Source organism: Pedobacter frigidisoli (assembly GCF_032678525.1).
In the GTDB taxonomy this organism is placed as follows: Bacteria; Bacteroidota; Bacteroidia; order Sphingobacteriales; family Sphingobacteriaceae; genus Pedobacter; species Pedobacter frigidisoli_A.
In genome coordinates this window covers 173,014-230,684 of record NZ_JAVTSE010000007.1, presented here as the reverse complement: position 1 = coordinate 230,684, position 57,671 = coordinate 173,014, and the positions used below count along the sequence as shown (strand labels likewise).

The following is a 57,671-nucleotide window of genomic DNA, read 5'->3' as shown; positions in this document are numbered from 1 at the left end:
TCACGTGGAATACCGGTGACAGGGTTACTTTGGCAATATCTGTACAATAAGTACTGGTACGCGCATCTTTATAATTTGTAGTAAACCCAATCTGGTTATTAATTACCAGGTGGATGGTACCGCCGGTTTTATAACCTTCAAGTCCTGCCATCTGAATCACTTCATACACGATACCCTGTCCTGCAACAGAAGCATCACCGTGAATCAAAATCGGCGCTAAGCGACTATTGTCGCCACCATATTTAAAATCAATTTTAGAACGGCTCATGCCTTCAACCACACCATCAACAGTTTCTAAGTGCGAAGGATTTGGGCAAAGACTTAAGTGAACATTTTTACCTGAAATGGTACTCACATCTGTAGAGTAACCCAGGTGATACTTAACATCACCACCAAAAGGTGTATCAGGATTGTAGCTTTTACCTTCAAACTCAGTAAATATGTCCTTATAGGTTTTTTGCATGATGTTAGCCAGCACGTTCAAACGACCGCGGTGAGCCATACCAATAACAAATTCTTCAATTCCTAATTCAGCACCTTTTTCAATTACCGAATCTAAAGCCGGAATCAGTGCCTCAGCACCCTCTAATGAGAAACGTTTTTGGCCTAAAAATTTCGTACCAAGGAAGTTTTCAAAACTTACCGCCTCATTTAATTTCTTAAGGATACGTTTTTTCTCATCAATAGAAAAGTTCGGCGTATTGCGTGTACTCTCCATTTTCTGCTGAATCCAGTTCAGCACTTCAGGGGTACGTAAAAATTTATATTCTGCTCCGATAGAGCCGGCATAAGTTTGTTTCAAAACAGCAAGAATATCTTTCAGCTTTGCTGCACCAATACCAATTTCAACTCCAGAGTTAAAAACGGTCTCCAGATCAGCATCCGATAGCCCGAAATTTGCAAGATCTAAAGTTGGTAAATGTTTACGCCGCTCACGAACGGGATTGGTATGTGTAAACAAGTGACCGCGACTACGATAGCCGTCAATCAGGTTGAGAACATTAACCTCTTTTAAAAATTGTTCAGGAGTTTCTACTGTTACTGACGGGGCTTCAGAACTTCTTCCAAAATCGAAACCCTCAAAAAACTTTTGCCAACCAAACTCAACTGATTCAGGATCTTGCTGATACGACTGATATAAAGAATCTATGTATTCGGCGTTTGCGCCGTTAATATAAGATAAACTATCCATTATTTACTGTTTACTATAAGCCCTACAAAATTAGAATTTTACCTTATATAAATGGTAAAAAACTGGATTAATTGCACAAAAAAATATATTTAGAAACATTCTCACATTCAGTACAAATAATTGAATGAATGCAGGAGAAAGCTTTGCAAACAAACTAAGCAAAATGCAAGCCAGTAATTGAAGAAATTATAGAAAGCGTGAATGAGTAAATCTAAGAACTCCAGGTTAAGGCGTAATTTCCTTTTGGATCCAGATTCTTGATATTCTTATCCAGATCAAAAACGCTTTTCGACTTCTGGTCATTGCCCACACCAGCAACATTTGCCCAATTGCCCCAGTTACTTGCAGGGTTATAATCAATCAGTTTTTCTTCAAAATATGCTGCACCGAAAACCCAGCTTACTTCCAGATTATTGATTAGATAAAGAGCTGCCGTTTGGCGGGCAACATTTGAAATAAACCCGGTGGTGTTCAGCTCCGTCATCACTGCATCAACCACAGCAAACCCGGTTTGTGCATTCTTCCACTTACTAAAATTCTCCTGTTCATTTTCCACGTCCACCAATCCCTGACTGCCAAAACCATTCGGACTGAAGAACGTATTGCCGTATTTTTTGAACATGAACCGGAAGTAATCTCTCCAAAGTAATCCGAGTAAAATATGATTGAACATCGCCTTGGTGTTAGGCACACCTTCCATCTTTTTAATTTCCCAATATACCTTACGTGGTGATAAGCACCCAATCGCAAGCCAGGCAGAAAGTTTAGATGCCAGAATAAGGTTTTTGGAAGTTGCCGCCTGCTGCATCAGTAAAATTACCTTTTGCAAATGCGCCAGCCCTTCAGCCTCACCTCCTAAAAATTCAAGATCCGAACGCTTATCCTGTGCCTGCTGCAAAAGGTTAAGTTCCGCAAGTTCGGGTAAAGTACCCCAATCAATCACCTCCGCAACATTAATGCGATCGGGAGCAGCAAAACAAGGTTTTATAATTGAATCACGCTCAATCTTCTTTTTAAACTGATTAAAAGCATCTGGTATATCTTTAATAGGGAAAGGTAAATCTTCCTTGTTATATAACGTATGTCCAATAAAATGTTTCAGATTAATACGAAGTTTCCACAAGGCATTCTCTACTAATGCGGATACATGTGTTTCCTCCCGGGCTACTTCCCTATGGTGATATACTTCAGTAATTTCATATTCCTGCACCAGCTGTGGAACGATATCTTCCGGACTACCGGTAACAATCAGTAAGTTTCCGCCGATCTGTTTCAAAGAATGACGAAGCCCTAAAACACTTTCAAGGGTGAACTGTGCTCTGATGCTGCCTGTTTTTAGTGTACCATATTTCGTTTCTACAAACTGGCGGGGGTCTAAAATATAAACAGGTAAAATCGAATCCGACTTAGCAATTGCCTCAACAAGCATTTCATTGTCATGCAAACGAAGGTCATTTCTAAACCAGACTAAAATTTTTTTGGACATGTTTTTATTCGGAAAAGGGTATTAAGAACGCGAAAAACAAATTTACCTTATTTTTCTTCGGCATCAAAAACATGATAAATTCTTTACAAACAGGCAACAAAAAGAAAAACATCTTAAGGAATCAGGAAAACTCGTCGTGCCTCAGCTGAAGTATAAGCCACCTCGTTGCCAACAAAAACCTATCTTTACTGTTTAATTAGCATGGCAACAAAGATTCTGATTACTGGCGCGACTGGCTTAGTGGGTACTCAACTGAAGAAGAAATTACTCAAACAAGGTTACGAGGTTAATACACTTTCCCGAAAACAAAGTAACGATCCGAATAATTTTATTTGGGATGTCTACAAAGGCACAATAGACTCGACATGTATCGAAGGTGTAGAGGCGATCATTCATCTCGCGGGAGAACCTGTTGCAGAAAAAAAATGGACCGATGAACGAAAGCAGCAAATCATTGATAGCCGGGTAAAATCCACCGAATTGATTTTCAATACCCTCAAATCTAATCCCAATCACCAGATTAAATCCTTCATATCTGCATCGGCGGTAGGTTATTACGGGGATTGCGGCGAAGAAATTCTAACAGAAGAAAGTCCGGCTGGCTTTGGTTTTCTGGCAGAATGCTGCAAACTATGGGAAAATGCCGTTGATGAAGGTAAAAAGTTGGGCCTGCGTATTGTAAAATTACGTACAGGTATTGTATTGAGTACCAAGGGCGGGGCTTTACCGCAGCTGGATCAATCAGTGCGTTTATTTGTGGGTTCATCTTTGGGAACCGGGAAACAATGGACGCCATGGTTGCATGTCGACGATATGGTAGACATGTATATCGAAGCCATCGGCAATTTAGAAATGGAAGGCGCCTACAATGCCTGTGCACCTTTCCCCCAAACTAATGAAGCATTGACCAGGGCAATTGCAAAACAGCTTCACCGACCGTTCTGGCCTTTAAAAGTTCCAAAAAAAGCTATTGAATTACTAATGGGTGAAAGGGCTGAAGCCGTGCTTATGAGTAGTAACACTTCAGCACAAAAAATTTTGAATGCCGGATTCAAGTTTAAGTTTATCCATCTGAATGAGGCATTAGCCGATTTGTATCAATAACCCGCTCAAAAAAATCAACCTTTCCTTATGAAAACCGTTTCCATCTTTTGGTTCCGCCGCGATTTACGTTTAGAAGACAATGCTGCCTTATACCGCGCTCTAAAAAGCGAAAATCCTGTTTTGCCTGTTTTTATTTTCGATAAAAATATTCTCGATAAACTTCCCAAAGACGATGCACGGGTAACCTTCATTTATCAAACGATTCAGGGTTTAAAAGAAGATCTTCAAAAACACGGGTCGGATCTCCTAGTCAAATACGGCAAACCTGAGAAAGTATGGCCTGAAATTCTGAAAGATTACGAGGTTAAAGAAGTTTACACCAATCACGATTATGAACCTTACGCCCGTGAACGTGATGATAACATGGCTGAATTTCTGAACAGTGAAAAAATTCAGTTTAAAACCTACAAAGACCAGGTCATTTTTGAAAAAGGAGAAATCTTAAAAGCCGATAAAACACCGTATACGGTTTTTACCCCCTTCTACAAGCAATGGCACGCCAAACTGAATGATTTTTATACCAAACCCTATCCCACTAAAAAATATTTCAGCAACTTATTGAAAACAAAACACCTGCCTATCCCAGCCTTAGCCGAAATGGGTTTCGAAGAAAGCAAGCTAAGGTTTCCCAAACTGAGCTACAAAAATAAATTAGATGACTATGCTAAAGAGCGCGATTTTCCTGCTTTAGATTCAACAACCCACGTCGGATTGCACCTGCGCTTTGGCACCTTAAGTATCCGAAAGGCTGTAAAAGATGCGCGGGATGCTAAATCGAATGTTTGGCTTTCGGAACTGGCCTGGAGAGAATTTTACATGATGATTCTTTGGCATTTTCCCTATGCGGCATTTGATTCGTTTAAAAAGCAATATGATAAAATCAAGTGGCGCAACAATGAAAAGGAGTTCAAAGCGTGGTGTTCGGGCAATACAGGCTACCCAATAGTTGATGCCGGAATGAGACAGCTGAACGAAACCGGCTGGATGCATAACCGAGTGCGGATGGTGGTGGCTAGCTTCCTATCGAAGCACCTGTTGATCGACTGGCGCTGGGGTGAAGCCTATTTCGCAGAAAAATTGCTGGATTACGAAATGGCCAGTAATGTGGGGGGCTGGCAATGGGCAGCCGGATCAGGCAATGATGCAGCCCCATATTTCAGGGTATTCAATCCAGAGCTGCAAACCAAACGTTTTGATCCTAAATTTGAATACATCAAAAAATGGGTACCGGAATATGGCACAAAAAAATATGCCCAACCATTGGTTGAGCATACATTTGCACGTGAAAGAGTGCTGAAAGTTTTTAAAAAGGCTTTATCTAGTTCGTAACACTTACGATTTCGATGTCGAAATCAAGTATAGCATTCGGAGGAACACTACCGCTGCCAGAGGTGCCATAAGCTAAATCAGATGGAATAAACATTCTGAATTTTGCTCCTGCAGTGAACTTTGGAATAATCTTTCCCCAGCCGGTTATTACTCCACTAAGTGTTGTTGTGTACGTACCGTCTGTAGAAGAATCAAAAACAGTTCCGTCAATAAATCTCCCGGTATATTTAACAACTAGTGAACTCGATTCGCTAATAGGATCCACTCCAGTTCCTGTAGTCGTAGTAATGTAATATACCCTCGACACATCCTTAGTCGCCGTTAAACCTTTAGTGGCTAAGTAATTTGTTATCTTGTAATCGTCAAACTGCCATTGTTTTGCATAAGGATAACTGGTGAGCGTGATATCAAGATTTTCGTTTGATGGGATGCTTCCCGCTCCGTTTCTGCCAAATGCTAAATACGAAGGCAATAGAATGCGTGCAGAACCACCTGGTTTCAATTTCAATGCTGCCGTACGGAAAGCTGGTATATTCCAGGCGCTCGCGGTATTTTGACCAGGGGCAAGCAATGAGGACTGATAAAAGCTGTTAAGATACCCAACATATGTTCCTAAATTAGCGTAGGTTGGCGACTGTAAGTATTGCGTACCGCTGCTCATCGATTTGATTGTGACATCATATAATATCGAATCTTTATTTGCAAACAATGAACCAGTGGTCGGATTGGTAACCTGATAGTAAAAACCTGTTTTAAGTGAATCAGGGACCATCGAAGTCAGTTTATTCTTGGATATATAAGCCGCTATAGCCGAATCATCAACAGTCTGTATCGAATCATACTCCTTTTTACAGGAGCTGAAAATTGTTGAAGCCACAATAAGTGTCAGGAGGCTAAGTTTGGTAAAATTGTTCATTTATTAGTGTACGTCTGTAAGTGTAATTGTAAAATCGAGTATTGAATTGGCAGAGACATTACCTGCAAAAATAAGCTTTTAATACGGATGCTACAATTTTTAACCTATTTTAACAAAAAAGCTGAATCATAAAGGCTTCCCTAAAGTTCCCTACCGCTACACTTTTACCTTTCGCTTCTGGCTTATTGTGTATTCGAAAGCTGAATAGTAAAATCAAGTACAGAGTTTCCAGGAATTGGTCCGGCAGAACTGCTTCCGTAACCCAGGCTTGGTGGTACAATCAAACGGATTTCTCCTCCCTTTTGGATTTTGGGTATACCTATTCTCCAGCCTTGAATCAAATCAGCAAGATTGAAGGTTTGTTCTTTACCGCCCCCGTTATCGAAAACACTACCATCCAGTAATCTACCTTCATATTTAATCGTAATTCTGGTATTTGCAGGATAGGTAAAAGTCCCGCTACCAGGTTTGATGATCTGGTAATATAATCCGGAATTGTCTTTCGTTGCATTGATATTATTTTCTGCAATAAAATCAGCAATCTGCTTTTCGGTATCTTTATCTTTTTTACAAGCTGTAAAAGTCGCTGTAAACAATAGGATAACAGTTAGTAGTTTAAACTTATTCATGCCGCAAAAGTAGGATTTTAAAAAACATTAAATTCATTACAAAGCTGCTAAATCACTATTTTTTATTCAAGCGGGTGAGGCTTAACCATATCAGGAATGTAAGTACATTTTAGATTCAACCCTATTTTGCCTTGAATGCCTTACATGTTAAAAAATCACCTGAGGCCATAAACAAAAAAAGGTTCAGGGAAGGGCCTTATAAAACCATCCCCTGAACCTTAAAACCTTACTTCAAAAACCTAAAAAATATATTTATTTGCCTCAATCAACTGTTGTGCAACACGTTGACGGGCATCCTTAACATTAAATGGCTCTAATTTGGTAAAGCGGCGCAAGCCAACCAGCATCATTCGTTGCTCATCACCTTCAGCAAAAGCCCATAGCGCTTCTTTACCGGCTTTCGCAACCCCATCCACAGCCTCAACCATATAAATCCTTAATAAATCCAGCTGACCGGCTGTTGCATCCTCTCCTTTTGTTGCTACCAGTTTTTCTGTTCTCAACAAAGCCGATTCCAATACGTAAACATAACCAGCCATATCGGCGATGTTCATTAGAATCTCCTGTTCCTTACTTAAGGTCATCATCAGTTTTTGAACCGCAGCCCCCGCCACCATTAAAGTCGCTTTCTTCAAGTTAGCCAATACTTTTTTCTCGGCAGCAAATAAGGTCGTATCCTCCTCGCCAAAATCAGGAATACTCATTAATTCCGCAGCAACCGCAGTTGCCGGAGTCATTAAGTCCAGTTCACCTTTCATGGCGCGTTTCAACATCATATCAACGGTAAGCAAACGGTTAATCTCATTCGTGCCTTCAAAAATCCTGTTGATCCGGGCATCACGGTAGGCCCTGTCCATCGGTGCATCAGCACTAAAACCCATACCACCATAAATCTGAACCCCCTCGTCAACGGTATAATCTAAAGCCTCAGAACCCCAAACCTTCAAAATAGCGCACTCCACTGCAAACTGTTCAACCGATTTCAACCGCGCCTTGCCCGACTCCATACCTCCTTCAACTAATGCATCATAGGTATCATCAATATTTTGTCCCGCGCGATAGTTTGCCGCATCAACTGCATATAGCTTGGAAGCAATTTCTGCAATTTTAAAGCGGATGGCACCATACTTCGAAATCGGACGGCCGAACTGACTGCGTTCATTCGAGTAGTTAATGGCTGTATTCAAAGTGGCCTTCGACGCACCGATTGCTGCAGCAGATAGTTTGATACGGCCTATATTCAGGATGTTTACGGCAATCTTAAAACCGTTTTCCCGATCACTCAGCATATTCTCAACCGGCACTTCACAATCGTTAAAAAACACCTGACGGGTAGAAGAACCTTTAATACCCATCTTATGCTCTTCAGGATTCATGGTAATTCCACCGAAATCTTTCTCTACAATAAATGCTGTTAGGTTTTTATCGTCGTCTATTTTAGCGAATACGATGAAGATATCTGCAAAACCACCATTGGTAATCCACATCTTCTGCCCGTTGATGATATAATGTTTACCATCATCACTCAACTTTGCTTTTGTCTTTCCGGAATTAGCATCCGATCCTGAGTTTGGTTCTGTCAGGCAGTAAGCAGCTTTCCATTCTCCTGAGCCTAGTTTAGGAATATATTTTGCTTTCTGTTCATCGTTACCGTAATACAGGATAGGCAAAGTACCAATTCCTGTATGGGCTGAAAGCGCTACCGCAAATGAATGCCCGGCACCGATCACATCAGCCACAAGCATTGAGGTATTGAAATTTTTACCAAAACCTCCGTATTCTTCCGGTACAGAAACACCCAGAATTCCCAACTCACCCGCTTTTGTCAAAAGTGTTGGCATTAATTCAGGATCTTCCTGCTTGTCTATTTTATCTAAGTTAGGATACACTTCAGCTTCCAGAAAATCGCGACAAGTCTGTGCAATCATCTGTTGCTCTTCATCAAATTCTTCAGGGATAAATACATCCTGATATACGGTTTCCTTGATTAAGAATTCTCCGCCTTTAATTGTTTTTTTTGCAGTTGTTTCCATTTTTATAATATCTAACAGCGAGTATTGAAAGTCGCTTTATTTTAAACTTAATCAGTACGTTATAGCTATAGCAGTTCAAATATTCCAGCTGCACCCTGTCCCGTACCTACACACATGGTAACCATTCCATATTTTTTATCCTGCCTTTTCAACTCATTTAACATCTGCACCGAAAGCTTTGCGCCTGTACAACCCAGTGGATGACCCAATGCAATTGCTCCACCGTTTACATTGATGATATCAGGATTCAAATCCAGAGTTCTGATGATCGCTAAAGATTGAGAAGCAAATGCCTCATTCAGTTCGATCAGCTCGATATCGCTTTGTTTTAAACCCGCTTGCTTTAATGCTTTTGGAATAGCCTCAATTGGTCCAATGCCCATAATTCTCGGTGGCACGCCAGCAACGCCGTAACTCACTAATCGTGCAATCGGCTCTGCGTTCAGTTCTTTCATTTTCTTTTCAGAAACCACCAAAACAAATGCTGCACCATCAGAGGTTTGCGAAGAGTTACCCGCAGTTACACTACCGACAGCATCGAACACAGGCTTAAGCTTAGCCAGCTTTTCCAGTGTCGTATCTGCCCGGGGCCCCTCATCAGTATCTACCACGTAAGAACGGGTTTTCTTTTTCAGGTTCTCATCCAGGTAATTTTCGTTGACGGTGATAGGCAAAATCCCGTCTTTAAGGTGACCGTTTTTAATGGCCTGAATGGCTTTCTCATGAGATTTCAAAGAAAATGCATCCTGGTCTTCACGGCTTACATTGTACTCTTTTGCAACTGCCTCGGCCGTTAATCCCATGCCCCAATACCAGTCGGGATTATTTTTAGCAACCTCAGCATTGGGCACCAGTTTCCAGCCACCAAAGGGCATTCCACTCATTACTTCCACTCCACCAGCGATAATGCAATCGGCCATACCCGCTTTAATTTTCGCAACCGCAGTAGCAATCGTATCCAAACCAGAGGCACAATAACGGTTTACTGTAACGCCGGGAACTTTATCCGTATCCAGGCCCATCAGCGAAATCATCCTGGCGATATTTAAACCTTGTTCTGCTTCTGGTGTAGCATTACCCACAATTACATCATCAATCTGTTCCTTATCCAGATTTGGAACCGAGGCAACCAATGCTCTGATTACTTCTGCAGCCAAATCATCAGCTCTTGTAAAACGAAATACGCCACGTGGAGCCTTGCCCACTGCTGTACGATATCCGGCTATAATATATGCTTCCATTGTTTTTGTATCTAGTAGCGAGTATCAATGAGCAAGACAAAGCTCAGTTTGAAATCGCCATTTTTTAGTTTAAATCTGTTAGTAATCCCGATACTCATACCTTAATAGTCGTATCCTTGTACTAACTTCTAATTCCTCAACGGTTTTCCTTTAGTAATAATCGACTGGATCCTTTCCAATGATTTTCTTTCCCCGGCCAGTGACAAAAATGCCTCCCTTTCCAAATCCAGTAAATACTGTTCACTCACTTCAGTTGGGTAGGATAAATCACCGCCACACATTACATAACCCAGTTTTTCTGAGATTTTCTTATCGTGTTCAGAAATAAAGTGTCCGGCATACATGCTGTTTGCCCCTGCGTACACAATCCCCAGCCCCTGTTTACCCAGCACTTTAATGTCTGTACGCTGAACAGGTTTAGTATAGCCTGCCTCTGCCAGCTCAATGGCTTTCGCTTTTGCATCCGCCAGTAACCTGTTTCTGTTCATCGAAATCGAGAACTTATCTTTCTGCAGATAACCCAGTTCGTAAGCTTCATAACCCGAAGTCGACACCTTTGCCATACCGATTGTCAGGAAGCGTTCTTTCAGGGCATTTTGGACAATCTGATCGTCTTTGTATTCATCAGAGGCACGTAAAGCAAACTCTTTTGTTCCGCCGCCACCAGGAATAACACCCACACCAAATTCTACTAGCCCCATATAAGTTTCCGCAGAAAGCTGCACATGATCAGCGTGTAAGCTGAACTCGCAGCCACCACCAAGTGTTAAATTATGCGGCGCAACCACAACCGGAATGGATGAATAACGAATGCGCATAGAAGTATTCTGAAACATGCGGATGGCCATATTCAATTCCTCCCACTCCTGCTCTACAGCCATCATGAAAATCATCCCCACATTTGCACCGGCAGAAAAATTTGCGCCATCGTTGCCAATAACCAAACCGCGGTAATCTTTCTCGGCCATATCAATTGCCTTATTGATACCTGAAATCACATCTCCACCGATGGTGTTCATTTTAGTATGAAATTCTACATTCAAGATGCCATCACCCAGATCGATAATCGAAACGCCAGAGTTTTTCCACAGCGTTTTGTTTTCACGGATGTTATCTAAAATAATAAATTCATCTGTACCCGGCAGCGCTTTATAGGATTTGCTTGGGATATCATAATATTTTTTAACCCCGGATTCCACTTTGTAAAATGTGGTATGGCCTGCATCAAGCATTTCATGAACCCATGAAGCTGCCTTGTTTCCATACTGCTCCATTCCCTCAATCCCTTCTTTAACACCTACGGCATCCCAAAGCTCAAAAGGCCCTAACTCCCAGCCGAAACCTGCACGCATCGCATCATCAATGCGGTACAACTCATCTGAAATCTCTGGAATCCGGTCTGAAACATATTCAAACAATCCAAAAGAGGAATGACGGAACAATTCACCTGCTTTATCTTTCCCTTTGGCAAAAATCTTCATCCGCTCACGCAGATTCTCAACAGGCTTGGTCATTTCCAGGGTAGAAGATTTTACTTTCTGCTGTGGCTTATACTCAAGGGTTTTCAGGTCCAGCGCCAGGATCTCGGTCTTACCTTCGGCTGTTTTTGTTTTTTTATAGAAACCCTGTTTGGTTTTATCACCAAGCCATTTATTTTCTTCCATTTTTTGCACGTAGGCAGGAAGTTTAAATAACTCGTGTGCCTTATCCTCAGGGCAATTATCGTAAAGTCCTTTTGCTACCTTGATCATGGTATCCAGCCCAACTACATCCGAAGTACGAAAAGTAGCCGATTTTGGCCTGCCCAACGCCGGTCCCGTAAATTTATCTACCTCCTCTACAGTCAGGTCAAGCTTTTCTACCAGATGCAATAGTGCCATAATTGAATACACCCCAACCCGGTTGGCAATAAATGCCGGCGTATCTTTACACAAAACCGTTGTTTTGCCTAGAAATTTATCACCATAGTGCATCAGGAAATCAACAATTTCCGGCTTGGTATGGGGTGTTGGAATGATTTCCAGCAACTTCAGATAACGTGGCGGGTTAAAAAAGTGCGTTCCGCAAAAATTTGCCTTAAAGTCGTCACTCCTGCCTTCCGCCATCAAATGAATAGGGATACCAGAAGTATTAGAAGTAATCAGGGTTCCGGGTTTACGGAACTGTTCTACCTGTTCAAAAACCTTCTTTTTGATATCAAGATTTTCCACCACCACTTCAATCACCCAGTCATAACCGGCAATTTTTGACATGTCATCGTCGAAGTTCCCGGTTTTAATCTTGTTCAATACTTTTTTAGAATAAACCGGAGAAGGATTAGTTTTTACAGCAGTTTGCAAAGCTGTATCTACAATCCTGTTTTTTACTACAGGCTTATCTAGCGTTAATCCTTTTGCCTGCTCTTCAGGTGTCAGCTCTTTTGGTGCAATATCTAAAAGCAAAACCTCTACACCAATATTGGCAAAGTGGCATGCAATACGCGAACCCATAATCCCCGAGCCCAGAACGGCAACTTTGTTTATGCTTCTTTTCATGTTAATCAACAGTATATGCTACAGTTATATCATTTAGTTTTATCAATAGATTAATGAACGTCTCCTTTTCTTTTTTAGAGAAATGCTCGTCGAGATATTCATTAAATTTTCGAACAACACCTTTAGCCAAATGTTTTTTCTCCTTACCAAAATCAGTAAGAAACACTTTTACCGAGCGTTTATCGCCAACAGAAGTTTCACGGTATATCAGTCCCGCCTCCTCCATGTTATTCAGCATACGCGACAAACTTGTGGCTTTCACCCCAAGCAGTCCCGCCAGGTTAGAAACAGCAGTCCCCTCCTCATCATTAATATTAATCAACATGTACCCGATAGCTTGTGTAATCCCAAAACTGGCCGCCATCTGGTTGTACTTATTGAACATGTTCTGCCATGCAAACTTCACGTGATAATCTAATGTTTGCTGTTGTTTCATTTTGTTAATTTATTATGCTTGCATAACAAAGCTAATGAATGTATTTTGTTATTGCAATAGAAAAAAAGAAAATAATTGTTAAAAGATTATTAATATTGAGCCACACACAAATCACAATGATTATGAGAAAACTACGGCTAATCCTGGCCCTGGTGTTTACATTTGGTACGGTTGCCAAAGCCCAGGTAACCTACTACGGAAAAGAATTGTTTAACAGTCAGAAACTTCAGGTGCTTCAGCAAACTACAACGCTTTTTACCCTCCAATATAAAAACTACCAGGATCTGCAGCAATTCGATGAGGCCATCAAAAAAGTATGGACCATAACTCCATATAAAATTATCAAGCCCGAAGAGCTATCAAAATATCAAACGGCTGAGCAGTATTCTTTCTTTTCATTTGATACCTTCAATACAAAGAGTGGTGATACCCTGACCAGCAATATCATTTATTCACTGGCTTTGGTAACGCCGTCTGATGTGCCTAAAAAAAAGAATATTTATACCCTCGCTTATGTTACCCTTTCGCCGGATTTTTATACCGGCATAAATGCACAACAGCGTAGTGGTGACAAGGAAGAAATTTCAAGATCTGTAAAAAGGAATCTGATTGGAGATTTCTATAATTCATCTATCTTTTTCAACTGGTCGCCCGGATTCTTATCGGGCTATTTAAAACAAATCAATGATGGCTTATTGTATGGACAAAGCCGCTCGCTTGATTTCCAGTTTTACAATAAAATCCGTGTTCCGGAGCTTACCAAAGAAACATTGTATGTTCCTGAATACATCCGTCAGCTTTTTTCTGCGCAGCAGCCGGCAAGTTCCCCCTCAGATGAAAAACTGGAACAGTATAACTATAAGCTAAAATTTGTAACCAGTCAACAGCTCGACAGCTTAATACTGGCACCCCAATCCAATTTAAAATACCTGATTTATACCAGGCGCACTAATGATAAAATAATCAGCATATATGACAGTAAAGATAACCAGATCATCTATCAGATGTTATCACCTGGAAAACCTGATGTGGAGATGAACGACCTGAACAAAATTAAACAGGTAATCAAGTCTATTGCCTCGAACCAATAAAAATGTAAAAGTACCCTGAACAAAAATATTCAGATTTCACTAAAAAGCAAAAGCGCCCCGGCTAATAACCGGGGCGCTTTCGTGTTATATTTAAATTCGATATGCTTAGTAAAGCGTAAACTCTACACGACGGTTTTGTTGACGACCAGCTGCAGTTTTATTGGTTGCAATCGGCTGATCAGGTCCGTAACCAGTAGCTTCGATACGTGATGCATTCGCACCTTGTGTTACCAGATAAGCCTTTACTGATTCAGCTCTTTCTTTTGATAAACGTAAATTCAATTCTCTTGAACCTGTAATGTCAGTATGACCAGCTAATTTCAGGCTAAAGTTTTTCTGAATCAATAAACCAGCAACGCGGTTTAAAGTAGCGAATGATTTAGAGCGGATGGTAGCTTTACCTAAATCAAATTCTAAATTTGAGATCGCATCTTTAACTACTTTACGGTCTTCTTCAGTGATGATTCTTTCCACCACTTTTTCCGGAGTTTTTAAAGGACAACCTGAACCATCTACAACGGTACCAGCCGGCGTTCCAGGGCATTTATCTAATTTATCAGCAACACCGTCACCATCTGTATCTTTTAAGATATCAGCCATCTCTGAACGCAATTTTGCATTTTCTGCTTTTTGTGCATCCAGGTCAGATTTCAAGGCATTCGCTGTATTTTTTGCAGCTACTGCTTCATCATAAGTTGCAGCAACCGGATTATGGAAAGCCAGTTGTTTTCCAGAGCCTAAAGCAAACTCTAAACCAGCATGTGCATAGCTGTATTTGTCGTTACCGTTTCTGTAAACACCATCCAAATTATCACCATCAACATAGTTGAATGTCCAACCCAAATCAAAATTCACAGCATCTGTTAGCTTGAACTTTGCACCTAAACCTACCGGAATAATCAATTCGTTAATTGTTTTGCCACCACCAAATGCAGTTGTTCCGCCAGCGGTAGTGATAGTTGGCTGATAACCCGCAAAACCGGCACCTGCCAATGCATAAAGTTGTAAGGCATTCTCTTTCTTAAACATGTCGATGTTAAACATGTTCACTACTGCATTTAAGGTAGCAGAGTATTCTAATTGTGTTTCAAAAGATCTCACTGCTGAGTTATTCGTTGCGCCGCTTCCGAAAGCTTCCGTATTATCACCACTTAATTTACCTCTTACTCCATCTAAACGAAGTGAGAAGTATGGAGTAAATTGTTTTTTGATATACAAGCCATAACCAAAATTGTATTTGTTATTGCTAAAATCGTTTCTGCCACCCAGCGGTGAAACAGGAGTCAATACTCCGGCATTCACACCGATAGACCATGTCCTGAATTTTGCAGCTGTAGTAGCAGAAGGGGTCTCCTGCGCTAAAGCGGCCGATCCCATAAACAAACCAGCTAGTGCAACTGGCAGTGCTTTGAATAAACTTACTTTCATAATTTTCGTATAACGTTGAATAAGCGTCACCGACAACATACAATTGTTATACCAAAAATATTTTCCGCCATCAATACTTTTTCCACAGACGTGGAAAGCTTATGCTTGCGGACCAGAAACTAGTATCCCACAGCTTGGTCATCTCCCCTTGGGTCTGCACCACCCTGATAATAACCCCATTTGGTTTTTAAAATGGCATCCACTCTTCCAATCGACCCACGCGGAACGATTTTGTAGCCTTTTGCCTTCAACTTCTCAACGGCGACGCTGTCGATTGCATCTTTTTCAACATACACTTCATCCGGGAGCCACTGATGATGAAATTTTTTGGCCGCCACAGCAGGCTGCATCCCCATATCAAAATCAATTACGTTGATAATGGTTTGGAAAACGGAAGTAATGATGGTTGATCCTCCTGGCGTACCCACAACCATGAAAAGCTTACCATCTTTCTCTATGATGGTTGGAGTCATTGAGCTTAGCATCCTTTTATTTGGCGCAATGGCATTCGCTTCACCTCCAACCAGGCCATACATGTTTGGTGCGCCCGGTTTCACCGAAAAATCATCCATTTCATTATTGAGCAAAAAGCCGGCACCCTTAACCGCTACAAGCGATCCATAGGATCCATTCAGGGTAGTAGTAATTGAAACAGCATTGCCGTCATGATCAACGATAGAAAAGTGAGTAGTCTCTTCGTGTTCCTTTCCTTTAACCTCTCCCGCCAGAATCATGTTGCTTGGTGTAGCGGCGTTCCAGTTGAAATTTGCCATCCTGCCCTTATTGTATGCCGCATCCAGCAAACCTACCTGTGGAACCGCATAAAAATCAGGATCCCCTAAATGCGTTGCCCGGTCGGCATATACCCTCCGCTCAGCTTCCACAATCACCTGAACCGTAGAATCGGCATTATGTCCCCACTTTTTCAAAGGATAGGTTTCCACCGATTGAAGCAATTGCAGCAGCGCAATGCCGCCGCTTGATGTTGGTGGCATGGTGATGATTTTATAACCTCTGTAGTTTCCTGTAATGGGCTTTCGCCAGGCGGAGTGATAGTTTCTTAAATCTTCTTTGGTAATCAAACCTTTTCCACGCTGCATTTCTGCAACCAGCGAATCGGCTACTGCACCTTCATAAAATCCTGCCCTGCCTTTTTCCTGAATCAGCTTTAAGGTATTGGCCAGTTCTTTTTGTATCAGTAAGTCATTTTCTTTCCAGGTACTCTCCAGGTTAACAAAGGCCGTACCGTTGGGGTTAAAATCCATGAATTTGCGATGCAATCCGTTTAATTCTGCAGCCTGACGTTTAGTGATCTTAAATCCGTTTTGAGCAAGTTCAATTGCAGGCTGCAACACCTGTGCCCAGGTCAGTTTACCATATTTCTGATGGGCCTCAACCATGCCATCAACCGATCCAGGTACCCCCGCGGCTAAATGTCCGTATAAACTCTTCGCTACAATAGGGTTGCCAGATGCATCCAGATACATATCCCTGCTGGCGCCTGCAGCAGCCTTTTCCCTAAAATCCAGGGCGTTAATTTCGCCAGATGCCGAGCGGAAAACCATAAATCCGCCGCCACCTATATTTCCGGCATTCGGATAAACTACAGCCAATGCAAACTGAACAGCTACCGCTGCGTCAACTGCATTCCCTCCTTTTTTTAAAATTTCCACCCCAACTTCCGATGCTTCCGGATGGGCCGAAACAACCATTCCGTTTTTATATTCTCCGCTATTATTCTTACCAAGCTGTCCGCCGGCACAAGCAGCAAAGAAAATAGTTATCGCAATCAGTATCGAGGTAATTTTAAAATCAGTTAGGGGCTTTATAGTTTTCTGCATCTTTATATATTTTTTCTATGATATCGTTATTTTTCTCCGTTATAATTTTTCGTTTCAAACTTAGTTTAGGCGTTAACTCCCCGCCATCAATACTCCACTCTTTAGGCAATAAGGCAAATCTTTTTACCTGTTCCCATTTACCGAAATCTACATTCGCCGCCTCTATTACTTCATTATATTTCGCCTGCACCTGCGCATCTTTAATCATCTCTTCGTTGCTGGTAAAACTAATTCCCTTTCTGCCGGCCCAGGTTTTCAGTGTTTCAAAGTTCGGCACAATCAGCGCTGAAGGGAATTTCCGGTTCTCGCCCAAAACCATGATCTGCTCAATAAAAATAGATTCCTTATATTTGTTCTCCAGCATTTGCGGCGCCACATACTTACCTCCCGCCGTTTTAAACATCTCTTTCTTGCGGTCGGTTATCTTCAGGAAGCGGCCGTCAATCAACTCACCAATATCACCTGTATGAAACCAGCCATCCGCATCTACGGCTTCTGTAGTAAGGTCAGGCCGGTTATAGTAACCTTTCATCACCTGATGACCTCGAGTCAACACCTCACCATCAGTTGCAATCTTCACCTCTACTCCTTTAATCACCTCACCTACAGTACCAAACATGGTTCCGCCAAAATGATTTACCGTAATCACCGGCGAGGTTTCAGTCAAACCATAACCTTCAAAAACGGGCATCCCCGCCGCCCAGAAAATTCTGGCCAGGCGTGGATTTAAAGCTGCACCGCCAGAAACAATCACCACAATTTCTCCACCGAGGGCCTCCTGCCATTTCTTGAAAACCAGCTTTCTGGCGATTCCAAGCTTCAGGTTATACCAGGCACCAGCATCAGTAGTAAATTTCTCAGCAAGGGCCAGCGACCAGAAGAAGATACCCTTCTTGATCCCGGTAAGCGCCTTACCTTTCTCCATTATCTTATCATAGACTTTTTCCAGCAGCCGGGGGACCGTCGAAAATGCATTTGGTTTCACATGTTGAATATCGGCTACGATAGTTTCCATGCTTTCGGCATAGTAAATCTCCATTCTGTTGAACAGGTACAGATAAATAATCATGCGTTCAAAAATATGCGATAGCGGCAGGAAGCTTAATCCTTTATTCACACCTTCGGGCATAACCACGGCAGAATTTATAAAGTTAGCCACCAGGTTATGATGGGTAAGCATTACGCCTTTCGGTGTACCTGTAGTGCCTGAAGTATAAATGATTGTTAAAATGTCCTCCGGCGTAACCTTCGCCCGGTGATTGTCAAGATTGATATCTTTACTTTGCTTTCCATTCTCGGTAAGTACCGTCCAGCAATCTACATTTTCAATGGTATTAAAACTGTAAATTTTGATAGCCGGGTTCACTTCATCTACACAAGGTTTAATCTTTTTATATAAATCCTCATCAGCGACAAAGATGATGGCGATTTCAGCATCTTTGAGTATAAACTGAATATCATGTTCAGCGAGTGTAGGATATAGCGGGATCTGATAGGCACCAATCTGATTGGCAGCGAAATCTGCAATATTCCACTCCGGTCGGTTATGCGACATCACTGCCACACGGCCGCCCTTGCCTATTCCGGCATTAATTAATCCGCGACTTAAATTATCTACACTCGCACAAAAGTCAGCTGTACTGTAGTTAACCCATTTGCCATTAATTTTTCCGTTTATAAACGCTTGCTTCGGTTTTTCCAGGTTGTGTTTCAATAAATCGAAAACCCTTGTAATTTCTGCCGCCATATGATGATATAATATTTGGTTAAGTTAAAAAATCCAACATTAAGATGCACTGATCCTGATGTTTTTTAATTTAAAATGATGTTAGCGTAACCAACCTCAAAATTTCTGCAGGTCGTTTCGTTACAGCAATAAACTTACCAATAACAAATTTACTATGCAAGCATTGTTTTTTTTATGACCCAAACTTTTTACCCAAAAAACATAATCGGCACTAAAGTTGTTAGGCTGATGATATTTACAAAAACATTTAAATTATGAAAAAGTTATTTACAATTTTTGGATGCATTGCGTTATTTGCATTAACAGCTACAACAGTTAAAGCGCAGAATTACAAAACTGGATTGGGATTAGGAATTGACTTTGGCGATGGCGCTACATTGGTAGGTCCTTCAATCAGACACCACTTCAGTCCGAAAGCAGCCATTCAGGGTGATGTATTGTTCGGCGGAAACTCAACTATTATTCAGGGTTTCTTACAATATAATTCTGCCATTCCAGGAGCAAAAGGATTAGACTGGTATTTAGGTGGTGGTCCATCAATTCAACTGTATGATGGCGGATCGAGTTTCTATCTTGTACCAATGGTAGGTTTAGATTATAAATTTTCAGGAGCGCCTTTGGCGTTAGCCCTTGACTGGAGACCAAGACTTTACATTGGAGATAATGACAGTGATTTCAACGCTGGTAGATTTGGCTTAGGTTTCAGATATACTTTTTAAGAAATAGCATCATAAATCAGAACCGTTGCCTTTCAGGCAGCGGTTTTTTTTTGTTCTGAGGAATAAGAATGCCCTTGCAAGCGTTGTAAAAGACGATATTGGCTGAAACGAACAAATCCATACGCCATTTGTTTCGTTGAGCCGTTGTTCGGGAGCTCTTCGGGAAGTGTTCGGGAAAACCCCTTGTTTGTTCGGGAAACGTTCGACTGAGCTTCGGGGAGTGTTCGGGAACTGTTCGGGAAAGGTTGCGGATGGCATCGGGAATTCTCCCAGACAACATGCAGAAAAGTTCTGGACAAGTTCGGGAAATGTTCTGCCAGCTATCGGGTGAAACCAAAGCAAAAGGCGAGCCCTACCCGAAGTTTAGGCGAACTTGCCTAATGGTTGTCCCGGAGTTGTCTGGTGTAAAACTACATAATTATCCGAATAACACACGATAATGCTTATTCACCTATGCGGTCATACGGATTTCCACCATTGGATCAACTCAGAATCTAAATAAAAAAACCGCCAGGTAAACTGACGGTTTTGAATTTATTGTTTATTGAATACCTATTTCCCCAGCCACTTTGCAAAAACAGCTTTCTGTGCTGGCGTTGCGTTACTGTTAATCGTAGCCTTTAAGCGTACGCTTGGATTTTCTTTAAGGTTTAAAGAAATCTCTTTATCTAAACCATCGCGTTTTATTTTTAACTTTAATACGTCGCCGATGTTTTTCTTTCCAACCAATGGTAAAGTTTCTAACGATAGCATCGGACTTTTCAGTTTTACAGTCGACAGTGCATCGCTTATCGTTACATCATCTACCGACACAATTTCATCGTTCACATTTAAACCTGCAACCCATGCAGCAGAATTCCGGGTAATTGACGTTACAGTGATTGCGCCATTGTTGTTCAACTGACCCGCAGCTCCGGTAACGGGTTTGCCTGGAGTGGCATTTTCCGTAGTCACATCTACTCCGGCGTAACCAAAGTATTTTACATATTCTGCATCGTCAACACCATTTACATACTTTGCCCAGAAACTGGTAAAACTAATGCCTGAAACCTTTTCCACCATTGCTTTAAATTCAGCATCAGTATAGCCACGTTTAAGGGTTTTACATTGCCAGTACATCGCCTTCATTACATCATCCAGACTTTTTGCACCCTTGGTGGCATTGATAATTTCCAGGTCCATTAAAATCCCGATCACCTCCCCTTTGTTGTAGTAAGAAATAGAATTGTTTTTTGAATTCTCATTCGGACGATAGCCGATAATCCACGCATCATAACTGGAAGAGGCGGCCGACTGGTATTTTGCACCCGGTGTATTTAAAACCGTGCCTATTGCACCCGCTAAATCAGTTACAAATGTGGCTTCATCGTTAAAACCTGCCCTGTGCATATATTTATTCTCATAGTAGGAAGTAAAACCCTCCGCTACCCAAAGATTGGTGGTATAATTCTCGTTATCATAATCAAAAGGACCTAAAGCTACAGGACGAAGACGCTTTACATTCCACAAGTGATGATATTCGTGAGCTACCAATGCCAAAAAGCCTTTGTACCCAGCTTCAGTTGAATAGGCATTTCTTGATGCACCAAGGGTTGTAGAGTTTAAATGCTCCAAACCGCCCCCGCCACGTTGAAAGTTATGCACGATAAAAACGTAATGCTTATTTGGGTTTTCGCCGTATACTGCAGTGGGCTCTTCCACAATTTTAGCCATATCTACTTTTAGCTTTTCCTTGTCGTAATTTCCACCACCATACATGGCCACTTCATGACGGACACCCGCAGCAGTAAACTCAAATACATCCTGATTGCCAACTTCTATAGGGCTATCGTATAAAATATCAAAATCTGATGCTTTATAGGTGAAAGTCTGACCTGGAACAGGGTCTAAACCTGTAGAAACCTTACTCCAGGTATTAAACGGTACAATCTTAACCGTACTGGCTGATTTGATCATCCCGTCAGGGTGCATGAAAATACCTGTTGGTGATAAGAAGGCATGCGATTCATCAATGAAAGCGGTACGCACGGAGATTTCGAATGCATAAACCCGGTAATTGATCTGAATATTTGATGCCTTTGCCGAGAAAATCCTCCAGGTATTTTTCCTTACTTTTTCCACTCTGGCAATTTTTCCGCCGGCAGTGGCTTTGAATTCTTCAACACTTTTCTCAAACTCACGTACCAGGTACGATCCGGGCGTCCAAACCGGCATCTTAACATCAACGTAATCTTTGGCCAGGCCCGAAATATTCATCTGAACTTCTGCATAATGCGCTTGTGGTTCTTTGAACGAAACCTCAAAGCCAATTTTCACCTGTGCCTGTGCTCCCATAATACACGTTAGTAGTAAAACTAAACTTAAAACTGATTTTTTATTAAACATATTAAATGTGCTTTGCCACAAATTTAGATTTATTGAAGATGATTTAGCATAAAATTAATACATATGGTGTAAAATAGTTGTTTCGCTCAGGTTCCTGCGCAGCTTCATGTACCATCTGCTATGGTAACATCTTAAATACAACAAATTTTGGACTAAACTATTTGGATATTTTTACACTCTATTCTGTAGCGTTAATTTAGTTTTAATGCACAGATAAGCAGAACTCAAATATAAACATGAAGAAAAGGTATATCATTTATACTGTTTTGGCTTTAGGCCTCGCCTATTTAGTATACTACAGAATTAACGCGAACAAAAAATTAGAAGGCAAGGGCGGTGCTTCATCCGGACAAGGCAAGGGTGCCGATAAAGGTAAAGGAAGTGGTCCTGCACCCATGGTGGTTGATGGTATGGTAGTAAAAACCACTTCTTTCGACACCGACCTTGAAGTAACCGGCGTAATTGAAGCCAACGAATCAGTAGTATTAAAAAGCGAAGTTTCAGGTCTGGTTACCGGAATATATTTCACCGAAGGAACAAATGTATCCAAAGGCAGTGTCCTGGTAAAAGTCAACGATCGTGATATCCAGGCACAGCTTCAGGAAGCCTTGACTAAACAAAAGCTATCAGGCACAAATGAAAACAGGGCAAAACAACTTTTGGAAAAAGGCGCGATAAGTCAGGAAGAATATGATACCTCACTTGCCGACCTCAGGTCGCTTCAGGCACAATCACAGCTCATCAGGGCGCAGCTGGCCAAAACCACGATCAGGGCACCTTTTTCAGGAAGAATTGGCTTACGGAGTATTTCTGCAGGTACATATTTAACCCCTGCAACAGTAATTGCCAATCTGGTAAGCACCAATCCCATCAAGATTACTTTCTCTGTTCCGGAAAAATATGCTGGTCAGATTAAAATGGGTTCGTCAATCAGTTTCACAACTGATGGCGTCTCTAAACAGAATACCGGAAAGGTTTATGCCATCGAACCGGGAATTAATGCAGCAACGAGAACTTTACAAATCAGAGCACTGGCCCCCAATGCCGATAACAAGCTTCTCCCTGGTGCATTTGCCAAAATAAAATTAGCGCTGAATACATTACCGGATGCCATTCTAATTCCCAACCAGGCCATCATTCCTGTATTAAAAGGCAAGATTGTGTATATCCAGAAGAATGGAAAAGCGCAGGAGGTAAAGGTCGAAGCCGGAACACGTACTGACGAAAATATAGTAATCACATCGGGATTAAAAGTTGGCGACACCGTTTTAACTACGGGTTCTATGGCTTTAAAAAAGGATGCTCCGGTAAAAGTTAATTTACTTAAAGATTAAAGATGAGTATCTCCACCACCAGTATTAAAAGACCGGTTCTAGCGATTGTAATGAACCTGCTGATTGTCCTTTTCGGGATTATCGGTTATACCTTTCTTGGTGTTCGCGAATATCCGTCTATCGATCCGACAGTAGTTTCCGTAAGAACCTCCTATCCGGGTGCAAATGCCGACATTATCGAATCGCAGATTACCGAACCACTGGAAAAATCAATCAATTCTATTGATGGAATCCGGAATATATCCTCATCCAGTAATCAGGGTACCAGCAACATTACAATCGAATTTAACCTGGATAAAAATATTGAAGAGGCTGCGAATGACGTAAGGGATAAGGTTTCGCAGGCCGCCAGAACACTTCCAAAAGATATTGATGGCTTGCCAACAGTAAGTAAAGCCGATGCAAACTCCGACCCTATCGTTTCCATGACCATCCAGAGCGATAAAAGAAATACCCTGGAGCTGAGTGATTTTGCTGAAAACGTGATCGCTGACAGGATCCAGACGATCCCCGGAGTGAGTAGTGTACAGATACAGGGCCAGCGAAAATATTCGATGCGGATCTGGATGGACCCCAATAAGCTAAGTGCTTACGGCTTAACCTCACAGGATATTGTTACGGCACTGGATAATGAAAACGTCGAACTTCCATCTGGTAAAATCACTGGCCAAACTACTGAGCTAACAGTTAAAACCCTGGGTAAACTAACCAATGAGGATGAATTTAATAACCTGATTCTAAAATCCGACAGCAACCAGGTGGTGCAACTGAAAGATGTTGGCTATGCAGTTTTGGGATCTGAGAACGAAGAAACAATATTGAGGGAGTCGGGCCGCCCCATGGTTGCTGTAGCCATTATTCCTCAGCCCGGAGCCAATTACCTCGACATCAGCAAAGAGTTTTACAAACGTTTTGACAAGCTGAAGGCAGATATGCCTAAAGACATTAAACTAAATGTTTCTTTAGATAATACCTTATTTATTAAACGATCGGTTACCGAAGTAGCCGAAACGATTGGTTTATCACTGGTATTGGTAATTCTGATCATTTACCTCTTTTTCAGGGATTGGGCAATTGCATTCCGCCCTTTAATTGATATTCCGGTGTCATTGGTATTTACGTTTTTTATCATGTATGCTTTTGGTTTTTCCATTAACGTACTCAGCCTGCTGGCCATCGTACTGGCTACCGGGCTGGTAGTAGATGATGGTATCGTGGTTACTGAAAATATATTTAAGAAAGTTGAAGAAGGTATGTCGCCATTTGAAGCGGCAATTAAAGGCTCAAACGAGATTTTCTTCGCGGTAATTTCCATATCCATTACTCTGGCTGCAGTATTCCTTCCTGTAATTTTCCTTCAGGGATTTGTTGGCCGTTTGTTCAGGGAATTTGGTATTGTAATCGGTGCAGCGGTATTGATTTCTGCGTTTGTGTCGCTTACCTTAACCCCTATGCTCAATGCCTATTTGATGAAACCAGGCGGACATAAGCCTTCCAGGTTTTACAACTGGACTGAACCTTATTTCGTAAAGCTAAACGATGCTTACGAATCCAACCTGAATAAGTTTTTAGACAAAAGATGGCTTTCCATTCCCATCATTGTGATTTGTGTGGGATTGATATTCCTGTTCTGGAAAATATTACCAAAGGAAACAGCCCCTTATGATGACAGGAGTGCCATTAACATCAATGCGACATTGCCGGAGGGCGCTTCTTTCACCTCAACGGATCAGTTTATCATGAAACTAAATCAGCTGGTGATCGACTCTGTTCCTGAGAAAAACGTGAATATCACGATTACCTCCCCTGGTTTTGGCGGTGCAGGCTCTACCAACTCCGGTTTTGTAAGAATGGGATTAATCAATCCGGAAGACAGGGAACGCACGCAAAAGGATATTGCTGATATGCTGACCAAAGCCACTAAAAAATATACTGAAGGAAAAGTAATCGTAAATCAACAGCCTACCATCTCAGTAGGCAGACGGGGTGGTTTACCCATAAGTTATATCATCCAGGCACAGAATTTCGAAAAACTAAGGGAGAAAGTCCCAGTCTTTATGGATGAGGTGGCTAAAGACCCAACCTTCACCGTATCGGATGTGAACCTGAAATTTAATAAACCCGAGATTAACCTGACCATCAACCGGGAGAAGGCAAAAAACCTTGGCGTATCCATAGCTGATATTGCGCAAACTTTAAACCTGGGCCTGAGCGGGCAGCGGTTCTCGTATTTTTTCATGAATGGAAAACAATACCAGGTAATCGGACAGTTTGATCGAACGGATAGAAAAGATCCGCTTGATTTGAGTTCTGTTTATGTGCGTAATGATAAAGGGGAGCTGATTCAGCTGGATAACCTGGTGACTGCAAAAGAAGAAAGCAGTCCGCCGCAATTATACCGTAACAACCGTTTTATCTCCGCAACGGTTTCGGCAGGCCTGGCGCCAGGGAAAAGTATTGGTGAGGGAATTGATGCGATGGATGCCATTTCTAAAAAAGTTTTAGATGAAACTTTCTCAACCGATCTAAGCGGGGAATCAAGGGATTTTAAAGAGAGCTCTTCAAATACAGTGTTTGCATTCGGCTTGGCCCTACTATTGGTTTACCTGATTTTATCAGCACAGTTTGAGAGTTTCAAAGATCCCATCATCATCATTTTAACCGTTCCAATGGCTGTGGCCGGTGCCTTTTTATCTTTATGGCTATGTGGCCAAAGCTGGAATATCTTTAGTCAGATTGGTACCATCATGTTAATTGGTCTGGTGACTAAAAACGGGATTTTAATTGTTGAATTTGCCAACCAGCTTAAGGAGAAAGGAATTCCCATCCCTGAAGCCATTAGGGAAGCAGCTGTTTCACGACTTCGCCCGATTTTGATGACCAGCCTGGCCATTGCCATCGGTGCCCTCCCTATTGCCCTGGCATTAGGCGCTGCCGCAAAGAGCAGAATGAGTATGGGAACTGTTATTGTAGGCGGAACCACGTTTTCACTTGTATTAACCTTATTCGTGATTCCGGCCATTTACTCTTACTGGGCAAAACCCTATAAACCTAATAAACAACTGAAAGATGCACATCGCTTTGAACAGGAAGCTTTACACAATGAAGAATAAGATGATGGGTAAAAGATTAAGCATATTTCTTTTCATTTTGAGCTTATCCCTTTCGGGCTTCGCCCAGGAAAAACTCAGCTTGCAGGAGGCTATCAGCATTGCACTGCAAAACAATTACGACATTAAAATCAGTAAGAATGATATTTCCATAGCTAAAAACAATGCCAACATAGGCAATGCCGGAATGTTGCCAACGCTTACCGGAACTTATTCGAATGGTGGAAGTATTCAAAATACGCGACAATCGCCGGCAACCGGGGCAGAAAGGGTGATTACCGGGGCGAGAAGTACCAACAACGACCTTGGGGCCGACTTAAACTGGACAGTATTTGATGGCTTTAGCATGTTTGCCAATTACGACCGCTTAAAGGAGTTACAAAAGCAGGGTGAGGCTACTTCACGATTAGCCATACTCACAACGGTTGCTGATGTAGTTACCGCTTATTACGATATAGTAAGGCAGCAACAGCTCCTCATAGCTGCCGATAGTGCCATGGATGTTTCAGTATTGCGCACTAACATTGCTAAAACAAAACTTCAGCTGGGCAGAGGCTCAAAACTAGATGTATTAACAGCCCAGGTTGATTACAACACCGATACCTCAAACTATCTTCAGGTTAAAAATGCTTTACAGGTGGCAAAAGTCCGCCTCAATCAGATTCTGGTGAGAGACATCAGCACCAGTTTTGCAGTTAGCAACAGCATAGAGGTGGATAAAGGAATTTTATTTACCAGCCAGGCCGAGCTGGCAGAAAAGCAAAATCCCAATGTACAGTACGCCTTTATCAATCAGCGCATTGCTGCTTTAAATCTAAAATCAATCAGGGGGGCAAGATATCCCGCAATCAGCCTGAATTCGGGGTATAGCCGTTCTAACAGTACCACCCCTACCGGTTTCAACCAGAAATTCGCAGCGAATGGATTTACCTATGGGGTTACTGCCAGTTTGAATTTGTTCAACGGATTTTTACAAAGGCAACAGGAAAGAAATGCAAAAATTGAAATAGAAACAGCGAGCTTAAACCTCAACAAGACTAAGCTTGATGTGAATTCACAACTGCTTACCGCTTACCAGAATTACAGTACCTATCTTGATTTGATTAAGCTGGAGCAGCGTAACGTAGATATTGCAAAAGAGAATCTCGACATTACCCTGGCCAAATACCGGCTGGGCAGTATTGCACCTTTGGAGCTAAGAGAGGCACAACGCAATGCTATTGATGCCCAAAACCGCTTTATAGAAATGCAGTATCAGGCTAAAATTGCAGAAACTACGCTGAAAGAAATTAGCGGAAATATAGATTTATCCAATTAATCTCTATATTTAGTGCATGATACTTGTTGCAGATAGTGGCTCATCAAAAACGGATTGGATGGGCTATCTTGATGGTGAGACCATTAAGTTCAATACCCCTGGAATAAATCCTTATTTTTTAAATGAGCAAGACATCAGCAAGCTGATTTTGAAAAATGAAAGCGTTGTTCAGTATGCTGATCAAGTAAAAGAAATTTATTTCTTTGGTGCCGGGTGTTCTTCACCTGATAAACATGAAGTAGTCTCAAACGGACTTTCGGCTGTCTTCACCAAATCATTCATCTCTGTCGACCATGATTTACTTGGATCTGTTTATGCTACCTGCGGCGACAGCGAGGGCTTGAACTGCATTTTAGGTACAGGCTCGAACATCTGTTACTTTGATGGAAAGAAAATTCACGACGGACATCATGGCTTAGGCTATGTTCTGGGCGATGAAGGGTCGGGAACTTTTTTCGGCAAAAAGGTTCTCCTCGCCTATCTATACAACAAAATGCCCGCGCCGCTGGCTGCAGAATTTAAAAAAGCCTTCCCTGCCGATAAAGAGCAGATTATCACCAACGTTTACCAGAAATCATTCCCGAATATCTACCTGGCCGGTTTTAGCCGTTTCATGGCAAATCACAAAGAACATCCCTTTATCCAGGAAATACTGAGAACAGGCTTTCAGGAATTTGTGGATACCAACGTAAAAGATTATCCAAAATACAAAAGCGTACCCTGCCATTTTGTAGGCTCTATTGCCTATTACTATCAGGAAGAACTCATTAGCGTATTAAAAGAAAACAAAATAGAACCGGGCAAAATACTCCAGAAACCCATCGATGAGCTTTTCAACTTCATTCTGGAAAAAGAAGGTATTATTAACTAGGCCAGCTAAGTACCAGTTTCAGGGTATAAACTTATTGTTAAAATATTCTTAAGATTTTAAACATAAGCACATACATTTTGTTATAATTTTGGAAGCAGAACAATTGCGCAGAACATATGAAGAGAATATTAGTAGTGGACGATGATATTGAAGTTTTAGAAACTATTCAATTGATACTTGAAATTGGTGGATTTAAAGTTTCCGCACTTAACGATGGTGAAGAAGTCTTCAACCGCATCGAGAGCTTTAATCCTGACCTGATTTTACTGGACATTTCCCTTGGCCACATTGACGGGCGTGTATTGTGTGAACAATTGAAATCTCTCGAAAGCACCTCTAAAATTCCAATTCTGCTGATATCCGGTTTATACGATCAGAAAGATTTTACCACTTTAAATTATGGGCAGGATGATTTCCTTTCCAAACCCTTCCAAATGGATGTGCTATTGAAAAAAATCGCAAAAATCCTTTCATTGGAACAAGATCAAAGTCATTTATTGAATTAATTCAGCTATACTTATTCTAAAGCCAGGAAACCAAAGCGTTTGCCTGGCTTTTTTATTTCCCTTCAAGTGTATCCCGCCCACTCTCTGTCATTTTGACAATTAAAGCGGTTTGGAACAGGCATTGATATGCAAGTGTAGATTAAATAATTTATTTACATATGAGCATACAGGAAAAAGGAAATATTTCGATCCACACTGAGAATATTTTCCCGATAATTAAAAAGTTTTTATACTCGGATAACGAGATTTTTCTTCGCGAGCTGGTTTCTAATGCTGTTGATGCTGTACAGAAAATTAAAAGACTAGGTTCACTAGGGCAGTTTAACGGCGAAGTTGGCCAACCATTGGTAAAAGTTGCAGTTGATAAAGACGCCAAAACCATTACCATCAGTGACAATGGATTGGGTATGACTGCTGAGGAGATCAAAAAATACATCAACCAGGTTGCATTTTCAGGTGCCAGCGAATTCGTTGAAAAGTTTAAAGATGCTAAAGATGCCAACGAAATCATTGGTAAATTCGGTTTGGGCTTCTACTCTGCATTCATGGTTGCTGATCTGGTAGAAATCCAGACATTATCCTTCCAGGAAGGTTCAGAACCCGCCCGTTGGGTTTGTGACGGAAGTACTGAATTTGAAATTACGGAAGGCAACAGAACCACCCGCGGTACTGATATCATCCTACATGTAAACAAAGATTCTGAAGAGTTCCTAGAAGACTCGAAGCTCCAGGAAATCCTGGATAAATATGCTAAATTCTTACCTGTCCCTATCCAGTTTGGTACTAAAACCGAATCGGTAGAAGATGGTGAAGATGCGGAGGGCAAAAAACAATATAAAGATGTAGAAGTTGATAACATCATCAATACTACAAACCCAATCTGGACAAAAGCACCTGCAGATTTGTCAGATGAGGACTACCTAAGCTTTTACCGCGAATTATATCCATTTAGCGAAGAGCCTTTATTCTGGATTCACTTAAATGTGGATTATCCGTTTAATCTTACCGGAGTATTGTATTTCCCTAAGTTGAAAAACGACTTTGAAATGCAACGCAACAAAATCAAGTTGTATTCCCGCCAGGTATTCATTACTGATGAGGTAAAAGACATCGTTCCGGAATTCCTGATGTTGCTTCACGGGGTGATCGATTCACCGGATATTCCGCTTAACGTATCACGTAGTTTCTTACAGGCTGACAGCAACGTTAAGAAAATCAATAACTACATCACCAAAAAAGTAGCAGATAAACTATCTGAACTTTTCAAACAGGATCGCAAATCTTTCGAAGATAAATGGAAAGACATTGGCTTGTTCGTTAAATATGGTATGATCAGTGAGGAGAAATTCTATGACAAAGCTAAAGACTTCGCTTTGGTAGGCAATACCAAAAATGAGTTGTTTACCTTAAACGAATATAAGGAGAAAGTGGCACCGCTGCAGACTGATAAAAACGGAACAGTAGTGTATTTGTATTCGAATGATGCCTCTAAACAGGATGCGTTTATTCAATCGGCCAACAAGAAGGATTACGATGTGCTGGTACTTGATTCTCCGATCGACAACCACTTCATTAACCAGATGGAACAAAAACTGGAGAAAACCACTATTAAGCGTGTTGACTCGGGTGTTGCAGATAAACTGATTGATAAAGATGAGGTTAATGAGCACGTGTTAAGCGAAGACCAGGTTAAAGAAGTTTCGGCTATTTTCGAAAAAGCCATCACTAAACCAGGGATGCAGGTGGAAGTTGTTGCTTTAAATTCGGATGAGTTACCGGTAACCATTACCATGGATGAGTTTATGCGCCGCATGAAAGATATGGCTGCTATGGGTGGCGGTATGGGCTTCTACGGTCAAATGCCAGACAGCTACAAAGTAGCCATCAACGGAAACCATAAACTGGTAAGCAAAATCCTAAAGGCTGAAGGCGAGGAACAAAGTAACCTGGCTAAGCAGGCTGTCGATTTAGCTTTATTGGCTCAGGGAATGCTAACAGGTGCAGAACTAACTGCATTTGTAAGCAGAAGCGTAGAGTTGATTTAAACCAATCTACTTTTAACATAAAAAAGAGAAGCTAGCGCTTCTCTTTTTTTGTTTTACGGCATGGGTATAAAACTCATTATATTTTTACCATACAAGGCATTGAAGGAAATATAAGCCATGGGTCTTATATGAACCTTACATGCCTTACCTGGTAATAGTTCACTCAACTTTTTCCTGATGTATATTTCCGCAATTTATGATCCTTTAACTCAGGTGAGCTAAGGTATGTTAAGTGGTTAAAAAACAAAGCATGTAGCGCATGATTAGCGAACTTATACACCTCAGATGGTGATTAAAAGCCAAATGCCGTAAAATAAAAAATCCTGATCTTAATCAGGATTTTAGGGTAAGAATTTTCGGGAACTCTTAGATTAAAATAAATATTTTCGACTATGCTGGCTTGTGCTCAACTTTGAAGTAATCTTTGTGATCTTCGATCATTTTAGCAATTGTTGCCGCTTTAGTATCGGTAAGTTTAAATTCAAATGCCGGTTCCTGATTCTTTTTAGAACGCACCATTTTATCAGTATAGAAACGGTAAACTAATCCATTGGTTAATAAACCGTACTTTGCTTTAGTTTTGCGGAAGTACTTTGATAAACGTGAATCGTGAATATCAAGGTTATCATCGTGGTGTTTACACTCTACCAGAATGGTCGGCTCGCCGTCCTTCATAATGGTATAATCTACTTTTTTGCTTTTTTTAACGCCAAAATCCAAAACAGCTTCAGTCTGAACTTCTGAAGGATCGAAACCTAAAATCTGAATAAAGGGCATTACTAACGCATTTCTGGTTAAGTCTTCAGACTGCACCTGAGGAAGCATCTTCTTAACTCTCGTGGCAAATTGGCCAATTTCATCTTTCAGTTCCATGTTAACTTATTGATTATATTTTTATAGGGATGATTAATTGCTGCTATACTGATTAAATACAGTATTTACATTAGAAATGATCTGATCCAAACCTCTCTTATCGAAGAAGTTTCTGTTCAACATCGCAACCATATAGTTCAACTTGGTTACATCAGTTGCCTGCATTGCAGACTGGAAGTTTCTAATTCCGTCTTTAATTGCCTGTTGTACATAAGTACGTACAATCAAAAACGACTTTTTAAAAGCGAATTCAGTTTCACGCTCACCTCTGTTGGGTGCATAGAAATTAAGTTTGCTGTATTCTTTTTGCATTCTCTGATAGATATCAGCAGAAATTGCCTGATTACCAATGATCCCTTTGTAATAAATATTGTTTAATAAAAACTCGTATTCGTTGTGTCTCATTGCAATGTTTCTTAGGGTATTATTTTAATAATCTTTTTGTGTTTACCAACCCATTATTGTATGGCCTGTTTTTAATTTGCTTATCTACAGGCTACACAAGATTGGGCAGGCAGATGTTGTTTTTAATTGAAGAGGTTAATCATTCAATTATTTGTTTTTGGCAAACAGTATAAAGATTAGAAAAAGATTAAGGTTCGTTTATTTTTTTACATGAACCCATTGGTTTATTACATGAAACCCGAACTCCATTACATGAAAACCATGGGCATATTTTTTTTTGATACTTTGCAGAAGCCATTCCTTTTTTTATTTAACTTGCATCAATTCACTCCAAACAGACAGAATAAGAAATCATGAATCTAAAATGCGTTGTGATAGACGACGAGCAACATGCAATTGAGGTGCTAACTGACCATATTGCGGAGATGCCAGGTCTTACAATTTTTAAGACATTTACCAGCCCTGTTCAGGCATTGACAGAAATCAGTGTAGACGATGAAATTGATTTATTGTTCATGGATATTGATATGCCTGGGATCAATGGAATTGAACTGGCGAAAAACATCAGGGAAAAGAGTAAGTATCTCATCTTTACAACTGCTCACCCCGATTATGCCTTACAGGCATTCGATGTGCAGTCAGACCAATACCTGCTGAAGCCGATATCATTTGCGAAATTTGCGCTAGGAATTGACAGAATCCTGAAAAAAGAAGCTAATAATGCGAAAGCGTCGCTTAAAGAAGCAGAACAGGTTTCTGCGCTTTACATCAAAGGCGATCATAAATATGCTTTTTCCAATATTGCGATTGATGAAATTCTATATATCAAAGCTTTACAGAATTATATACAGATCATTACGAAGTCAGAAACGCACACCACGTATCTTACCCTGAAAGAGATCGAAAAAGCTTTGGAAAACCACGCCTTTATTCGGGTAAATAAATCGAATATTGTGGCTAAATCAGCAATAAAGAAGGTTGATGGAAATATTATCCGTTTGGTAAATAACGAAATGATCCAGATTGGCGAAGGCTATAAAGAAGCATTCTTCGCCTATGTACAGAGTAGTTTACTAAAATCTAACAGAAGTCAGTAAACCAGTTAGATAGCAACAATAAAACTTGTAGCAATGGTTTGGCTCATATCAGTAGTAGGGCTCATGTAAGCACTTTGACTTTTGATATTTTTAAAAACAAATGCAGTTTTCTTAGAAAGCTGTGGAGTATTTTGGGTTTTCATCTGGATAAAATTATAAACCTACAATAAAACTGGTTGCAATAGTCTGGCTTTGATCTCCGGTTGGGTGAGTACTGAAATTATTTTGAGCTTTAACGTTTCTATAAACAAAAACAGTTTTTTTAACAAGCTTTGAAGTATTTTGAGTTTTCATGTGAATGATGTTTAGAATGCTACGATAAAACTGGTTGCAATGGTTTGACTTTGATCTCCGGTTGGGTGAGTGCTAAAGTTATTTTGAGCTTTAATGTTTTTATAAACAAAAACAGTTTTTTTAACAAGCTTCGAAGTATTCTGAGTTTTCATATAAATAATGTTTAAAGACCTACAATAAAACTGGTTGCAATAGTTTGGCTTTGATCTCCGGTTGGGTGCGTGCTAAAGTTATTTTGAGCCTTAATGTTTTTATAAACAAAAACAGTTTTTTTAACAAGCTTTGAAGTATTTTGAGTTTTCATGATTCTTTAATTATTATATTATTTATTTTGTTCCGTATTAACTGGTGTAAAGGTGCGGCGAGAAAATCGCCTCAACCATTTTTTTACACAAAACATAGGTTTTGGAAGATTAAAACCTTATTTCAATAGATCTAAATGGTAAAAATGTCCTCATTAAATTTTAAACTACTTTACAATAAATACAAGCTTCATCTCTTGGTATGGTGCCTTTACATCATTTATGAAGTATTTATCCTGGGTATTATCAGCAATTATTTCCGTCCTCCTGCGGTTTACTTTATTGTTTACTTTAATAACATAATTGCTTTTTATCTGCATGCTTTTCTCTTTCAAAAAGCTTTAAATTCCCAACTATTCAGGTTCAAATTTCTAAGGTACATCTTCACTATATCCCTTGTAATTTTCACATATGTTATTCTTAGTAGTATTCTATTTATATCTTTTGAAAAAATCGGGTTGATCGAACCAGATGCCAAAAGAACGCTTAATGCTGATTTTGTTTTATCGTGTATTTACAGGTCACTTTTATATATAGGCTTTTCTATTGGCTACGTCTACATCCTGAAATCTTTTGAAGATAGGAAAAAAGTAGAGGCACTTGAACGTCAAACCCTTGTTACACAAATAGAAAAGCAGGCTTTGGAAAATGATTTGGTGCAATCGCAAAATAACTACCTCCGGAGTCAGATTAATCCTCATTTTTTATTCAATACATTAAATTTCATCTATAACGATGCGCGCAAGAAGGCACCCATGGCTGCAGACGCAATTATGAACCTGGCAGAAATGATGCGCTATGCTTTAAAAAGACCCGAAGCATCGGAAATGGTTCCCTTAAATGAGGAAATTGAACAAATTGAACACCTGATCAACCTCCATAAGCTCAGAACAGCAAATACAATTAATCTGGAACTGGAAGTGGTTGGTGATTTATTTGGCTTACGCTTCCCCCCGCTTATTCTCCTGACGCTGGTAGAGAATATCTTTAAGCACGGCAATGTTACGCATTCCACACAACCCGCATTGATCAAAATTGTTTACGAAACAAACAATTTAAATATCACTACGATTAATATGGTGAACGACAACAAAGGAAAACAAACTGAAAGCCATCATGTAGGAATCGACAACATCAATAAACGTTTGGCAAATTTTTACGGCGAAGATTACTTATTCAGGTACTACAGGGATCCTTTAAACAGGTACATTACGGAAATCGATATCGACGTCATCAATCCGCTGGCTAAACTCAACCGTTAATTATTCATGGCCTTTTGCCTTTGCAGCTCTTTCAGCAAAAAGTAATACATTACCATTTCGTAAACCCTCTGGTCTTTGTTGAACAGACGGTTTACGTGCATGTGCATCAGATCGCTGAAAAGTTTAAATCTTTTTTGAGATGGACACTGGCCTAGAACCTTGACAAAACTTTGGGCAAAAGCAGTAAATTTAGCCTGCTGCTCATCATTAAATACTTGAGGTGACGCGTTTTTAAACAACTGATACTGGCTATTCAGTTTTTTGAAATCTGAGGCATCAAGTTCATGTTCTTCATTGAATACATCAGAAATTAATTTCGCAAGAATAATAAAATCTTTCCCATCGAAATCTATCGCAGTTTTGATTATTGCAATCAGATTCAGGCAATACCGGTATTTATCAAAAGGTTCGGGTGCAGTTTCAAATAAAGACAGTACATACTCGCTGTCAATATTGAAGTGATCCTCAACTGCAACAATTAACTGAGCACCGTAACGGGCAATTTCCCGTTTATAGGTTTTGATCTGGATATCAGAAACCAGTCCGCAACTCAGGTATATATTTAAACCGCCAACAAAAGCGGCGGTGAGCAACTGACTATCTTGCAGGTCATTCAACAATATTCTAAAACGGATGTGGTTTCCCCCCTCATTATACCGGATAAAGAACCAGCTTTTGATGTGATCAGCATATTGGTCAACGAAAGGCGCAATGGTTTCTGCCAGCACCTGATCAGTACGTTGCTGGTGGCAGAAAATTTCAAAATACAACCACTCCTCTCCCGGTGGAAAGCTTTCTTTCACTTCTAAAAAAGAATCCGGCTGAATTATTCCACGATATATTTTCTCCTGATGATAAAGGCCTAAAACAAACTGCGCAAGGTAAGGCTTCCCATGCTCATCAATCACAGCACCGGCACCAGGCAGCACTACCTCTTCAATATAAAAGCTTTCCTGTTTCTGTACATATTGCAAAAAGGCGGTTAAATCTTCATCACGATCTACCTGAAAACACAAAGTTTGATCAGATAAGCCTGTTTTGAAACAGGCAGTTACATTCCTGTTTTTTAGATAAATCCTGCATTGTTCAACGGCTACCGGCTGTTTGTCCTGGTAGAAATCTCTCTTATTAAGCTTCCACTTACGGGCACTTAATACCACGTTCTGATACTGGAGTCGGGGATAGTTGTCCAATTCCGGAAACAAGCCATCCAGCGGTAGTGAAAGACTGGTTTGTGCGTGATGGTGTTGTAAGTCGCACAACATACGGAACACCGATAAATCAGACCTCGTATAATTATAGGCTGATGCCATTTTAGGCACAATCCGCTTATTCAAACTTTTAGAGCGCAGAACAATTTCGGAGTTGATGATGGAAATCTGAATGTCGTTCAGCGAAAGGGGCTCTGCGGAAGTATCAAAATTTAATATGGAAAGCTGGTGCTGATAAACCAGCTTCCTCCGGTTGATATTATCTACAGTAGCCTCAACCATGTAGGCCACATCGAAAAACAATACATCAGGATTAGCATTTTGTTCAATAGCAGAAATTTGCTTACAATAGGTATCTACGGTATCACTTGCCATGGTGAAACGCCCACTTAAGGCATTTGCCGTTGGTCCGCCGATCTGATCTGCAAAGATCAATCCATCGGCAAGCCGTAAAAGCATACTGATAGAGTTTGGTAGCGGATTCCCCTTTTCCCTGGGCTGAACGGAGAGCTTATCCAGGAAAATCGTTTCTCCGTCTTCAAACTGCTGTGTAGAAATTTTTTGAGATATTAAAGCCTTTACATCCCGGCCATCCAGTGTTTTTTGCTTGCGGATGCTGAGCTGTGTAATTAAATCATCACCATTCCCGGCGTGTTCCAGTTCATCATAGCCTACCCCTATTTCAGGATCCAGCGCCTGCATAAGGGGAACTTCCTTGCCTTCAAATTTTTTGACAAATTTCGCTATAAACAACTTTAAGGCCTCCCGTTCACCTGATGGGAGAATACCCTGCAGGAAAGCTATGGCTTCCGGTATAGTTTGTAAATCCTGCGCCGAAATACTGCCCCGGGCATTTCTTTCCGCAATAATATAGGCGGGTGAAACAGCCTCCCTTTTTAATCCTATCCGGTTGAAATAATCCTCACCGATAATATTTGCATCATAATTGGTAAAAATCAGCTGCAGTTCGTGCATCTCCCGTAACAGGTCGTGAAGGCCTGCCGTTCCGGTTTCATCAAGGCCCAGCTGATCGGCCAGGTCATTCACCCTCAACGGCGCCAGGCAGGCATCCAGTATCTGAAGTACAAAGTCGTCCTGTTCAATCTCGGCCAGTTCAAATAAGCCATTGGTACAGGCAATGTACCGGAGGGTATCGGGCAACAGATAAAAACTACTGTTACTGAACAGTAAACAGTTGTTGGCAATTAACTGATTAAAATCGAAATTGATATCATTTTTCAATGGCCAATCCACCAGGGACGTTAATTGCTGCTCCTGACTGATCACCACAGGCTTAACATCAGTAGAAAATGCATCTTTTAAAATACTGAAGCTGGCAAACGTTCCGTATGGTGTGGAGCGAAACTTAGCCCGGTTAAAATACTTCCATACCGTAAAGTAAATTTTTGGCGGCAATGCAGAAAGTTCACTGGCACTTACATCTTTGATGGTTTCATAAAAATCCGATGAAGAAATGGCAATAGCAGATTTCAAATCTTCCCAACAATCTGTTAATTCGGCTAAATAAGAGAATCTTGGTGTTCTGAATACGATTGTCGGGTGGATTTTTACTTTCATCTGTAGGTTGTGAACTGCCGAAAATTACAAAGATTATTTTGAAAATGTAACAAACAAAATTCACCCTTCACCCCCTAACCATTATCCTGTATAGTTCTGCCAATGCCTCTTAAAAAAAAGAGGCTGCTTTTTAAGGCAACCTCTTGGTTATAAATGATTAGATATGTTCTATTTTTTGGTAACCTTAAACTCAGTTCGTCGGTTCTTAGCCCTTCCAGCAGGATTGTCTTTTTTCTTCCTGCCATAACCAATTGTATTTGGTGCGATAGGCATCGATTCACCATATCCTTTAGAAGTCATTCTGTTTGCAGCAATACCTTTACTGATCAGGTAATCAACACACGATTGTGCCCTGCGGTTAGAAAGATCGAGGTTATACTCGTCGGTACCAATGTTATCGGTATGCGCATTTAACTCAATTTCCATTTCAGGATTATCTTCCATAATCGGAATCAGAAAATCCAGTACCAGCTTTGATGGTTCAGTTAAATCAGCGCTATCAAACTCATAGTACACGTTATCAAGTGTAATCGGAATGCCCAGCTTAAACGGACTTAAGCAATAGTCTTTATAAATCAGTGTATCGGCTTTAGCCAGTTCTTCGTAAGCATAATTTTTGGTGATGGTAAAATAATTGTCTTTCGAAAAAGCCAGTTTCACCGGACGCTTTGAATCTACTTTAAAGGTATATACCCCATCAGTACCAGTTGTCATCTTTTGTTCGCGCTCTACGTTGGTTAAAGTAACCGAGGCATCGGCAAGTGGTTTTTTAGTTTTACAATCCGTTAAAATACCCTTAACGGTAAGGAATTCTTTTCTGATCTCGAAAACTTCTAAACAGCATGACGATTCCCGGTCTGAGCTAATGAATCCTTTTGATCCGCTGGCATCGGTCGCTGTGAAATAAACATCATCTTTTGAAGAGTTAAAAGGGTAGCCCAGGTTTTTAGGTTTGGTCCAGGTGATCAGGTCTCCTTCAGCTTCAAAGAAATCCAGACCGCCAAGCCCTACCCTGCCATCTGTACTGAAAAGTAGTTTTTTAGTTTTAACGTTGTAATACGGCGCGCGTTCATCATCTTCCGTATTAATGTCGGCACCAAGGTTCACTGGCTGACCTAAAGTTCCATCTTCGCGGATGGTGCAGAACCAGATATCATATTTCCCAAAGCCCCCGGAACGATCAGAAGAAAAAAGCAAATACTTACCGTCACCCGTTACGAAGGGTTGTGTTGAATTAAAATCCCTGCTGTTTACTTCCAGTCCAAGTGGTAAGGGATCGCTCCATTTTTCACCAATTTTCTTAGCACTGTAAATCGAGTAGTTTCCTTTATCTATCCAGCCGGTAAAGTACAAGGTATTTCCATCTGGCGAAAAGCTCGGTGCTGCAACCTCTAAATTTTTTGGAAAAGTAATATCCACTGTTTTAACAGCAATATCAGCTGCAGCTAAATCTCCGCTTGCTTTATAAAGGTTATTAATAAAGGGGTTGTTTTTGGTTGAAACCTGTACTTCTCCCGCATCCGTTTTAACAATATCCTTTTTACTTCCTACCGCCACCGGGCGCGAGGAGGTAAAATAAAAGTCGCCATTGATTTTTACCGGAGCATAGTTAGATCCTAAACCATTGATATGCCCGGGCATTTTTTTAACCTGTACCATGCGTGGAAACCGCATTTCCTCTATGGCAAATTTGCACGATTCAATTTCTTTTTGTGCATCTTTCGTTAGCGGATCGCCCACATTTTTCTGTATAAACTGAGAAAATGCAGTAATGGCTTGCGTAAACTTTCTATTGGCCCTTAAGGCTTCGGCATAATAGAAAAGTGCTTTTCTAAATCGGGTATTGCTGAAAGTAATGGCCACACCATAGTATTTTTCGGCCTCGTTAAACTCCCTGTAAAGTCTGCTCGACTCGGCCAGGTTGTAGATAGAGCCTTCATAATCCTCAATCGCCCGCTCTTCAGTAGCTGTTTTTCTTTCCTTTCCATAAGGTAAAACTGCCTGTGCACTATCGCCGGTGATCTTTAGTGCCTTTTTATAAAAAGTAGATGCTGCATAATAGTCTCCGTTCTCGAAGTAAGTATCGGCAACTCTTTTATAATTGACCACATATTGGGCATGTGCAAAACCGCAAAAAGCTATTAATAAAATGAGTAATGTTTTTTTCATTTGCTTAAATTATAAACGTGGACAAAAGAAGTTTGGACCGATAATACCATTACGTCCGATCAATGAAATGGATAGTTCCAAACCACCATTGCTATTCGAAGCCCGGTTAAATGATGATGTATTCACATCATAGCTTAAACCAAACACCATATTTCTCAATTGTAAACCAACAAAAGCAATTGCAGCATCCTTTAAACGATAGTTACCGCCAAAAAGAATATTTGCGCTTGGGTTAACATTCAACTGGGCATATGCACCCAGAGAAGTTTCGCTGGTATTTCCCTGCGACATATACAAAGCATTTGGAACGATATCCAGTAATTGTGATGCTTTAATACGTGCACCACCATGTGCGGTAAAACGAACCGGAATCCGGGAATTTGTTCCTGAAAAGCGGTCCATCGGCCGGGTTAAATGCGCCGCGCTAACCCCTGCAAATACATTTACATTCTGGTTGGGATTTCCATCGAAAAACATTACACCCGCATTCACATCGGGTACCAGTGAGGATTGCGAAGAAAGTGTCTCTCCACTCATCATCCCGCCATCATAACCCGAAAGCGGATTAAACTGGTTTCCGAAACGCGCCTGAGAAAAATCAAAACTTCTGTTAATCACTCCTGCCTGTAATCCAAAGTTTACTGTCTGCAAACCCTCTTTACCAAAACGTAAACGATACGATCCGGAAACAAGAGCAGTGAGGTAGTTAAAATCTAACTCACCTGCTCTTTGGTTTAATACGGTTGCACCGAAAGCAAAATTCTTCTTGGGAGCAAGATCAAAAGATGCTCCCCCGGTTAAAAATGAACTGTTAAGTGAGCTCCATTGTTGTTTGAAGTTTACCGAACCACGGTAATCACCATCGATAACGCCTGTAAGTGCGGGGTTTAACCAAAGCGGATAGGCATAATACTGTGAAAAGTGGGGATCCGTTTGTGCAAAGGATTTAGTTGTACACAACGCTAATCCAACTATTGCCACATATATTTTAAAAGCCGATAGTAGTTTCATGGTATTTATTTTTAACTGTTTATTATTTAATCCGCTCCTGACGTGCTTAAGGCACTCAACGCTTTCCATTATCTAATTAGGGTTACTGTTCCTTTTCTCATTGTTGTTGTACCATCTTTAAAGGTGACATCAACGATGTATACATATACTCCGATGGGCTGATTCACACCTTTGAAAGTTCCGTCCCATCCGGCATTCATATTATCCGTTTGGTAAATTAACTGACCCCATTGCGTGTAAATCGTCATTTTTGCACTGGCTATGGTGGTACCGTAGATCATGAACGTATCATTCTTGCCATCGTTATTTGGCGTAAATGCGTTCGGGATATACACTTCATTTCCAAATGGATTAGTCGCTTTACCGGTAACCGCAGCAGATGTGCTGGTTTGACAATCAAGCTGTCCTTTCACCCTTACGATGATTGTTGCACTTTGATCAGGTTTTAAACCAAGTACCGTGTACGAAGTTCCTGTGGCACCATTTGTTGGGCTAATCCAGGTGAGGCCATTATCAAGTGATACCTCGTAAGCGGTGGCACCATTTACCGCAGGCCATGCAAATACAATACTGTTGGCCGTAGTGGTTTGTACTGAAACAACTGGTTTATCAAGCACCGGAAGTACAGTAACGGTTACTGCTGTTCTGGTTGGACTCGCACAGCCGCCTACTGCAATACTTTCTACATAATAAGTAGTAGTTGCCGTTAAAGCTGGCGTGGTAAAGGTTGTACCTTCGGCCAGAATGCTACCTCCTGAACTTGCTGCATACCACCTGTAAACAAGGCCTGTTATTGGGTTATTTACCGTTAACACGGTAGAACTGCCCGAACAAAGTGTACCATTTGCTGCCGTTACCGAAGCAGGTGCTACCGGAACCGGTAAGGCTACTACATTAACAGGTGTTCTGTTGGCTGATGTACATGATCCGTTAGTACCTTCTACATAGTAGGTAATGTTTGCAGTGATAGCAGGAGTGGTAAAGTTTACGCCTGTACCTGCAATGGTTCCACCGGTTGCCGTAGTGTACCAGTTATAGGTTACTCCGGTTTGCGGATTTGTTACCGTTAATATAGCAGGACTTCCGGTACAAACATTTACAGTTGTAGAGGCAACCGTTGGCACCGTTGGTTTAACATTCACCGTTACGGTTACTTTTACTCTGCCGCCGCTGTTGTTACAGCCACCCGCTCCTGTTGCAATTACATAAAAATCTGTATTTGCAGTTAAAGCACCCGTGGTATAGCTGGTTCCGGTAAATAATAAGTTACCGCCTGTAGCTGCACTGTACCATTCGTAAGTTACGCCCGTTTGTGCGTTGCTTATGGTTAAAGTGGTAGCATCGCCTGCACAAATGTTGGTACCATTAGTGGCTACTACCGGGTTATTCGGAGCAGCATTTACGGTAATGGTTACCACGCGTGCTGTGGCCGGTGTATTCTCACATTTGTTAGTTCCTTTAACAGTTACATAATAGGTAGTTGTGGTTGATAATGCAGGGGTTGTAAATACTGCGCCCGTGAAAACCGGCGTAGTTAAGGCTGCATTGCTGTACCAGGTAAATACCGGACTGTTTACCGTTGTAGATGATGCTGTTAATACTGCTGTAGAGTTGGTACAAATAGTGGTTGAACCGCTCACTGCAATATCACTGGCAACAGCTACCGGATTAACGGTAATAGTTATTGCTTTTGCATTTGCTGCTGTATTCTCGCATTTATCAGCGCCCTTAACCGTAACATAATAAGTTGTGGTGGTGGTTAAGTTAGGCGTGGTAAATATAGGTCCGGTGAAAGCCACACTGGTTAACGAAGCATCATTGTACCAGGTGAATACCGGACTGGTTACTGTTGTTGAACTTGCAGTGATTACCGCCGTACCCGATCCGCAGATGGTAGCAGGGGCCGACAATGTAATGTCTGACTGAACTGCGCCTGCATTTACATTTACGGTTACTACTTTAGCTGTTGCCGCAGAGTTTTCACATCTGTTGGCACCTTTTACAGTCAGGTAATATTTCGTCGTGGTGTTTAACGCTGGTGTAATGAACGTTGGACCTACGAAGGCTACCGTGGTTAAAGCAGCGTCAGCGTACCACGTAAACACCGGACTGGTTACTGTTGTTGAACTTGCTGTCAGGGTTGCGGTGCTGCCTGCACAAATCGTTGCATCCGCTGCAGTAATGTCTGCCGCAGTTGAAACCGGATTTACGGTCAGGCTTACCACCCTTGCAGTTGCAGCTGAATTTTCGCACTTGTTGCTTCCTTTTACAGTTACATAGTAGGTGGTATTGGCAGTTAATACCGGCGTGGTAAACACTGCGCCTGTAAATACCGCAGTAGTTAAGGCTGCATCACTATACCAGGTAAATACCGGACTGGTAACTGTGGTAGATGAAGCAGTTAATACTGCGCTTGAACCCGCACATACTGCAGTCGATCCACTTACCGTAATATCTGTTGCCACTGCAACAGGATTAACGGTTACCGTTACCGCTTTTGCATCAGCAGCTGCGTTTTCACATTTGTTTGCACCTTTAACCGTCACATAATAAGTAGTGGTAGTGGTTAAGTTAGGCGTGGTAAATATCGGTCCGGTGAAGGCAACACTGGTTAGTGATGCATCATTGTACCAGGTAAATACCGGGCTGGTTACAGTAGTAGAACTTGCGTTAATTACTGCTGTTCCTGATCCGCAGATCGTAGCCGGTGATGATAAGATAATATCGGCCTGTACCGCAGCTGTATTTACATTTACCGTAACAACCTTAGCTGTAATGGCTGAATTTTCACATTTATTATCGCCTTTAACCGTTACATAATAACTAGTGGTGCTGGTTAAAGCAGGCGTAATGAACGTTGGACCTACAAATGCAACTGTTGTTAATGCTGCATTGCTGTACCAGGTAAAAGTTGGGTTAGTTACTGTTGTTGTGCTGGCAGCAAGTGTTGCTGTTGATCCTGCACAAATCGTAGCATCAGCGGCAGTGATATCAGCAGCGGTTGAAACCGGACTTACTGTTATCGTCACTACCCTTGCAGTGCCTGGTGCATTTTCACATTTGTTATCGCCTTTAACCGTTACATAATAGGTGGTTGTGCTGGTTAATGCAGGCGTAGTGAAGCTTGCACCAATAAAGCTGATATTGGTTAATGCCGCATCGCTGTACCAGGTAAATACCGCATTGGTAACAGTTGGCGATGTAGCAGTTAATACTGCAGATGAACCTGCGCAAGCCGTTGTTCCGCCGTTTACAATAATATCGGTAGTGACTGCCAGCGGGTTAACTGTAACAGTTACCATCTTCGCAGTAGCTGCACTGCTTTCGCATTTATTGCTGCCTCTAACCGTTACGTAGTAGTTAGTAGTGGTGGTTAAACCGGCAACAGTAAACGTTGGACCAGTGAAAACCGGAACGGTTAATGAAGCATCGCTGTACCAGGTAAAAACAGGCTGGGTAACAGTAGTACTTGATGCCATCAGCAACACAGTAGATCCTGAACAGATCTGGGCATTGCTTACTGCAATATCGGTAGCTACTGCAACCGGGTTAACAGTTACCGTTACTACTTTGGCAGTAGCCGGTGTATTTTCACACTTATTATCGCCTTTTACAGTTACATAGTAAGTGGTGTTAGCGGTTAAAGCTGGTGTGGTAAAGTTTGGTCCGGTAAAGGCAACAGTTGTTAGTGCTGCATTGCTATACCAGGTAAATACCGGATTAACCACTGTTGTACTTCCTGCAGACAGTGCTGCTGTAGAACCTGTACAAACTGATGTTGGTCCGCTCACGGTAATGTCAGCATCTGTTGCAATCGGATTAACCGTAATGGTAATGGCTTTCGCGGTTGCTGCTGTGTTTTCACATTTATTGTTTCCGCTTACGGTTACATAATAGGTAGTTGTAGCGGTTAAGTTCGGTGTAACGAACACCGGACCGGTGAATACTTTAGTCGATAAATCGGCTGTGCTGTACCAGTTGAATATCGGAGCAGTTACTGTTGTGCTGCTTGCGGTTAAACTTACAGTCGCGCCGCCGCACACAGTACTACTACCTGTCACGCTGATATCAGCAGCCACAGCTACCGGATTTACCGTAACAATGATTTCTTTGGCATTACCAGGAGTGTTTGCACATTTATTTGTTCCGCTTACGGTTACATAATAACGTGTTGTTGCAGTAATAGCTGGTGTATTGAACACTGCGCCTACAAAAGCAACCTGTGTTAAAGCGGCGTCGGTGTACCAGGTAAATACCAGACTGGTTACCGTGGTGCTGCTCGCAGTTAATGTGGTAGTTCCCGAAGCACACAATGTTGTTCCACCAGTTAACGTAATATCAGATGCTAAAGCCGCTGGATTTACCGTAATGGAAACTTTTGTGCGTGTTGGGTTTGAACAGCTACTGCCGCTCACCGCCTCAACGTAGTAATCATATACGCCAGGTACCAATGATGCAGAAGTAGTAAAACTGCTGTTATTGTTTACCAGCATATTTCCACCGGTAGCTGCATCATACCAGTTATAAGTAACACCCGCAACAGCCTGAACACTTAATGTTGCCGGCGAACCTACGCAGGTAGTGGCCGGATTTGTTGTGCTCGCAATCGGCGTTGCCGGTGGTGGTAGAATCGTTACAATTACTGGAGTTGCAGGGCTCTCACAACCATTTGCTGTAGCAGTTACGTTGAAGGTATAAGTTCCGGCAGCCAATGTTGGACTGGTGGTATAATCAATACCATCTGCCTGATAGTTGGTTCCCAGATACCATTTATAAGTAATTCCTGCCTGAGGATTTGATACACTTAAGGTTGCTGAAGATCCCTGACAAGCACTTGCTGTAGCAGCCGCTACAGTTGGTTTGGTAATAGTCCTTTGTGCGTAATCGAAGTTAACCGAAGTCAGGGCACCTAAAATGCCTGAGCTTAGTCTTAACTCTACACCGTCAAACCTGCTTGTCGGAATATAGGTTAAGATGGCAGAATTTCCACCACTTAATAAGTTCAATGTGATTAACGGATTAGAAATTGAAGTGACATCATTATTGCTCGCATTACCCTGGAAGGTGGTTACCGTAAGATTCTGTAATAGCGCAACTGATAACAACTGAGCTGGTACAGTAACTTTTACCCTTAAGGTATCACCCACATTTGATAATCCAGGGAAGCCAACCTGATGATAAACGGAAGCACCAAGAGCACCTACCGGAATAACCAGACTAGATCCTGTGTTAACATCATTGTCAACTGCGAAAGTTGGATTAATTACGCCGGCAAGTAGCGCAACTCCACTCACGCCGCTGGCAACGGTAGTAGTAGCTGAACCGCATGGTGTAGTCACCGGTGGCTGGCTGATTACAGTAACCGTTACTGATGCGCGGCTGGTAGCAGTACATCCGCCAGCAACGCTAGCCTCTACGTAGTAAGTTTTTGTTGCTGTTAATTGTGGTGTTACAAATGTTTCACCAGTAAATACCGGCACACCACCGTTGGCCTGTTCGTACCAGGTAATGGTGGCACCTGCAGTGCTGGAAGTCGCTTTTAGTACCGCTACTGAATTGGAGGTGATTGTAATAGACGGAGGGGTAATTACCGGAATATCAATTGTTCCTAAAGTAATGGTAGCCTCTGTTCTGGCCGATGCAGTTCCGCAGGCATTAACCGCTGCTACAAAATAACTTCTGTTAGCAGTAATCAATGGGGTTGTAAAACTGTCGCCGGTAAACAATACAGTTGTTGAGATTGCATCATCATACCAGTTGTAAGTCATTCCTGCTACAGGATTTTGTACTTGTAGAGTAACCGATGTGTTAGGACAGGTATTTACCGCAGCATTTAAAAGCGTTGGTGCTACCGGTGCCGGACTGGTGGTTACGTTCACCACGGTTTTATAACTCACACATCCGGAAGCAGAAACTGCCGCCACAAAGAATCTGGTATCGCCGGTTAATGTTGGAGTGGTAAATACGATACCATCCTTTCCGGTTTGATAAGCACCGCTTGCATCATACCACCTGTAGGTTAAACCTGCTGATGGGTTGCTCACACTAAGCTGTGCCGTAGAGCCAACACACGACGTAACATTTGAAGCCGTTACAGTTGGCGCTACAAGTACACGCTGAGCATAATTTACATCTATAGAAGTTAATGCGCCTAATACGCCTGAGTTCAACCTAACCTCTACCCCATCGAAAACACTCGTTGGAACAAAAGTTACCAGTGCCTGGGTGTTGCCACTCAGTAACTGAATATTTAAAGTATTGTTATTTAATAGTCGCGAATCGCCATTGCTGTTGGTACCCACGTATGTAGTTACCGAAGCATTGCCTAATAATGCCAGCGACAATAGCTTGCCTGGAGTTGAAACCAGTACACGAACAGTATCGCCCACAGTTGAAAGTGAACCAAAGCCTAAACGCTGATAAACTGATGCCCCTAAAGCACCTACCGGCATTAATAAAGATGAGGCTGTTTGGGTGTCATTATCAATTGCTGATGTTGGATTAAATACACCCGCAAGTAAAGCCACTCCGGTTACTCCACCTGTTTGTGTAGTTGCAGCTTCACAAGGAACAGGATTTGGAGATCCGTTTCCATCAACCGTGATGGTAATCTGAACACGGCTGGCTGAAGCACAACCATTTGTTGAAACTGCTTCAACGTAGTACGTTGTAGTGGCAGTCAATGGCGGTGTTACATAAGTAGTACCGGTATAAATCGGGGTTGTTGAAGTTGCCGAGGTGTACCAGTTTAATGTATTGCTTGCATCAGCAGCACTTGCTGTAATAATTGCAGACTGACCAGGACTTACTGTCGAGGTGTTGGCACTTACAGCAGGTAGCGCCGGACGAGGGTTAACGGTAACCGCAGCAACCGCACGGGCTGCACTTGTACAATTTCCCTGTGCAGCTTCAACATAGTAAGAGGTGTTGGCTAAAAGTGCAGGAGTAATAAATACCGGTCCAGTGTAAACCAAAGTACCGGCTGTTGCCGCATCATACCATCTGTAGGTTACTGCTGCATCAGGATTCTGAACAGATAAGGTTGCAGTAGATCCCGCACAAACATTAACGATTGTAGCCAGTACTGGTGTTGGCAACGCAGGCGTTACCGTTACAGTTACGGGTACTCTGGTGGTATTGGCACAAGTACCTTTACTCACTGCTATATAATAAGTTGTTGTGGCTGTTAAAGCTGGAGTAGTGAATGTTTCACCTGTAGCCAGTTGTGTACCACCAGTAGCGGCATCAAACCAGGCAAGAGTAGTTCCGCCGTTTGCAGTTGCAGTTAAAGTAGCGGTACTGCCCGAACAAACGGTTTGGTTACCCGCAGTTACCGTTGGATTTGGATAAACCGTTGTTGCTCCGTAAATATCCAGGCTGGTAAGTGCGGTAAGTACACCACCAAAATTAACCTGCACCCGGTCAAAAGCGCCGCCCCCTAAAATAGTTGCAGCAAAACGGTTGCCTGATAGTAGCTGAAGGTTCAATAAAGATGAATTCAACTGAACGGTTCTGACAACAGTAGTTCCATTCAGTACATTTAAGGTTACATTGCTTAATAAGCCAACGTCAGCCAGGCCACCTGGCAACGCCAGTTCTAAGCGGATGCTATCGGTAGCTGCGCCTGGAGTGGTGAAAATAAGTTGTTGATATCCTGTAGATGCAACACCAACAGCCAGCGTAATTCTGGTAAAGTTTGTGGCATCTGCATCTGTAGAATTACCTGCACCTGCAATATTGCACAATAAGCAGATTCCGGTGATACCTGAATTCTGACTGCTCGCTGCGTTACATGCTGTACCACCGCCACCGTTAATTACAGTAACTGTAACCGGAACACGTGTAGCGCTAGGGCAACCTGATGCGTTGGTGGTTTCAACATAATAAGTGGTAGTAGTTGATAGTGCCGGAGTAGTAAATGAACCGCCTGTTGCAAGTGGGGTTCCTCCTGTCGCCGCTGCATACCAGGAAATGGTGTTTCCTGCATCGGCCGTAGCGACTAATGTGGTGCTTTGCCCTGCATTGATTACCTGACTGTTGGTAGTCACCGTAGCTGGATTAGCAGCAGGGTTTACAGAAACCGTAACCGCTGTTCTTGAACTTACAGCAGTTCCCGAAACGGCTTCAACATAATATACCGTCTGTGCTGTTACAGCTGGCGTAACAAAAACGCCGGTATTGTTGGTTACCAAAGGTGTGCTTCCTGTAGAAGCGTACCAGTTATAAGTAACACCCGCTTGTAAGTTGCTTACGCTCAAGGTAGCCGGGCTGCCTGAACATACTGTCGCCGCAGCTACAACTGGTGCATTAACCGTAACGGTTAGTGCATAGGCTGTAGTTGCTTTATTTCCGTTCGCATCTGTTGCGGTTAACGAAATGGTATAGGTTCCACCTAAAGTTGGCGTACCGGTAATTTCTCTGGTGGCAGTATTGAAACTTAATCCCGGAGGTAAACCCGTAGCCAGATAGGTATACGGAGCGGTACCACCAGTAACTGCAGGTAGTGTTTGAGTTGGATAAGAAGTACCTACCACACCATTAGGTAATGTAGCGCCAGGTAAAGAAAGTACCCCTAAAACCCTTAAGCCATAGTTGTTACTTGCCGTTTTACCCTGACTATCAGTTACCGTTAAACCAATGGAGTAATTACCTGCCTGAGTTGGTGTACCTGTGATTTCTCTGGTTGCAGCATTGAAGGCTAATCCTGGAGGCAGGTTTGAAGCCACATAAGTGAAAGGACCAACACCACCTACTGCCGAAGGCAAAGTTTGTGTGGCATATACGTTACCTTCTATACCATCAGGTAAAGTGGCGTTAGGTAAACTTAAAGGATCAGCTACCGAAATGGTGTAGTTGTTAGCGGCAGTTCTGCCTTTACTATCGGTAACTGTAACGGCAACGGTATAAGTGCCTGCCTGAGTTGGCGTACCGGTAATTTCGCGGGTTGTTGGATTGAAAGTCAATCCCGGAGGCAAACCTGTTGCTGTATAAGTATAAGGAATAGTTCCACCCGTTGCCGAAGGAATAATCTGTGTAGTATAAACAGTTCCTGTTGTTCCGTTCGCTAGGGTTGCTGGTGGCAACGCCAAAGGATCAACAACGCTTAAAGTATAGTTAGATGTAATGGTGTTACCATTTGCATCAGTTACTGTAACCGGTATAGTATAATTGCCAACCTGTGTTGGTGTGCCGGTAATTTCTCTTGTATTTGGATTAAAAACCAATCCCGGAGGAAGACCCGTTGCGGTATAAGTGTATGGACCTGTTCCACCTGTAGCGGCAGGAATACCGTTGGTGGTATAGGCTGTGCCGGTGATACCGTCGGGAAGTGCACGCGGAGCCAAAGCCAGAGCTGGTGTTACAGTCAGCGTAAATGTCGCGTTAACCGAACAGTTTTTAGTATCCGTTACTACAACGTCGAAAGTAGGATTGCCGGTTGCAGTTGGGGTACCGCTTACCAAGCCGGTGGTTGATAAGGTTAGTCCTGCTGGTAAAGTACTACCTGCGGCAAGCGCATAGGTATAACCTGGTGTACCACCTGTTGCTACAGGAAGCTGTACACTATATGGAGAGGCAATTGTCGCATTTTTTAAGGTGCTGCCGGCAAATACAATCGCTGGATTTACCGTAACGATCACCGGAATTCTGGTTGGATTCGGACAGCCGTTTTTGCTAACCTCAAGATAGAAGGTAGTAGTTGCGGTTAATGCAGGTGTAGTAAAGGTTGATCCTGCTGTTCCCGTTCCGCCGGTTGGAGTTGTAAACCAGGTCAACACAGTATTTTCAGCCGGAGTGGCTGAGAAAGTAGCGGTGCTGCCATTACAAATGCTTTGTGCACCTGTAATGATGGTTGGGTTTGGATAAATGATTCTCGCGCCATAGATGTCAAGACTGCTTAATGCAGAAACAACTGCGGCAAAGCTCACCTGAACACGGTCGTAAACACCACCAGCTGCAACAGTAGCGGTAAAGCGGTTACCACCCAGCAGGCTTAAGTTTAACAAGCCCGAGTTAATAGTTACTGTTCTCACTACCGTAGTACCATTCAATATGGTTACGGTAATATTATTCAGTACGCCAACATCAGCTAAACCACCTGGTAAGCCAAGATCTAGTTGAATGCTGTCTGACGCTACACGTGCAAGTGATTGCGGGAAGATTAATTGTTGATAACCTGTTGCACCCACGCCTACCGCTAAGGAAATGCGGGTAAAGTTAGCGGCATCAGCATCAGTTGAATTACCTGCGCCTGCTATGTTACATAATAAGCAGATTCCATTAATTCCTGAATTCTGACTCGCAGCAGCGTTACATGATGCGCCACCTCCATTGTTGATAACCGTAACAGTTACTGGTACACGGGTTGCACTGGCGCACCCTGCAGCACTATTGGTTTGAACATAATAGGTGGTAGTGGCCGTTAAGGCCGGAGTAGTAAAAGTATTGGTAGTTGAAAGTGCGGTACCTCCGGTTGGAGTGGCGTACCAGCTGATGGTATTACCGGCATCGGCTGTAGCAGCCAATGTAGTAGTTTGACCACTATTGATCACCTGATTGGCTGTAGTAATGGTTGCTAAGGTTGCAGGTGGGTTAACTGAAACGTTAACCTGGGTTCTGCTGCTCACTGCAGTTCCGGAAACAGCCTCAACATAAAACACCGTAGACGAAGTAACAATTGGTGTGGTATAGGTGCCATTGTTTCCTGTAACCAATGGGGTACTGCCTGTTGAAGCATACCAGTTATAGGTTACCCCTGCTTGCGTATTGCTTACCGTTAATGTAGCTGCACTACCCGAGCAAACTGTTGCAGAGGCTACAACCGGCGCATTTACAGTAACGTTAAGTGCGTAAGTAGTAGTTGCTTTATTGTTGTTGGTATCTGTTGCTGTAAGAGAAATGGTATAAGGGCCACCAGTAGTTGGGGTACCTGAAATTTCTCTCGTTGTCGGATTAAACGTTAAGCCTGGAGGCAGACCAGTTGCGGTATAAGTAAATGAACCTGTACCGCCTGAAGCTGCCGGAAGCGTTTGTGGCAGGTAAGAAGTACCCACAACACCATTCGGCAAAGTTCTGGTTGGTAAACTCACTGTACCTACAACGCGTACGGCATAGCTGTTAGTTGCGGTTTTACCCTGACTATCGGTAACCGTTACGCCTATCGAATAATTTCCTGCCTCTGTAGGGGTACCCGAAAGTGTTCTTGAATTCGGGTCAAATGTTAAACCAGCAGGAACAGATGTGGCCACATAAGTATAAGGACCAACACCACCTGTTGCTGCAGGAAGCGTTTGTGTTGCATAAACCACACCTACATTTCCATCAGGTAAAGTAGCTGATGGAAGCAATAACGGATCGGTCACTACAATGGTATAGTTTGTAGTAATGGTTTTTACATCGCCATCCGTTACCGTTACTGGAACTGTATAGGTACCTGAAGCTGTAGGCGTTCCGGCGATTGCTCTTGTCGTAGGGTTAAATGTTAATCCCGGAGGCAAGCCAGTAGCCGTGTAAGTATAGGGTGTTGAGCCACCGGTGGCCGATGGAATAATCTGGGTAGTATAAACTGTCCCGGTTGTACCATTAGCAAGTGTTGCAGCAGGCAATACCAAAGGATCGGTAATTTTTACGGTATAATTTGAGGTAACCGAATTGCCGTTGGCATCTGTCACCGTTACAGGAATGGTGTAGTTTCCGGGAACAGTTGGTGTTCCGGTGATTTCCCTGGTAGTCGGATCAAATGTTAATCCCGGAGGCAGGTTGGTTGCCGTGTAGGTATATGGACCAGTACCCCCTGTTGCGGAAGGAATGATCTGTGTCGGATAAACTGTTCCGGTTACGCCATCAGGCAAATTACCGGGAGTTAATACTAATGCGCTAGTCACCACTAAAGTGTAGCTCGCTGTAGCTGTACAGTTTTTGGTGTCAGTTGCGGTGATGGAAAAAGTATAGGTTCCCGCAACTGTCGGTGTTCCTGAAATGATACCCGATGTAGAGAGTGTTAATCCTGCAGGAAGGGAGCTTCCTGAAGCCAGGGTATAGGTATAACCTGCGGTACCACCGGTAGCTACGGTAATCTGTTTCGAATATCCGAATCCCGGGGTTGCATTGGCAAGTGTTGTAGTATTGAAAACAATTGCGGGATTTACGGTAACGGTTACCGGAACCCTAACGGATTCATTTGTACATCCGATTTTGCGTGATGCAACATAATAGGTTTTATTTGCGGTTAAAGCCGGTGTGGTGAACGTTCCATTATAAGCAGTAGCGGCTAAAGCCGTTCCGTCTTCAGCTACATCATACCATACCAATTGGTTGGTAGAAGCAGTGGTCGCTGTTAAAGCTGCCGTAGAATTGAAGCAAACATTAATAGCATTGGATGCTGGCGCTACAAATGTTGGAAATGCCGGACTTCTGGTTACGCCATAGATGTCGAGGTATTGCGTTAAGTTTGCACTTACAATATTGTTTAATTTGATGGTTACCCGATCGAAAGCCACCCCTGGGGCTATTGGAACCGTAGCCACCTGATTGTTATTGAAAAGGCCCAGTAAATCAAGGCCAATGATATTTGCGCCTGTTGTACGGTAAACTTCCTGATTGTTATTATAGGCAATAATGTCAACAGCACTCAGCAAATTGAGGTTCAACAATGCAGGCGACGTTTTAAACCTGATATTAATGTTATCTGTTGTAGCAGATAAATTTGGAAAGTAAATATTTACACTTTTAGAAGCTGCAACACCTAGTACGCCTGTGCTGAGTCGGTAAAAGTTTGTTCTGTCATCGTCAATAATGTTCTGAAACTCAAAATTCTGGGATCCTGACAGGCCCAGTGCATCGAGTGAAATTCCTTCTTCATCAAAATTGGCAAATACATTGGCATCGCAATTATCGTTTCCGGAAATGTTAAAAGCATAATATACGTTTGTTTTACCTGTAGTAGATAATGCGACGGCAGTGGTCAGATCAGTGATTACGATTCTATCATAGGTTACCGTTGGCGTTAAAGCCACGTAGGTAAAACCATTCTTGTCTTTAACAATTTTGATATTGGAGTTATTATTAAATCCTGCCAGCGTACTCCCACTAAGCACAGTGGTACCTGATGAATTTTGCGCCGCTATATCGATTCGATGATCGCCGATGACTAGTCCGCCAATAACATTGGCAAGCGTACCGCCAAGCGTTCCCCCCAATAAGGCGTTTAGTGCTGAAGCATCGAAATCTATACGAACATACGTAGTACGATTTGCCGGAATGTTACCAGGGAACTGCAGCACAATGCCGGAAGAGTATGCCCCTAACCCTAACAACGCACCTCCATACGAATTCAGCGTAGCAAAATTGCCATCGCTGGTACTGATTGCATTATTGATGTTATCAATATGCGTCGCACTTCCCGCAGTTGGAGTTACAACAGTCGCAAAATTTTTAGTTTGCGCATACGATTGTGATTGAAAGAGCGTTAATAGAATGATGATTGCAAGCGCAAAGGCTTTGCAATGTATCCCAGTTAAGGAACGTTTGGTAAAGGTTTTCATCATGTCAGGCGTAATTTAGGATGACTTACTAGGTAGTTTGTGCGTATCTGGCCAAGCCTTATTCGCGCATTATATAATTATGACAAATCTATATTTTGGATGATTACCAATCTTATCCATTGCTATTCATTCACTGAACGAATCTCTTTATTCATTTCATTCATAGCGTGAATAAAGACTTAAAAGATTTCACTGTTTGTGAAATTATGATGACATTAGCGTAGTCATCCACCTATATATAAATGAACGCTAACGAACTCCTTATTGAACTCAGGAAGTTTGTACTTATAAAGTCAGGACTGAGGAATATAGACCCTGCACATTGTAAGATCATCTCTGAGTACGTATTCCAGGAAACTAAGAATTACGTAAGTGAAACAACCATCAAGCGTTTTTTTGGCTTTGCCAATACATTGCACAAATTTTCTTTATTCACCTTAAATAGTTTATCACAATATATTGGTTACGACGACTGGGATTCTTTTTGTAAAGACAAGGAAAGTCAAACCACATCAGCACAAAGTATATGGCAGGATATGCGCTTAAAAGCGCAGGCCATTACCGAGGTTTCGCTGGTTTCGAAAAAAAATAATTCAGGTGTTCCCTTTCATGCTACATCTAACAGGAGTTTTTACTATCCTGATCTGGATTACTTTTTAAAAAATAACTATCAGTTTTCAACCATTAGCGCTCAACCCGGACAAGGGAAGTCCATTCTGTTGGCCCACATGGCTGAACATTTCTTTGTTTCTGAATATGCGATCTATAAAAATGATATCGTATTACTCATTAACTCTACTATTTTAACCCGCATTATTTCTGGTGGAGGGACGCTGAAAGACTGGTTTTTAAAAGAATTCAAATTCGAGAGCATCAGCGATCTGATCAACTTTTTCAAAAAGAACCCCGAGAAGCGCGAAGGCCGTTTCGTCATATTTGTCGATGGTATCGATGAATTCCTCTCAAAGTCGGAATACTTTAAAACATTTGTTGACCTCCTTTATAGTATCGAAGAAAACAATTTTTTAAAGATCATCTTTGGTTTTAGAACCAATACCTGGATTAACTTACAGCCAGTTATTTCCGGATCGGCCTTTTTAAATAAAAGCTGGTACACCGGATTGTTTTATGATGAAGATACATTGAGTAATCTTCCTTCATTAAATAATGAAGAGATCTTATCCACGTTGAGTTATCTTGAAAACAAACTGGTAACTATAAAAGAGGTAAGTCCAAAAGTTATGGGTTTGTTTAAAACGCCATTCTGGCTGCAGGTTTATTTCAAACTGAAGGATGAAAATAAACTACTGGAATTGAGCAATCCTCTGCTGTGTTACGAATTAATTCACTATTTCCTGGAAAAGAGAGTATTTCTTTCCAAGAAGAGCACCGAAAAAATATTCCTCCTTAAAAAGTTAACCGATTGCATCTTTGAACGAGACAATAAACTTCGGGTTCATAAGGAGAAGCTTTTAACCTACGTAAATACCTACCCAGAAGCTTATGAAGAGTTGTTACAGGCAGGTATTATCGTGGAAGAGAAAAGGTTAAGCACTGCAATTCCAACCGAGGTGGTCAGGTTTCTTAACGAAGATATCTACACGTATTTTTTGTTTATTCAGATTACGGAAAAGTTTGAATATCGTTCATCTAAAGCCTTTTTTGAACACATCCTGCAAAGCTTTGCAAAAGAAAGTGTTTTAAGGTCTCACATTCTGGACTGGTCTATCAGATTCTGTATTAACAGAAATGAAATAGCTGAACTGAAGAATATTTTTAAACTTCCGTTTTCAAATCAGGAGAAAAACCAATCATTTGACTTCATCTGTTATACATCAAAATATGAGCTGACAAAGCCGGGTGGTAATTTTAATAAGTTAACAGTGGGCGTGGATTTTATAGACATTATGGCTACCGGACGTACCATGAGCAGTTTATATAAAGAAACGGTGAGAAGTATTTCTGAAAACGTGCTGAATGAAGACGTGCAGATTATGCTTCATATTATTGAGTGCAACCTGGCGCTCATAGATGTTGATAAAGCCTCCCTGCTGAATACCATGCAGCTGTTGAAGCGGAATTATAAGCGTTTAAATGAGTTATTCCCGATAAATCCATACGATTTGATTTTATACTTCTACAACAATATGGTTAATAAGCCCAATGAGGGTAGAACGCTGGAAGATAAAATCATCAAGCTATGTCAGGAAATCGACCGGAGCGGACCGAAGAAAAATGATGAGATAACAACAGAAGAAATTTTGTGTTACCGGATGGTTCTGCTTACGCTCTTCTCGCAAAAAAACTATGCAGAATGCCACCGTTTCATTATGGCTATTCTTAACAAATACCCGAGTATTTTTTTCATCAGGCATTCGGTATTTTCGTCGTTTTTGATTTTACATCTAGGGCAAACTTATTTAAAGCTAAATTACTTAAAAAAAGCGCAGCGTATTATCCAGTTTATGGATAAAATCATCGATAGCGAGTATACCTACTATACAAACTTCATTTTAACAGGCTTTAGCATGTTTAAGTCGACCTTTTACAATAGTACCCATCATTATGAGCAGGCGGTTATAGAGGCAGACCATGGTTTGACGATTGCGGTGAAGCACGATTTCAAAATGTTC

The 57,671-nt window shown here is 41.7% G+C and carries 35 protein-coding genes (2 of these 35 only partly in view); 13 read left to right on the top strand and 22 right to left on the bottom strand.

What is annotated here, in order from left to right:
- Positions 1-1,192 carry the 5' portion of a 2-oxoglutarate dehydrogenase E1 component gene (locus R2Q80_RS18770; RefSeq protein WP_316801074.1) on the bottom strand. The gene continues 1,607 nt to the left of window position 1, outside the view, so only the first 1,192 of its 2,799 coding nucleotides appear in the window; the start codon lies at positions 1,190-1,192; the stop codon falls past the left edge of the window.
- A gap of 211 nt (positions 1,193-1,403) precedes the next feature.
- Entirely contained in the window at positions 1,404-2,678 is a 1,275-nt protein-coding gene (locus R2Q80_RS18765) for a DASH family cryptochrome (protein ID WP_316801073.1), read from the bottom strand.
- A 201-nt stretch (positions 2,679-2,879) separates the two neighbouring features.
- Here R2Q80_RS18765 and R2Q80_RS18760 point away from each other — a divergent pair, with 201 nt between their 5' ends.
- Both R2Q80_RS18760 and R2Q80_RS18755 read left to right on the top strand, forming a co-directional pair.
- Entirely contained in the window at positions 2,880-3,782 is a 903-nt protein-coding gene (locus R2Q80_RS18760; protein WP_316801072.1) for a TIGR01777 family oxidoreductase, read from the top strand.
- A 27-nt stretch (positions 3,783-3,809) separates the two neighbouring features.
- Positions 3,810-5,111, top strand: coding sequence for a deoxyribodipyrimidine photo-lyase (locus tag R2Q80_RS18755; protein WP_316801071.1), 1,302 nt, complete (start codon positions 3,810-3,812; stop codon positions 5,109-5,111).
- On the opposite strand, the gene R2Q80_RS18750 is transcribed toward R2Q80_RS18755, so the two are convergent.
- From R2Q80_RS18750 to R2Q80_RS18725, 6 genes are all read right to left on the bottom strand, one after another.
- Positions 5,101-6,027 (bottom strand): FKBP-type peptidyl-prolyl cis-trans isomerase, encoded by a 927-nt coding sequence (locus R2Q80_RS18750; protein WP_316801070.1) that lies wholly within the window; start codon positions 6,025-6,027, stop codon positions 5,101-5,103. The genes R2Q80_RS18755 and R2Q80_RS18750 overlap by 11 nt on opposite strands.
- A 182-nt stretch (positions 6,028-6,209) precedes the next feature.
- Entirely contained in the window at positions 6,210-6,656 is a 447-nt protein-coding gene (locus R2Q80_RS18745; protein WP_047798831.1) for an FKBP-type peptidyl-prolyl cis-trans isomerase, read from the bottom strand.
- Positions 6,657-6,895: 239 nt separating this feature from the next.
- On the bottom strand, positions 6,896-8,689 hold the full coding sequence (locus tag R2Q80_RS18740) for an acyl-CoA dehydrogenase family protein (protein WP_316801069.1): 1,794 nt from the start codon (positions 8,687-8,689) through the stop codon (positions 6,896-6,898).
- Between the two features lie 65 nt (positions 8,690-8,754).
- The gene (locus R2Q80_RS18735) at positions 8,755-9,930 is read right to left on the bottom strand and encodes an acetyl-CoA C-acyltransferase (protein WP_316801068.1); all 1,176 of its coding nucleotides are present in this window, start codon (positions 9,928-9,930) and stop codon (positions 8,755-8,757) included.
- A 128-nt stretch (positions 9,931-10,058) separates the two neighbouring features.
- Positions 10,059-12,464, bottom strand: a complete 2,406-nt coding sequence (locus R2Q80_RS18730) for a 3-hydroxyacyl-CoA dehydrogenase/enoyl-CoA hydratase family protein (RefSeq protein ID WP_316801067.1) — start codon at positions 12,462-12,464, stop codon at positions 10,059-10,061.
- A 1-nt stretch (position 12,465) separates the two neighbouring features.
- The gene (locus R2Q80_RS18725; RefSeq protein ID WP_047798835.1) at positions 12,466-12,900 is read right to left on the bottom strand and encodes a MarR family winged helix-turn-helix transcriptional regulator; all 435 of its coding nucleotides are present in this window, start codon (positions 12,898-12,900) and stop codon (positions 12,466-12,468) included.
- Between the two features lie 122 nt (positions 12,901-13,022).
- Here R2Q80_RS18725 and R2Q80_RS18720 point away from each other — a divergent pair, with 122 nt between their 5' ends.
- On the top strand, positions 13,023-13,991 hold the full coding sequence (locus tag R2Q80_RS18720; protein WP_316801066.1) for a hypothetical protein: 969 nt from the start codon (positions 13,023-13,025) through the stop codon (positions 13,989-13,991).
- A 105-nt stretch (positions 13,992-14,096) separates the two neighbouring features.
- Here the strand turns inward: R2Q80_RS18720 and R2Q80_RS18715 are convergent, their stop codons facing one another.
- From R2Q80_RS18715 to R2Q80_RS18705, 3 genes are all read right to left on the bottom strand, one after another.
- Entirely contained in the window at positions 14,097-15,419 is a 1,323-nt protein-coding gene (locus R2Q80_RS18715; RefSeq protein ID WP_316801065.1) for an OmpA family protein, read from the bottom strand.
- 119 nt (positions 15,420-15,538) lie between these two features.
- Entirely contained in the window at positions 15,539-17,260 is a 1,722-nt protein-coding gene (gene ggt, locus R2Q80_RS18710; protein WP_316801064.1) for a gamma-glutamyltransferase, read from the bottom strand.
- Positions 17,232-19,007: an AMP-dependent synthetase/ligase gene (locus tag R2Q80_RS18705; RefSeq protein ID WP_316801063.1), complete on the bottom strand. Its 1,776-nt coding sequence runs from the start codon at positions 19,005-19,007 to the stop codon at positions 17,232-17,234. Before R2Q80_RS18705 ends, ggt begins: the two co-directional genes overlap by 29 nt.
- Before the next feature lie 254 nt (positions 19,008-19,261).
- Here R2Q80_RS18705 and R2Q80_RS18700 point away from each other — a divergent pair, with 254 nt between their 5' ends.
- Positions 19,262-19,726: a hypothetical protein gene (locus R2Q80_RS18700; RefSeq protein WP_047798840.1), complete on the top strand. Its 465-nt coding sequence runs from the start codon at positions 19,262-19,264 to the stop codon at positions 19,724-19,726.
- Between the two features lie 552 nt (positions 19,727-20,278).
- Here the strand turns inward: R2Q80_RS18700 and R2Q80_RS18695 are convergent.
- Positions 20,279-22,060, bottom strand: a complete 1,782-nt coding sequence (locus tag R2Q80_RS18695) for a M61 family metallopeptidase (RefSeq protein WP_316801062.1) — start codon at positions 22,058-22,060, stop codon at positions 20,279-20,281.
- Between the two features lie 287 nt (positions 22,061-22,347).
- Between R2Q80_RS18695 and R2Q80_RS18690 the strand changes: the two genes are divergently transcribed.
- From R2Q80_RS18690 to htpG, 6 genes are all read left to right on the top strand, one after another.
- Complete coding sequence (locus R2Q80_RS18690) at positions 22,348-23,445, top strand: efflux RND transporter periplasmic adaptor subunit (RefSeq protein WP_316801061.1); 1,098 nt, start codon at positions 22,348-22,350, stop codon at positions 23,443-23,445.
- 2 nt (positions 23,446-23,447) lie between these two features.
- Positions 23,448-26,558: an efflux RND transporter permease subunit gene (locus R2Q80_RS18685; RefSeq protein WP_316801060.1), complete on the top strand. Its 3,111-nt coding sequence runs from the start codon at positions 23,448-23,450 to the stop codon at positions 26,556-26,558.
- On the top strand, positions 26,548-27,873 hold the full coding sequence (locus tag R2Q80_RS18680; protein WP_316801059.1) for a TolC family protein: 1,326 nt from the start codon (positions 26,548-26,550) through the stop codon (positions 27,871-27,873). The genes R2Q80_RS18685 and R2Q80_RS18680 overlap by 11 nt, the downstream gene beginning before the upstream one ends.
- 16 nt (positions 27,874-27,889) lie before the next feature.
- A complete protein-coding gene (locus R2Q80_RS18675) occupies positions 27,890-28,744 on the top strand; it encodes an N-acetylglucosamine kinase (protein ID WP_316801058.1) in 855 nt (284 codons plus the stop codon).
- A 116-nt stretch (positions 28,745-28,860) separates the two neighbouring features.
- A complete protein-coding gene (locus R2Q80_RS18670; RefSeq protein WP_316801057.1) occupies positions 28,861-29,250 on the top strand; it encodes a PleD family two-component system response regulator in 390 nt (129 codons plus the stop codon).
- 158 nt (positions 29,251-29,408) lie between these two features.
- A complete protein-coding gene (gene htpG, locus R2Q80_RS18665; protein WP_410478762.1) occupies positions 29,409-31,295 on the top strand; it encodes a molecular chaperone HtpG in 1,887 nt (628 codons plus the stop codon).
- Positions 31,296-31,685: 390 nt separating this feature from the next.
- On the opposite strand, the gene R2Q80_RS18660 is transcribed toward htpG, so the two are convergent.
- Together R2Q80_RS18660 and R2Q80_RS18655 are read right to left on the bottom strand one after the other, a co-directional pair.
- A complete protein-coding gene (locus R2Q80_RS18660; protein WP_047799076.1) occupies positions 31,686-32,168 on the bottom strand; it encodes a type I restriction enzyme HsdR N-terminal domain-containing protein in 483 nt (160 codons plus the stop codon).
- Between the two features lie 33 nt (positions 32,169-32,201).
- Complete coding sequence (locus R2Q80_RS18655; protein WP_316801056.1) at positions 32,202-32,573, bottom strand: hypothetical protein; 372 nt, start codon at positions 32,571-32,573, stop codon at positions 32,202-32,204.
- Positions 32,574-32,926: 353 nt separating this feature from the next.
- On the opposite strand from R2Q80_RS18655, the gene R2Q80_RS18650 reads away from it, so the two are divergent.
- Positions 32,927-33,670: a LytTR family DNA-binding domain-containing protein gene (locus R2Q80_RS18650; RefSeq protein WP_316801055.1), complete on the top strand. Its 744-nt coding sequence runs from the start codon at positions 32,927-32,929 to the stop codon at positions 33,668-33,670.
- Positions 33,671-33,675: 5 nt separating this feature from the next.
- Here the strand turns inward: R2Q80_RS18650 and R2Q80_RS18645 are convergent, their stop codons facing one another.
- From R2Q80_RS18645 to R2Q80_RS18630, 4 genes are read right to left on the bottom strand one after another with little or no spacing between them, the layout of a single operon-like run.
- Positions 33,676-33,813 (bottom strand): hypothetical protein, encoded by a 138-nt coding sequence (locus R2Q80_RS18645; RefSeq protein ID WP_316801054.1) that lies wholly within the window; start codon positions 33,811-33,813, stop codon positions 33,676-33,678.
- Positions 33,814-33,823: 10 nt separating this feature from the next.
- Entirely contained in the window at positions 33,824-33,964 is a 141-nt protein-coding gene (locus R2Q80_RS18640; protein WP_316801053.1) for a hypothetical protein, read from the bottom strand.
- Positions 33,965-33,975: 11 nt separating this feature from the next.
- Positions 33,976-34,116: a hypothetical protein gene (locus R2Q80_RS18635; protein ID WP_316801052.1), complete on the bottom strand. Its 141-nt coding sequence runs from the start codon at positions 34,114-34,116 to the stop codon at positions 33,976-33,978.
- Between the two features lie 11 nt (positions 34,117-34,127).
- Complete coding sequence (locus tag R2Q80_RS18630) at positions 34,128-34,268, bottom strand: hypothetical protein (RefSeq protein ID WP_316801051.1); 141 nt, start codon at positions 34,266-34,268, stop codon at positions 34,128-34,130.
- A gap of 144 nt (positions 34,269-34,412) precedes the next feature.
- On the opposite strand from R2Q80_RS18630, the gene R2Q80_RS18625 reads away from it, so the two are divergent.
- Positions 34,413-35,528, top strand: coding sequence for a sensor histidine kinase (locus R2Q80_RS18625; RefSeq protein WP_316801050.1), 1,116 nt, complete (start codon positions 34,413-34,415; stop codon positions 35,526-35,528).
- Here the strand turns inward: R2Q80_RS18625 and R2Q80_RS18620 are convergent.
- From R2Q80_RS18620 to R2Q80_RS18605, 4 genes are all read right to left on the bottom strand, one after another.
- On the bottom strand, positions 35,525-38,317 hold the full coding sequence (locus R2Q80_RS18620; RefSeq protein ID WP_316801049.1) for a thiopeptide-type bacteriocin biosynthesis protein: 2,793 nt from the start codon (positions 38,315-38,317) through the stop codon (positions 35,525-35,527). The genes R2Q80_RS18625 and R2Q80_RS18620 overlap by 4 nt on opposite strands.
- Before the next feature lie 168 nt (positions 38,318-38,485).
- Positions 38,486-40,486, bottom strand: a complete 2,001-nt coding sequence (locus R2Q80_RS18615) for an OmpA family protein (protein WP_316801048.1) — start codon at positions 40,484-40,486, stop codon at positions 38,486-38,488.
- Between the two features lie 9 nt (positions 40,487-40,495).
- The gene (locus tag R2Q80_RS18610) at positions 40,496-41,497 is read right to left on the bottom strand and encodes a PorP/SprF family type IX secretion system membrane protein (RefSeq protein ID WP_316801047.1); all 1,002 of its coding nucleotides are present in this window, start codon (positions 41,495-41,497) and stop codon (positions 40,496-40,498) included.
- Between the two features lie 68 nt (positions 41,498-41,565).
- Positions 41,566-55,041: a putative Ig domain-containing protein gene (locus tag R2Q80_RS18605; RefSeq protein WP_316801046.1), complete on the bottom strand. Its 13,476-nt coding sequence runs from the start codon at positions 55,039-55,041 to the stop codon at positions 41,566-41,568.
- 239 nt (positions 55,042-55,280) lie between these two features.
- Here R2Q80_RS18605 and R2Q80_RS18600 point away from each other — a divergent pair, with 239 nt between their 5' ends.
- Positions 55,281-57,671, top strand: the 5' portion of a protein-coding gene (locus R2Q80_RS18600) for a hypothetical protein (protein WP_316801045.1). 201 nt of this gene lie beyond the right edge of the window; only the first 2,391 of its 2,592 coding nucleotides appear in the window; the start codon lies at positions 55,281-55,283; the stop codon falls past the right edge of the window.

Coding starts and splice junctions, on each gene's coding strand:
- R2Q80_RS18765 (WP_316801073.1), bottom strand. CDS start 2,678: ATGTCCAAAAAAATTTTAGTCTGGTTTAGAAATGACCTTCGTTTGCAT.
- R2Q80_RS18760 (WP_316801072.1), top strand. CDS start 2,880: ATGGCAACAAAGATTCTGATTACTGGCGCGACTGGCTTAGTGGGTACT.
- R2Q80_RS18755 (WP_316801071.1), top strand. CDS start 3,810: ATGAAAACCGTTTCCATCTTTTGGTTCCGCCGCGATTTACGTTTAGAA.
- R2Q80_RS18750 (WP_316801070.1), bottom strand. CDS start 6,027: ATGAACAATTTTACCAAACTTAGCCTCCTGACACTTATTGTGGCTTCA.
- R2Q80_RS18745 (WP_047798831.1), bottom strand. CDS start 6,656: ATGAATAAGTTTAAACTACTAACTGTTATCCTATTGTTTACAGCGACT.
- R2Q80_RS18740 (WP_316801069.1), bottom strand. CDS start 8,689: ATGGAAACAACTGCAAAAAAAACAATTAAAGGCGGAGAATTCTTAATC.
- R2Q80_RS18735 (WP_316801068.1), bottom strand. CDS start 9,930: ATGGAAGCATATATTATAGCCGGATATCGTACAGCAGTGGGCAAGGCT.
- R2Q80_RS18730 (WP_316801067.1), bottom strand. CDS start 12,464: ATGAAAAGAAGCATAAACAAAGTTGCCGTTCTGGGCTCGGGGATTATG.
- R2Q80_RS18725 (WP_047798835.1), bottom strand. CDS start 12,900: ATGAAACAACAGCAAACATTAGATTATCACGTGAAGTTTGCATGGCAG.
- R2Q80_RS18720 (WP_316801066.1), top strand. CDS start 13,023: ATGAGAAAACTACGGCTAATCCTGGCCCTGGTGTTTACATTTGGTACG.
- R2Q80_RS18715 (WP_316801065.1), bottom strand. CDS start 15,419: ATGAAAGTAAGTTTATTCAAAGCACTGCCAGTTGCACTAGCTGGTTTG.
- ggt (WP_316801064.1), bottom strand. CDS start 17,260: ATGCAGAAAACTATAAAGCCCCTAACTGATTTTAAAATTACCTCGATA.
- R2Q80_RS18705 (WP_316801063.1), bottom strand. CDS start 19,007: ATGGCGGCAGAAATTACAAGGGTTTTCGATTTATTGAAACACAACCTG.
- R2Q80_RS18700 (WP_047798840.1), top strand. CDS start 19,262: ATGAAAAAGTTATTTACAATTTTTGGATGCATTGCGTTATTTGCATTA.
- R2Q80_RS18695 (WP_316801062.1), bottom strand. CDS start 22,060: ATGGGAGCACAGGCACAGGTGAAAATTGGCTTTGAGGTTTCGTTCAAA.
- R2Q80_RS18690 (WP_316801061.1), top strand. CDS start 22,348: ATGAAGAAAAGGTATATCATTTATACTGTTTTGGCTTTAGGCCTCGCC.
- R2Q80_RS18685 (WP_316801060.1), top strand. CDS start 23,448: ATGAGTATCTCCACCACCAGTATTAAAAGACCGGTTCTAGCGATTGTA.
- R2Q80_RS18680 (WP_316801059.1), top strand. CDS start 26,548: ATGAAGAATAAGATGATGGGTAAAAGATTAAGCATATTTCTTTTCATT.
- R2Q80_RS18675 (WP_316801058.1), top strand. CDS start 27,890: ATGATACTTGTTGCAGATAGTGGCTCATCAAAAACGGATTGGATGGGC.
- R2Q80_RS18670 (WP_316801057.1), top strand. CDS start 28,861: ATGAAGAGAATATTAGTAGTGGACGATGATATTGAAGTTTTAGAAACT.
- htpG (WP_410478762.1), top strand. CDS start 29,409: ATGAGCATACAGGAAAAAGGAAATATTTCGATCCACACTGAGAATATT.
- R2Q80_RS18660 (WP_047799076.1), bottom strand. CDS start 32,168: ATGGAACTGAAAGATGAAATTGGCCAATTTGCCACGAGAGTTAAGAAG.
- R2Q80_RS18655 (WP_316801056.1), bottom strand. CDS start 32,573: ATGAGACACAACGAATACGAGTTTTTATTAAACAATATTTATTACAAA.
- R2Q80_RS18650 (WP_316801055.1), top strand. CDS start 32,927: ATGAATCTAAAATGCGTTGTGATAGACGACGAGCAACATGCAATTGAG.
- R2Q80_RS18645 (WP_316801054.1), bottom strand. CDS start 33,813: ATGAAAACCCAAAATACTCCACAGCTTTCTAAGAAAACTGCATTTGTT.
- R2Q80_RS18640 (WP_316801053.1), bottom strand. CDS start 33,964: ATGAAAACTCAAAATACTTCAAAGCTTGTTAAAAAAACTGTTTTTGTT.
- R2Q80_RS18635 (WP_316801052.1), bottom strand. CDS start 34,116: ATGAAAACTCAGAATACTTCGAAGCTTGTTAAAAAAACTGTTTTTGTT.
- R2Q80_RS18630 (WP_316801051.1), bottom strand. CDS start 34,268: ATGAAAACTCAAAATACTTCAAAGCTTGTTAAAAAAACTGTTTTTGTT.
- R2Q80_RS18625 (WP_316801050.1), top strand. CDS start 34,413: ATGTCCTCATTAAATTTTAAACTACTTTACAATAAATACAAGCTTCAT.
- R2Q80_RS18620 (WP_316801049.1), bottom strand. CDS start 38,317: ATGAAAGTAAAAATCCACCCGACAATCGTATTCAGAACACCAAGATTC.
- R2Q80_RS18615 (WP_316801048.1), bottom strand. CDS start 40,486: ATGAAAAAAACATTACTCATTTTATTAATAGCTTTTTGCGGTTTTGCA.
- R2Q80_RS18610 (WP_316801047.1), bottom strand. CDS start 41,497: ATGAAACTACTATCGGCTTTTAAAATATATGTGGCAATAGTTGGATTA.
- R2Q80_RS18605 (WP_316801046.1), bottom strand. CDS start 55,041: ATGATGAAAACCTTTACCAAACGTTCCTTAACTGGGATACATTGCAAA.